The 57,671-nt window shown below is 33.3% G+C and carries 47 protein-coding genes and 1 tRNA gene (1 of these 48 running past the window's edge); 12 read left to right on the top strand and 36 right to left on the bottom strand.

The window, feature by feature from the left end:
• The 10 genes from GMC_RS20110 to GMC_RS0115155 all read right to left on the bottom strand — a co-directional run.
• The coding region (locus tag GMC_RS20110; protein WP_010522933.1) for an SH3 domain-containing protein at positions 1 to 2,656 on the bottom strand (2,656 nt) is incomplete at its 3' end.
• Between the two features lie 13 nt (positions 2,657 to 2,669).
• On the bottom strand, positions 2,670 to 3,164 hold the full coding sequence (locus GMC_RS22825; RefSeq protein WP_010522934.1) for a PAAR domain-containing protein: 495 nt from the start codon (positions 3,162 to 3,164) through the stop codon (positions 2,670 to 2,672).
• 17 nt (positions 3,165 to 3,181) lie between these two features.
• Positions 3,182 to 5,017, bottom strand: coding sequence for a type VI secretion system Vgr family protein (locus GMC_RS0115095; RefSeq protein ID WP_010522935.1), 1,836 nt, complete (start codon positions 5,015 to 5,017; stop codon positions 3,182 to 3,184).
• 5 nt (positions 5,018 to 5,022) lie between these two features.
• Complete coding sequence (locus tag GMC_RS0115100) at positions 5,023 to 5,544, bottom strand: rhomboid family intramembrane serine protease (protein ID WP_010522936.1); 522 nt, start codon at positions 5,542 to 5,544, stop codon at positions 5,023 to 5,025.
• Positions 5,541 to 5,945, bottom strand: coding sequence for a hypothetical protein (locus GMC_RS0115105; protein WP_029489819.1), 405 nt, complete (start codon positions 5,943 to 5,945; stop codon positions 5,541 to 5,543). The genes GMC_RS0115100 and GMC_RS0115105 overlap by 4 nt, the downstream gene beginning before the upstream one ends.
• 2,686 nt (positions 5,946 to 8,631) lie before the next feature.
• Entirely contained in the window at positions 8,632 to 9,900 is a 1,269-nt protein-coding gene (locus GMC_RS0115135) for a hypothetical protein (protein ID WP_010522943.1), read from the bottom strand.
• Positions 9,901 to 9,911: 11 nt separating this feature from the next.
• On the bottom strand, positions 9,912 to 10,313 hold the full coding sequence (gene tssD, locus GMC_RS0115140; RefSeq protein WP_010522944.1) for a type VI secretion system tube protein TssD: 402 nt from the start codon (positions 10,311 to 10,313) through the stop codon (positions 9,912 to 9,914).
• Positions 10,314 to 10,485: 172 nt separating this feature from the next.
• Positions 10,486 to 10,872: a type VI secretion system tube protein TssD gene (tssD, locus tag GMC_RS0115145; RefSeq protein ID WP_010522945.1), complete on the bottom strand. Its 387-nt coding sequence runs from the start codon at positions 10,870 to 10,872 to the stop codon at positions 10,486 to 10,488.
• 317 nt (positions 10,873 to 11,189) lie between these two features.
• Positions 11,190 to 11,534, bottom strand: coding sequence for a DUF3024 domain-containing protein (locus tag GMC_RS0115150; RefSeq protein WP_010522946.1), 345 nt, complete (start codon positions 11,532 to 11,534; stop codon positions 11,190 to 11,192).
• Positions 11,535 to 11,787: 253 nt separating this feature from the next.
• Positions 11,788 to 11,861 (bottom strand) — tRNA-Ile (locus GMC_RS0115155).
• Positions 11,862 to 12,025: 164 nt separating this feature from the next.
• Here GMC_RS0115155 and rbfA point away from each other — a divergent pair.
• Positions 12,026 to 12,418, top strand: a complete 393-nt coding sequence (rbfA, locus tag GMC_RS0115160) for a 30S ribosome-binding factor RbfA (protein ID WP_010522947.1) — start codon at positions 12,026 to 12,028, stop codon at positions 12,416 to 12,418.
• Positions 12,419 to 12,422: 4 nt separating this feature from the next.
• Positions 12,423 to 13,625 carry an ABC transporter permease gene (locus GMC_RS0115165; protein ID WP_010522948.1) on the top strand — a complete coding sequence of 401 codons (1,203 nt, stop codon included), beginning with the start codon at positions 12,423 to 12,425 and terminating at the stop codon, positions 13,623 to 13,625.
• Between the two features lie 89 nt (positions 13,626 to 13,714).
• Here GMC_RS0115165 and rlmF read toward each other — a convergent pair whose 3' ends face one another.
• Positions 13,715 to 14,638 carry a 23S rRNA (adenine(1618)-N(6))-methyltransferase RlmF gene (gene rlmF, locus GMC_RS0115170; RefSeq protein WP_010522949.1) on the bottom strand — a complete coding sequence of 308 codons (924 nt, stop codon included), beginning with the start codon at positions 14,636 to 14,638 and terminating at the stop codon, positions 13,715 to 13,717.
• 94 nt (positions 14,639 to 14,732) lie between these two features.
• Complete coding sequence (gene dusB, locus GMC_RS0115175; protein WP_010522950.1) at positions 14,733 to 15,722, bottom strand: tRNA dihydrouridine synthase DusB; 990 nt, start codon at positions 15,720 to 15,722, stop codon at positions 14,733 to 14,735.
• A gap of 258 nt (positions 15,723 to 15,980) precedes the next feature.
• On the opposite strand from dusB, the gene GMC_RS21400 reads away from it, so the two are divergent.
• The 3 genes from GMC_RS21400 to GMC_RS0115200 all read left to right on the top strand — a co-directional run bounded on the left by GMC_RS21400 (position 15,981) and on the right by GMC_RS0115200 (position 18,752).
• Positions 15,981 to 16,160 (top strand): sigma factor, encoded by a 180-nt coding sequence (locus tag GMC_RS21400; RefSeq protein WP_238528021.1) that lies wholly within the window; start codon positions 15,981 to 15,983, stop codon positions 16,158 to 16,160.
• 294 nt (positions 16,161 to 16,454) lie between these two features.
• Complete coding sequence (locus tag GMC_RS0115195) at positions 16,455 to 17,990, top strand: T9SS type A sorting domain-containing protein (RefSeq protein ID WP_010522952.1); 1,536 nt, start codon at positions 16,455 to 16,457, stop codon at positions 17,988 to 17,990.
• Between the two features lie 438 nt (positions 17,991 to 18,428).
• The gene (locus GMC_RS0115200) at positions 18,429 to 18,752 is read left to right on the top strand and encodes a hypothetical protein (RefSeq protein WP_010522953.1); all 324 of its coding nucleotides are present in this window, start codon (positions 18,429 to 18,431) and stop codon (positions 18,750 to 18,752) included.
• On the opposite strand, the gene GMC_RS0115205 is transcribed toward GMC_RS0115200, so the two are convergent.
• The 15 genes from GMC_RS0115205 to GMC_RS0115275 form a co-directional block, all read right to left on the bottom strand.
• A complete protein-coding gene (locus GMC_RS0115205) occupies positions 18,749 to 19,933 on the bottom strand; it encodes a beta-ketoacyl synthase N-terminal-like domain-containing protein (protein WP_010522954.1) in 1,185 nt (394 codons plus the stop codon). The genes GMC_RS0115200 and GMC_RS0115205 overlap by 4 nt on opposite strands.
• A 28-nt stretch (positions 19,934 to 19,961) precedes the next feature.
• Positions 19,962 to 21,227: an adenosylmethionine--8-amino-7-oxononanoate transaminase gene (gene bioA, locus GMC_RS0115210; RefSeq protein ID WP_010522955.1), complete on the bottom strand. Its 1,266-nt coding sequence runs from the start codon at positions 21,225 to 21,227 to the stop codon at positions 19,962 to 19,964.
• Complete coding sequence (gene bioD / locus GMC_RS0115215) at positions 21,227 to 21,847, bottom strand: dethiobiotin synthase (protein WP_010522956.1); 621 nt, start codon at positions 21,845 to 21,847, stop codon at positions 21,227 to 21,229. The genes bioA and bioD overlap by 1 nt, the downstream gene beginning before the upstream one ends.
• A gap of 90 nt (positions 21,848 to 21,937) precedes the next feature.
• Entirely contained in the window at positions 21,938 to 23,089 is a 1,152-nt protein-coding gene (locus tag GMC_RS0115220) for an aminotransferase class I/II-fold pyridoxal phosphate-dependent enzyme (RefSeq protein WP_010522957.1), read from the bottom strand.
• Positions 23,090 to 23,147: 58 nt separating this feature from the next.
• On the bottom strand, positions 23,148 to 23,543 hold the full coding sequence (locus tag GMC_RS0115225; protein ID WP_010522958.1) for a hypothetical protein: 396 nt from the start codon (positions 23,541 to 23,543) through the stop codon (positions 23,148 to 23,150).
• A gap of 331 nt (positions 23,544 to 23,874) precedes the next feature.
• A complete protein-coding gene (locus tag GMC_RS0115230; RefSeq protein ID WP_010522959.1) occupies positions 23,875 to 24,870 on the bottom strand; it encodes an aspartate-semialdehyde dehydrogenase in 996 nt (331 codons plus the stop codon).
• Positions 24,871 to 25,498: 628 nt separating this feature from the next.
• Positions 25,499 to 25,993, bottom strand: a complete 495-nt coding sequence (gene lysM / locus GMC_RS0115235; RefSeq protein ID WP_010522960.1) for a peptidoglycan-binding protein LysM — start codon at positions 25,991 to 25,993, stop codon at positions 25,499 to 25,501.
• Positions 25,994 to 26,395: 402 nt separating this feature from the next.
• Positions 26,396 to 27,154 (bottom strand): tetratricopeptide repeat protein, encoded by a 759-nt coding sequence (locus tag GMC_RS0115240; protein ID WP_010522961.1) that lies wholly within the window; start codon positions 27,152 to 27,154, stop codon positions 26,396 to 26,398.
• 1 nt (position 27,155) lies between these two features.
• The gene (locus tag GMC_RS0115245; protein WP_010522962.1) at positions 27,156 to 28,940 is read right to left on the bottom strand and encodes a BatD family protein; all 1,785 of its coding nucleotides are present in this window, start codon (positions 28,938 to 28,940) and stop codon (positions 27,156 to 27,158) included.
• Positions 28,941 to 29,053: 113 nt separating this feature from the next.
• Positions 29,054 to 29,950: a tetratricopeptide repeat protein gene (locus GMC_RS0115250; RefSeq protein WP_010522963.1), complete on the bottom strand. Its 897-nt coding sequence runs from the start codon at positions 29,948 to 29,950 to the stop codon at positions 29,054 to 29,056.
• On the bottom strand, positions 29,950 to 30,999 hold the full coding sequence (locus GMC_RS0115255; RefSeq protein WP_010522964.1) for a vWA domain-containing protein: 1,050 nt from the start codon (positions 30,997 to 30,999) through the stop codon (positions 29,950 to 29,952). The genes GMC_RS0115250 and GMC_RS0115255 overlap by 1 nt, the downstream gene beginning before the upstream one ends.
• A 3-nt stretch (positions 31,000 to 31,002) precedes the next feature.
• Complete coding sequence (locus GMC_RS0115260; RefSeq protein WP_010522965.1) at positions 31,003 to 32,007, bottom strand: vWA domain-containing protein; 1,005 nt, start codon at positions 32,005 to 32,007, stop codon at positions 31,003 to 31,005.
• Positions 32,007 to 33,620, bottom strand: a complete 1,614-nt coding sequence (locus tag GMC_RS0115265; RefSeq protein WP_238528022.1) for a hypothetical protein — start codon at positions 33,618 to 33,620, stop codon at positions 32,007 to 32,009. The genes GMC_RS0115260 and GMC_RS0115265 overlap by 1 nt, the downstream gene beginning before the upstream one ends.
• A gap of 41 nt (positions 33,621 to 33,661) precedes the next feature.
• Entirely contained in the window at positions 33,662 to 34,528 is an 867-nt protein-coding gene (locus GMC_RS0115270; RefSeq protein ID WP_010522967.1) for a DUF58 domain-containing protein, read from the bottom strand.
• 81 nt (positions 34,529 to 34,609) lie between these two features.
• Positions 34,610 to 35,611: an AAA family ATPase gene (locus GMC_RS0115275; RefSeq protein ID WP_010522968.1), complete on the bottom strand. Its 1,002-nt coding sequence runs from the start codon at positions 35,609 to 35,611 to the stop codon at positions 34,610 to 34,612.
• Between the two features lie 305 nt (positions 35,612 to 35,916).
• Here GMC_RS0115275 and GMC_RS0115280 point away from each other — a divergent pair, with 305 nt between their 5' ends.
• Positions 35,917 to 37,053 carry an ATP-binding protein gene (locus GMC_RS0115280; RefSeq protein WP_010522969.1) on the top strand — a complete coding sequence of 379 codons (1,137 nt, stop codon included), beginning with the start codon at positions 35,917 to 35,919 and terminating at the stop codon, positions 37,051 to 37,053.
• 3 nt (positions 37,054 to 37,056) lie between these two features.
• A complete protein-coding gene (locus GMC_RS0115285; RefSeq protein ID WP_010522970.1) occupies positions 37,057 to 37,791 on the top strand; it encodes a metallophosphoesterase family protein in 735 nt (244 codons plus the stop codon).
• A 205-nt stretch (positions 37,792 to 37,996) separates the two neighbouring features.
• Here GMC_RS0115285 and radA read toward each other — a convergent pair whose 3' ends face one another.
• Together radA and GMC_RS0115295 are read right to left on the bottom strand one after the other, a co-directional pair.
• Entirely contained in the window at positions 37,997 to 39,361 is a 1,365-nt protein-coding gene (gene radA, locus GMC_RS0115290) for a DNA repair protein RadA (RefSeq protein WP_010522971.1), read from the bottom strand.
• Between the two features lie 382 nt (positions 39,362 to 39,743).
• Positions 39,744 to 40,334 carry a GNAT family N-acetyltransferase gene (locus tag GMC_RS0115295; RefSeq protein ID WP_010522972.1) on the bottom strand — a complete coding sequence of 197 codons (591 nt, stop codon included), beginning with the start codon at positions 40,332 to 40,334 and terminating at the stop codon, positions 39,744 to 39,746.
• 281 nt (positions 40,335 to 40,615) lie between these two features.
• Between GMC_RS0115295 and GMC_RS0115300 the strand changes: the two genes are divergently transcribed.
• Complete coding sequence (locus GMC_RS0115300; protein ID WP_010522973.1) at positions 40,616 to 40,891, top strand: hypothetical protein; 276 nt, start codon at positions 40,616 to 40,618, stop codon at positions 40,889 to 40,891.
• 282 nt (positions 40,892 to 41,173) lie between these two features.
• On the opposite strand, the gene trpS is transcribed toward GMC_RS0115300, so the two are convergent.
• The 5 genes from trpS to tssD (GMC_RS20885) form a co-directional block, all read right to left on the bottom strand.
• Complete coding sequence (trpS, locus tag GMC_RS0115305) at positions 41,174 to 42,145, bottom strand: tryptophan--tRNA ligase (RefSeq protein WP_029489821.1); 972 nt, start codon at positions 42,143 to 42,145, stop codon at positions 41,174 to 41,176.
• A 171-nt stretch (positions 42,146 to 42,316) separates the two neighbouring features.
• Complete coding sequence (locus GMC_RS0115315; RefSeq protein ID WP_010522975.1) at positions 42,317 to 43,444, bottom strand: Fic family protein; 1,128 nt, start codon at positions 43,442 to 43,444, stop codon at positions 42,317 to 42,319.
• A 112-nt stretch (positions 43,445 to 43,556) separates the two neighbouring features.
• The gene (locus tag GMC_RS0115320; RefSeq protein WP_010522976.1) at positions 43,557 to 43,874 is read right to left on the bottom strand and encodes a hypothetical protein; all 318 of its coding nucleotides are present in this window, start codon (positions 43,872 to 43,874) and stop codon (positions 43,557 to 43,559) included.
• Between the two features lie 1,285 nt (positions 43,875 to 45,159).
• Complete coding sequence (locus GMC_RS0115340; protein ID WP_010522979.1) at positions 45,160 to 45,744, bottom strand: hypothetical protein; 585 nt, start codon at positions 45,742 to 45,744, stop codon at positions 45,160 to 45,162.
• Positions 45,737 to 47,479: a type VI secretion system tube protein TssD gene (gene tssD, locus GMC_RS20885; RefSeq protein ID WP_010522980.1), complete on the bottom strand. Its 1,743-nt coding sequence runs from the start codon at positions 47,477 to 47,479 to the stop codon at positions 45,737 to 45,739. Before tssD (GMC_RS20885) ends, GMC_RS0115340 begins: the two co-directional genes overlap by 8 nt.
• Positions 47,480 to 48,014: 535 nt before the next feature.
• Between tssD (GMC_RS20885) and GMC_RS0115350 the strand changes: the two genes are divergently transcribed.
• On the top strand, positions 48,015 to 48,623 hold the full coding sequence (locus GMC_RS0115350) for a methyltransferase domain-containing protein (RefSeq protein ID WP_010522981.1): 609 nt from the start codon (positions 48,015 to 48,017) through the stop codon (positions 48,621 to 48,623).
• 338 nt (positions 48,624 to 48,961) lie between these two features.
• Here the strand turns inward: GMC_RS0115350 and GMC_RS0115355 are convergent, their stop codons facing one another.
• Both GMC_RS0115355 and GMC_RS0115360 read right to left on the bottom strand, forming a co-directional pair.
• Positions 48,962 to 50,374 carry an OmpA family protein gene (locus GMC_RS0115355; RefSeq protein WP_010522982.1) on the bottom strand — a complete coding sequence of 471 codons (1,413 nt, stop codon included), beginning with the start codon at positions 50,372 to 50,374 and terminating at the stop codon, positions 48,962 to 48,964.
• Between the two features lie 154 nt (positions 50,375 to 50,528).
• Positions 50,529 to 53,666: a UvrD-helicase domain-containing protein gene (locus GMC_RS0115360; RefSeq protein WP_010522983.1), complete on the bottom strand. Its 3,138-nt coding sequence runs from the start codon at positions 53,664 to 53,666 to the stop codon at positions 50,529 to 50,531.
• 443 nt (positions 53,667 to 54,109) lie between these two features.
• Here GMC_RS0115360 and GMC_RS0115365 point away from each other — a divergent pair, with 443 nt between their 5' ends.
• The 3 genes from GMC_RS0115365 to GMC_RS0115375 all read left to right on the top strand — a co-directional run.
• Positions 54,110 to 55,663 (top strand): alpha-L-fucosidase, encoded by a 1,554-nt coding sequence (locus GMC_RS0115365; protein WP_040472570.1) that lies wholly within the window; start codon positions 54,110 to 54,112, stop codon positions 55,661 to 55,663.
• 383 nt (positions 55,664 to 56,046) lie between these two features.
• Positions 56,047 to 57,054, top strand: coding sequence for a zinc-binding alcohol dehydrogenase family protein (locus tag GMC_RS0115370; protein WP_010522985.1), 1,008 nt, complete (start codon positions 56,047 to 56,049; stop codon positions 57,052 to 57,054).
• A gap of 119 nt (positions 57,055 to 57,173) precedes the next feature.
• Positions 57,174 to 57,671, top strand: the beginning of a protein-coding gene (locus GMC_RS0115375; protein ID WP_010522986.1) for a sugar kinase. It continues 525 nt past the right edge of the window; the window shows 498 of its 1,023 coding nt (coding positions 1-498); its start codon is at positions 57,174 to 57,176; the stop codon falls past the right edge of the window.

Consider the following 57,671-nt stretch of genomic DNA (forward strand, 5'->3'; position numbering starts at 1 on the left):
TAGGATGAAAATGATGTACATTCTTTTTATTAGGAAATTTAGGTGGTTCAGGAGCGTATTTTCCCTTTTTATATTTTTTATCTAAAATATCTAGCGCTGTGTTCATTTTGGGTTTGTACTGATCTTCTACACTATTTTCATCCTCAAATATAGGAGAATACTTCTTTACTACTTTCTTTTTTTCGAGTTTATATTCTTTATCTTCTTCAGTTTCTTTTCGTGAAAATGTTTTTGTTTTAAGTTTATCCCAAAACATTAAATTATCTACCTGCGCTTTATGAACCTCTAATTTATCAGCTTTGATTTGTTTTAACTCACTTTGGGCTTCTTCAGGTTGTTTACTAATTAAATAATCGTAAATTTTACTTATTTCTCCAGCAATTTCTTCCGGTGAATAAGCCCATTCTATTTTATGATTACAAACCATTTTCGAAATTTCCTGTTGAATCTCTAAAATACTAAAAGCAAAGTTTAATTCATCCTTGTCAAGTATATTATCTTTTATAATATCGAGGTTGGCGAGCAATGTTTCTATAAACTCACTACCATTTTCTTCAAAATCCCGTAAACCTTTAAGATCATAAATATATTCATCGCCACCATCAAACAATTTAAAGCCAAATTTATTCCAATCAAATGCACTAAATTTTTCAACGTCGCTTTTAATCCAGCCTTTCTGTGTAAATTCTTTAGATTGGTGTACGTAGGAACAGGAAACCTTTAAATAATCATCAACAACAGTGGTTCCTTTCAATTCTGTATTATGAATTATAGTAGCGATAACATCTTTTTGTAATTTTTCGATTTTATCACTTTCGTTTTTAGGAGCAATTACAAAGGCTTTGGTTATATTTTTAGAAAGTTTAGTAACTTCATTTTTCTTAACCGTAGTCATTTGAATAATCGGAATTGTAATTTCTTCCGTTATTTCTTCATTTTTCCAGCTATTTAAAATGAAGTCAATAGTAGTCGGATAATCACAAACAGATTTTAACCTTGTAGTTTTATGTTTGGTTTGAACTACTTCGGCAGTTTTATCTAAGTCTGTAATTTTTACCCAACACACTTTACCAGCTTCTTCTGGTTTAAATGTAACTTTACGAGATAAACCATCTTTAGGAGTAGATACCCAAATTAAACGGCTTGTTTCTTTATCCAGCAAATTGTCGAATAATTTATTTACTGCATTAAAATTTATATAGTCGTAACCTTTTGGCTTTTCTGTATATCCCTTATATTTTTCGTTTCCTTTATTTGAAGTATATATATGTCCTGCTACGGGTATAGTTTTTACTATACTTTCTTCAACTTTAATCTTAGCATAAATACCATTTGTTTCCAAAACTTTTACTGGTAGATGTTCCCTAAGATTAATATCAATTTCTACATTTTGTTCTAAGATTGTATCTTTTGGTAATTTTACGAAACGTAAATCCTTTTCAGTATTCCCTGCTTTAAAATCGTTATTTAGAAACTCTTCGGCGCCGTCTTCCATAAAAACATCTAACTGGCAGGCAGCATATCCTGTGTTTTGTTCATTGGTAACATATCCAGTATAGCCAATACAATCACCTGCTTTAATAGGAATATCACATTTTACAATATCATTCTTAGTAATTTTGTTCTCGTCAAAACTTACTTTTTCTTCAAAATTATTTTTACCTGAAAATCCTTCGTAACCTTCTAATACATACCAGCCATTTACTTTCTTTTCCTTTATGGTTACTGCTTGTCCGTGCTCGATAATATCAACTATTGTACTGTCTTTAGTTGTGGGTTTGTTGCGAATCCTGGCACCTTTTAAATCTTTTTTATCTTCAGGAACGGAGGATTTATCAATCCATATTTCATTATTTTCTTTAATGATAATTTCAAAACTATCCCCATGATCTTTTACACGTGGGTATTTCCTGGTTTTAGTAGGAGCTATACTAATATAAATATCATCATAGAAATCTCCATTTATATCGGTAAAGGTAACCTTGGCATAACTCCCTATTTTAATTAAATTACCTTCTGCATCTAAAGCTTTAGTTACTTTTTCTCCAAAAGGAACAACCACTTTTTTTGTACTGTCATCTCTCCAGTCTATTTTACCTGCTTTATTCAAAATTCTGGCGTTTAATCCTATACGCTTCTTTTTTACATATTCAAATTGTTCCTGAGCCTTTACGGTTAAATTTTTCTTTCCCATAAAATCAGGGAAAATAATTTTTTTGTTTTCCAAATACCTTCCTTCAATAGCACTAATAGGCATTAAATGATTATACAGGCTGTAAAAAGTAACAATTTTTTTCTCCGTTTCTGTTTTTTCGTTTTCTTTTCCTTTATCTTTAGATAATTCAATATCATGTTGGATGAGTATAAAGCAGTTGGAATATTTAAAGGTAGTTTTTTCTTCTGTTTCTTCCCTTTCGCTATTACTATCATTAAAAGCTTTTGTAGAACTTTTAGTTTTAGGAAGCTCCAGATAGTTATCCATAAATCGGTAAGCAATAATACGACCATCAGCAATGGCATGAATAGATTTATCTGCCTCCTCTATATGTACACCACTATGCCAAGTATTAAAATGACTAATTAAATACCTGCCGTATTTATTAGTAAATTTTAACCCTTTTGCGGTTCCGTCTTTTTCGGGATAACTTGTTTTCATAAACTATTTCAATTTACAAACTAATATTGAAATCCTTGATTTGTCCGTATTTTTTTTGTTCCTGCTCTTTAATTTCATTTTGAGCAGCAATAGCTTTTTTAAGCTGTTTGCTTCTGCCAGAAATAGCTGCTAAAGCAGTGAGGGTGGCTTTTACTTTAGGGAACGGAATTTCTTCAATAGGCATAATTTCTGTTTTACCACTCGGGCCGGTGCCAATTAATACTGTAGGATCCCCATCGGTGATACTTCCGCCATGCGCTGTTAACGAACCTGCTGTAGCTACTTGTTTCCCTTCAGCGATTACCGTAGCTTCTGCCTGGACAATAACATCGGGTGGTCCTGCACATACGCACATATCACCCATAAGGGCAAGAGGTTTATTTCCTACGAGTACAGTTTTTGCTCCTGGTCCAGAAACAGGTCCTCCAACATGGGGAGGCGGTGGGGTTCCTGGATTTAACATAGGGCAAATATGATTACTTCCGACTGTGGCTGCTGGTCCTGGCATAATTTTTAATTTAAGCTTTAATTCAGTTTTACAATTTTACCTGCTACTTCTGTTAATGTTTTTCCATTTAATTTGGCTGTAGCACCATTAACTTCAGCGCCAGCTTTTCCTTCAATTATTGCATTTGCTCCTTTTATTGTAGCATCCGAAGTGGCTTCAATGGCAAAAGCACCGTTGCTTTTAACGCTTGAGTCCCCACTGGATTGCAGCTTTAAAGAATCATTCGATAATACTGAAAGTTTCGATTCCGCGGCAATCTCAACGTTCTGCTCTGAGCCAATGTTTATATTTTCTTCCGCCTGAATATTGATATTTTTTGCAACTAAATTTAGTTCTTCAGTAGCATTAATCGTCAACGACTTTGCCTGAGTATCAAACGTGATAATACTGCCTTCATTATCATAAATATTGATTTTTTCTTCGCCTTTGGTGTCGTTAAGTTCTATAGTATGCCCACTTCGGGTACGGATGGCTTTGATGTTGTTGGCATCGGTTTGCCAGCTTTCGGGTTTGTTTTTACCAGTGTATAAGGCTCCCATTACGTAAGGGCGCTCGGCATTTCCTCCTTCAAAACCAACAATTACTTCTTCGCCAACTTCCGGAATAAAATGGAAACCTTTATTGCCACCGGAATGCGGAGTCATTACTCTTATCCACGGGGTACTTTGGTTTGTAGCTGCCTGCCAGGGGAATTGAACTTTTATACGGCTTAATCCATCGGGATCTACGTTTTCTAGTACTTTGGCAATTTGGGTTTCTGAATGGATAAAACTATTTACATTGGTTAGCGGATAAACATCAGTAGCTACTGGAATAGCTGTAAAAGAATTGGAGTAGCTTCCAGATTGGTTGTAATTATGATTTATGGCAACGATTCTGTAACTGCCTAGATTATTATCTGAACCAGTTATATTAATTTCATTACCTAGCCCTAAGCCTAAATAAAAACAAGTACCGCTTAAACTTACTAAATTTTGATCGGCTAATTTTTTTTGAACTTCCATGGCTTTTGATATTCGATTATTCAAGCCTGAATCATCAAATGTGTTATAATATAAATTATTGTTGGATGGATATAAAGAAGCACTATTCTGATTTACCGTATTGATATACATCTCGTTTGGTGTCGAAATATCGGACGAAGCAGCTTGTTGGGTTTGTTCGTTTAAATAGTCATTTGACAGAAAGGTGAAATTACCAGGAGCGGTGTGCAAACCAAAATTTACATTGCTTAAATTACCATTTAATTCCAGGGATATAGGATTACCAAAGTTTGGTTTTCCAAAATAAAGCGTTTCTTTAGAGTACAATAAAAATTCGCTATAATTTGCTGCTAAACGTTTTAAGAATTGGAACGTGCTTTGATTATTTTGAACACTATATTTTAATTCAATATCATTTTGAAGATTGATCTCCTTTTTAAAATCGGTAGCAGGAACATTTTCGGTTGCCTTTAAAATAATATCGCTTATTGTAGACTCAGAAAAGGATTTAAACTGCAATCCATCTTCAAGTAAAATACTGGTACTTTTTCCAGAGATTAAAATACCTTCCCTAAAATTTCCATTTTGGCTTCTCCTTATGCTTTGCAGGTTGGTTACGATGCCTTTAAAATAGAGTTCTTTTTCAACACCTTCTTCAATATTAAGCAATCTTATTGAACATGGCTTTCCTATAAACTCTTTAGTATTTTCTAAAAAACCTTTGGCAATATCATTTTCATCATAATGAGTGCCTTCTGTAGAAAAATTAAAACTAGCATGCTCACCAACTTTTTCATTTAAAGCGAAATTTTCAACGAGCGGTATTTCTGTTCCGTCTATGGTTACCTGTATTTTTGTATGTTGTGCCATAAGTTTTAAAAATTTAATATTTTATTACTAAAACTCCAATTTTTTAATTTGCCTTTTGTAATAAAATAGCCGGTTATAAATCCAATAACTAAGCTTAAAAATGGAGCGGTTATGTTTATATGCGTATTTACTGCTATAATGAAAAAAATAAGTAGATAAAATATAAGAAAATAATTTATCCAATTATCTAAAAAAACTGAATCGAATTTAAAAGAATGCATTGCTAAAATAATACCAATAAAAACGCATGTAGAACCCGATGCACCTGCAATAGGATTGGATTGAAAACCTATGTAAATTAAATTTGAAACAACACCTGCAATTACGTAAAAATAAAGTAGTGTATTTGACTTTATAATTCTTTCTGAAAACGATGAAGTCATTATCAAAACTGGAACATTAATCATAAAATGATAGAAACCTCTATGAATGAATATTCCTGTAAAAACTCTCCAAATTTCACCCTCTAAAATTTGAAACTTAACTAATCCCCCAACATTTACAATATGATTATTTGAAGGATTCATATAGCCGGATTCAATAAAAAAACATAAAATAAAACTACAGTGTTTGTAATTAACAAAGTAGCAGTAGTTTGATTGTTTTTTCTTTTCCAATTAAAAAAGGTTAATATATGATCAAAATCATCTGGTACTGAAGGCTGATTATTTTTATAACCTATATATCGGTTATGATTTATTGGTAGAAGCAAAATTAATACAAATACAAATAGTATTGCACTTATAGTATACATACATAGGATTAATGAAAAGTCATAATTCCATATACTACTTACAGGATGCAAAATATTGATATTAGCAGGATCATATATTTCAAATTGTATTAACAACAGTGGAACTAAAATTGCAGTAGCGAAAATGACTTGAAATAGAAAAAACGGATCACCGGTTTTGGTGTAATCTTTCATAACTTTAAGAATTTTCATTCTATTTCTTAAAAAGATAAGTACTGATAAAAAAGTAGTTAGTAAAGGTAACCAAATAAAAAACACATCATTTTTTAGTGAAATAATAGCGACAAATTCAATAAAAAACCATTGAAATAGTATCCAAATAGTATTAACTGCTAATAAAGTTAGCAGAAAAGGAAGAAATAATATTTTTATTTTTTTAATTGAATTTTCACTGGTTAATCTGAATTTTAAAAAGCTTTTGAAAAATAATATTTTAATTAAAGGTTAAGTTGATATAGAACTAAGTTATTGGTTCGCTTAGATTTTAAAATTTTAAACAGTAAACAAAAGCTATGTATTAAGATTTAATATATTTTTAATCATTATAAGTTCTATTCCAACATAGTAACATAGTATTAGATAAATGAATAAATAAATAAGTCCCCATTTTTGTCTTTTTACGTTAACATGTTTAAATTCATCAATGTATATTTTCCACTTATCCTTATACCAAAACCAAATGTAAAATTGACCAAATACTAGTAAAAAAATAGGCAGTAGAATTAATATTTTATTATTCCCATTAATTAAGAACGGTAATAATAAAGACATATAAATAATTAAAAAACCGATAGATATTATAAGTATAGCAGTATGGTGAGCATTATATCTTTCAATTGAAAATCTTCGATACCAACAATACGCTATAAAAAATAAATAGCGTATAAACTTTGGCGGATGTACTTTGAATAATAGATCATCCATAAATATTTCCTTTGCTTTTATCATCTAATTAGTTTTCGATACTAAAATAATTTTCTAAATACTTCACTTATATCGTATGATTTAATTGCGATTGTTAAACAAACAAATAAATAAATAAACAAGTATATCAAACCAATTTTTTGAGATTTACGATTTATATAACTAAATTCTTGTAAATAATTTTTCCATTTGTCATTATTCCAAAAAAAGATATATGAAATTAGACTTGAAAAAATAAACGCAAACCAAATATCAAAGTCCCCTAATAGATAATTTAAATTTAGAAAAATCGCTAATAGAAGACATAAATGTCCTACGGAAAGAAAAAGTATAGCTGTAAAATGCGCATCACTTCTTTCACTAGAAAATCGTCGATACCAACAATACGCTATAAAAAATAAATAGCGTATAAACTTTGGCGGATATATTTTAGAAATAGAGTCCATATTAAGCTGGGTAATTATAGTCATATACGAATATTGAACAGTTCGTAAAGTATAACTGGAAACAACGCAAACAATATGCTTAAAACCATGTATAAAAATAAGTATATAATATGTTTTTTTCTCTTTTTAGCTTTGACATAATTAAATTCATTAATATATCTTCTCCATTTTTCATTTTTCCAAAACCAGAGATATGATAAAACAAACGGTAGCAGTAATACTAATATATTTTCTAAAATTCTATTTTCAATACCTGTTATAAAACATAGTCCATACATAAACCCTATATGCGGCATAATCAAAAACAAAATAGCAGTATTATGTGCATCAGTTCTTTCGCTTGTATAAGACCTATACCATGAATAACCTACATAGAATAGGTATCTCAAATATTTAGGAGGGTTTATTATTTTCTTAAATTTCATATTATTTAAAATCGCTTGTAAACAAACGTTTGGGAGCTATATATGTATTATCTCTTGAGAAAACGTTTTGCTCTCTATATATCTTTTTTGACTCAGGAATTGCCATATCCATTTCATACCGTTATTTTTTTGTGAAATAAAAAATTTAACCTAGAATTCAAATTTTGTTATGAGTTAATAGTTTGATTATTTACATATTTTATTTAGATCTATTTGTTCTATAGTTATTTCCAAATTTGCATATCAAAAAATTCTTTTAAAATAATTGGTAATGATGCAATTACAATGCAGCTAATAGCATAGATTATTAATAGAAAAGAATGTTTTTTTTGATTTTCTATTGAAACATATTTAAATTCTTCAATATATAGCTTCCATTTATGTTTGTGCCAAAACCATACATAGAATTGTATGAATACTATTAAAAAAACTATAAATAATAATGGCTTTTTAAAATATCCAAAAGTAAACCCTATAATGGAGGTATGTATTAGCATAAATCCAAAGGAAAGAAAAAGTATAGCAGTATTATGTGCGTTATATCTCTCGATCGTATATCTGCGATATAGACTATACGATATAAAAAACAAATATCTTATTAATTCTGGGGGTTTTATTTTTCTAATAACGTTCATATTTAACTTTATACCTAGCATAATTAAAAACGGATATTAAAAAATTCATAAATAAGTATCGGAAAAAAAGAAAACAATAAACAAACAGATAAGTATATGAATAAATAGATTACATGTTTTTTTTGTAGATTTTTAGGAACATTTTTAAATTCATCTAGAAAAAACTTCCATTTTTGTTTATGCCAAAAAAACACATATAAAAAAAGACTTGCTATTAATAATATTAAATATCCAGAATAAGTATCAAATTTTATTGGTATATAATATGATAATCCAAATAAGAACAAAATAAGTCCCGCACCTATAAATAATATTGCAGTATGATGCGCATTGTATCGTTCTATAGCATATCTTCTATACATACTATAAGATATGAAAAATAAATAGCGTAAAAATTTTGGTGGATATAGTTTATCTATAAAACTCATAATTATTTAAAATCACTGGTAAACAATTTTTTTGATTCTATATAGGTATTATCACGTTGGACTATTCTTTGTTCTCTAAAATGTTTTTTTGTTTCCGGAACTGCCATATTCATTTCATATTCAAAAATAACATCGTCTAATTTTAATCTACCATTATTAATTCTATTTAAATGCATTTCTACTGCTTCTGCTGTTGTAAATCCAGAAGCTTGCCCTAAATCGCCTAATTCAGATTCACTCATTACTAAAAAATAAGTACCCGAAATTACCCAACCATATATTGGTACAAATGCAATAACACTTATTATAATATCTATTCCATTTCGAATATAAACTGCATTTCTATTTGAATCATTATAATCATAAGCAGATTTTATGTTACTAGAACTAAATCCTATTGAAAATAGAGAAAAAACACCACCTGCTAATTTTGCGTTTGCCGCACTTTTTAAGAGTTTTGAATTACGCTGATTAGACCAATGCTTACTAACCCTTAACTGTTGTTTTTTGAAACCATTTATTTCTTTCTCTATATCTTGAAAGTTATGCCAATTTCCACTTTTAGCTTGCCATTTTCCGTCAATAAATGTTTTGTTAAATAAATTAATAGATTCTTTATAATTTGATTTTCCTAAAAAATATGCCTCTAATGTTCCTAAAATAGTACCTGTATACCCGTTTGCACTTTCCCAATCAAAACCTTCATCAGTATGCTCCATTCGGCGCTGCGGATAAAAACCATAGCCGTATTGTTTGGGATCAAATAAATGAGGCGTTAATACGTAATCATCTTGGTAACGCAAAGTTTTTCCATTTTTAGGATCATAAGCACTTACCGCCATTACAGGTGTACCGTTAAAATCATTTTTTAACTCTACGGTAATTCTTGATTCTTTACTAAAATCAAACCATAAGGTAGTTTGCGGATCATATACCGAATAGCCGTTAAAAGTTTCTTTAACATATTTTTTATGTAAATCATTTTCAGGTTTAGAAGGAATCCTTTGTGCCTGCGCGCGTAGTGATTCATAAATGTTACGGTCCGGAGCTGTATCGGCACCGTGCCGCATAGCTAAGTCCACGTTATATAATGCCTCTGATAATTCGGTTCTGGTATTGTCCAGTTCAAACTTTAAATGTGATCCAAGTTCATTAAGTACATTCTGGGAATTACAACTACCCGGATGAATCCTTGACTTTGAATTCTCTATACATTGTTTAAGTATTTTATCAAAATCTGTTAAACTATGATTGTTTATTTTAACTTTCATAATTACAACTCTTAACTGTTTGTCTGACCCCAGTTGTTTTTTAAAGTAGCGTCACCGTTCAAGTTAATTTCTTCGGCAACAATGCTAACAGTCATAAGTAACGGCTGATTATTATTATCATCAAAATTACCCGTTATATTGGTACAATAAGCATTTTTAAAGTCAATTGCCAATTCTTTAGACATGGCATCGTGTTTATAAAAAATAACGGTACCATCTTTAGTTTGTGTAGGACTAAACATCCAATGTGCTAATTGAAGATTTCTGCCCATGTTTAACGTAACATTTAATAATCCGCCTAACGGGTTTCCATTAGGTTTTAAATTACTACCCATAGGTTGGGTAAAATTAAAATTACAATTAATAATCTTGTATGAATTACCATCAATTTCAAGTGAAGCTTTAAAAGACATATAATTTTTTTTTGGAAAGGATATTAATACTATAAATAGTTAAGTCAAAATTTAATGAGTGAATGAACTAAATTTATAAATAGATGTTACAATATAATGAGTTAAAAATTAAAAAGGGAACAAATTAATTAAAATTGCCCCCTTTAAAATTGTTTTTGATGTTATAATCAAATTACACCCATTCGTTAACATGCTCTCCGTTACCCACTGCGATTTCGCGTGCTGAAATAGTGATTTTTTCAGTCATTGGGTTTTTACCAGTAGCATCAAAATTTTCAGTATATTTCACTGCATAAGCATCAGTGAAGTTTAATTCTTTAGAAGTTGCTTCCGTATCTCTTTTTAAGAATACAATAGAGCCACTTCTCATTTCGAAATTGTTGAACATCCAGTCAGATAAACTAGTATCTGATGTAGATTCAACCTCAATAGTAATCATTCCACCACGTGTTACAGAAGATGGACGACCTGTAGCATCAGTTTCCTGACTTAAACCATAGTGACAGTTTAATACGTTGAACTCTTTTCCTGCTACTTTTAATTTTGCTTTAAAAGACATAATAAAAATTTTTAATAATTATAATAATAAACGTGAATTATTCACCGCTTAAATATATAATTATAATTTAATAATAAAAACAAAAAATGTTTGAAATCAATTACTTATCAAAACTATCCATCTACAGTGCTTGATAAGTTTACCGATAAATTCAAATGAACCCAATGATCAAAACATTCCAAAGTAGCTGTTTCCAAAAAGGCGACAAAAAAAACGAAAGTCCTGATGGCTAATGATGCCTATGGGTTTAATGGGAATTTGTAATGATGAAGTGTTGCTTCTAAAAAGCAAAATCAACTAAGATCAAATTGTTAATGTTAGCCGAAAAAACAATGTAATTTATCTTCTTTAATGATTTGTAATACTTCCTGTAAGCTTTCGGAATCACTGAGTTCTGGATAAAGTTCCCATTCACCAGAGCTGTGCATCCAGTAAAGTTTCCAAACTTTTTGAGATTTTACATACCGAATTTTGGCAAAAGGAAATTCCATTTTTTTAGAAGCATCCATCCAATCAGGGCGAATTTCAGAAAATTCATAAGCTTTACTAACCAACTTGTAACCGATATCTATTTGATCCCTTTTTTCAGCAGGAGGCCTTAGTTCTTCAATAAAAGAATCTATAATGGCTTTATTGAAATCTACTATTTTTGAAGCATCCATTTGCAGAAAATTTAGAGATTGAATTTTATAAATCTATTCAAAAGTAAGCAAACTCCCTGAATCCGAAAATTAGAAAAAGAATCCTTGATACTCTTGTAGTATGGAGCAGGTTTCTTTTCAAAATTACAAACTGTCATTGACTCCATAGCGACACTAACTGCAAAGCATTTAAAAAGACTTGAAAAACGGGCAAATTCTCCTAGAAACTAAAAAAGAGCTACGTTAATAAAACGTAACTCTTTGATTATTAGCGTGGCCCCACATGGGCTCGAACCATGGACTTTCTGATTATGAGTCAGATACTCTAACCAACTGAGTTATAGGGCCAGAATTTTTATATCAAAAATGATTTAAAATTCGGATTGCAAATGTATATAAATGCAACAAAGCTTCCAAATAATATATGCTATTTTATATGTAATTTGTTTAATCGTCTATTTAGGCTTTAAAATTGAAATTACTTGTAAGCTTAAAAGCTGTATTTTTGCAGTATGGAAACAAATAGACAGAAAAAAATTGCAGGGGTACTGCAAAAGGATATTGCCGATGTTATCAGTCAGGCACTTCGTGAAGGAGGGGTTAATGGAGTATTAGTTTCTGTAACAAAAGTTACCGTTACTACTGATTTATCTATTTCCAAGGTGTACATGAGTGTTTTTCCGCATACGGAGGCGGAAAAAGTGCTTGCAGATGTGACTGAAGTAAAGTCGCAAATAAAGCATCAAGTAGCTTTAAAAACAAAAAATCAATTGAGGCGAATGCCTGAATTAGAATTTTTTATTGATGATTCTTTAGAGTATATTGAGCGTATCGATGAGGCGGTAAAAGGAACTGAAAACCCAATTTACGATACCAACTTGTTGGAAAAACGCAAAAAGAAATAAGTAGTTGAAATTTCCACTGTATATAGCAAAAAGGTATTTGTTTTCTCGTGGTTCTACACAGGCAATAAATATAATTACTGCCATTGCAGCTGTGGGAATTATTGTAGGTGCTCTGAGTCTATTTGTAGTACTTTCCGCCTTTGATGGATTAAAAAATCTTCACTTGGAATACACTTCCATTGCTGATCCGGATGTTAAAGTTTATGCCGCGCAAGGAAAATTCTTTGAATTTACTGAAGCCCAAAAACAACAAATCGCTTCTATAAAAGGGCTAACTTCATTTTCAAGTATTGTTGAAAATCAAGTTATTTTAAATTTTAAACAAAAAAGACAAAATGCTATTATAAAAGGTGTGGACGCTAATTATGTCAATGTCATTGCTGTGGATAGCATATTAGATTACGGAAATTGGTTTGACGGAAAAGAATTTTATATTGTTTTAGGCAATCAAATAAGCAATGTATTAAGTATTGGGATTAACAATTATGAAACACCGCTGGATTTAGTCATGCCTAAAGCAGGTAAAGGGCAAATAACCAATTTAATGGATGCTTTTCGGACTGAAAAAGTAATTGTGAGTGGTATTTATCAGTTGACCAACGAAATGGATAAAAAATATGCGTTCACTTCTATTACTTTAGCGCGTAAATTATTGAATTTAGATAAAAATAAAGTCTCGCATATTGAGGCACGACTTGCTCCCGATGCAAATTATGGCTTTATCCGCACCAGGTTAACTGAAATATTAGGACCTGATGTGGTTATAAAAAGTCGCATCCAGTTAAATGATGCCATGTACAAAATGTTAAATACCGAAAATTTAATAGTTTATTTACTATTTACACTTGTACTTATTGTAGCGCTTTTTAGCTTAATCGGTGCTATGATTATGATGATTATTGATAAAAAGCGCAACCTACAAACCTTACATAAACTTGGTGCTAGCTTAAAAAAAATACGACTTATCTTTTTTTTGCAAGGAATGTTAATGACAATTCTAGGGGGCTTGTTAGGTGTTTTTTTAGGGGTTATTTTAATAAAAATACAACAAGCTACAAGTTTGGTAATGATAACACCAAGTTTGGCTTACCCAACAAAACTAAATTTTTTAAACGGAGTTATAGTATTGGGAACACTTTATGTATTAGGTATAATTGCCTCAAGCATTGCCTCACTTAGCATAAAAAAAGAGATTTTGGTGGGTTAACTTCTTTTGAAAAAAGATGCCGTTTTATTGAAAGAAGATTGGCTTCGACCAACAGCCTCTAACCTTCAACCCACTACCTTTGTCCCCAGCTAATCGTTAAATGTCCACGCAATAATTCGACTCACTTTGTTGCCTTGTCCCATAGGGATTACTTTAAATGAGGCAGCTTCGGCTTCCTTTAATGCTTTTTTTAAGGGGCGAATGTTCTCTTTTTTTGAAACTAAAGAGCTAAACCAAGTACAGTTGTTTTTATAATTTCTACTTTGGAAAATGATATTTTTTATAAATTTCAGTTCGCCACCATCACACCAAAGTTCATTGTGCTGTCCGCCAAAATTTAATTCTGGGTTTTCTATTTCCTTACCTGTTAAGTTTTTTAGTTTTCTGAAATTACTACTTAAAGCCGCTTCTGCGGAAGCGTGGAAAGGAGGATTACAAATACTAACGGTAATATGCTCATCATCGGCTAAAATATCTCTAAAAATAGAGTTTGGATTGCCTTGCAGGCGTAAATCAACCTTGTCTTTTAACTGCGGGTTTTTGCTTACTATATTTTTTGCAGAAGCTAAAGCAACTTCCGAAATATCGGAACCAATAAATGACCATCCATATTCGCTATTTCCAATAATGGGGTACACACAATTAGCACCTACACCAATATCTAAACATATGGTTTTTTCTCCTTTTGGGATTTCGTTATTGTGATGCTCAGCCAATAAATCGGCTATGTAGTGTATGTAATCCGCTCTTCCAGGAATAGGGGAGCATAAATGACCTTCGGGAATATCCCAAAAATTGATGTTATAATAGTGTTTCAATAACGCACTATTCAATGCTTTTACGCCAGTAGGATTTGAAAAATCAATAGACAAATCTCCGTATTGATTAGGTCTAACAAATTCTTTTAGTGCAGGTAATGCGGTTGTTAATACATCAAAATCGTAACGTTCAATATGTTTATTCCTGGGATGTAAATTTGCTTTTTTATTGGTTTTCGGTTTTTTTGTTATCATGATAATTTTGTTTTGTATAATTAATCCATGATTTAAAACCACAAATTGGAAATCGTATTATTGTTATAATTTGATTAATGAATTTTAAACAGTACTAAAAAGTATATGCTGCAAAGCGTTCATTAATTTCATCAAGGATGCTAAAAACGTCCTCGGGTGGATCAGTGGTAACTAATCGCTGGCGGTAGGGTTTAATATCCCGAATTCCTTTAAAATAGTTGGTGTAATGCCTGCGGGTTTCTACAATACCTAATTTTTCACCTTTCCAGCCTATGGACATTTCTAGATGGCGTTTGGCCACTTCAACACGTTCTGCAATAGTTGGTGGAGCTTTATGCTCTCCTGTTTCAAAAAAATGTTTTACTTCATTAAAAAACCACGGATACCCAATACTTGCACGCCCAATCATAGCACCATCTAAACCGTATTGATCTCTCATTTCAACGGCGCGTTCAGGACTATCCACATCGCCATTTCCAAATACGGGAATGTGCATGCGTTGGTTGTTTTTTACTTCGGCAATAGGTTTCCAATCGGCTTCACCTTTGTATAATTGTGCTCGGGTACGTCCGTGAATGGCAATGGATTTACAACCAACATCTTGTAGGCGTTCAGCAACTTCAACAATTCTGATAGAATCATGATCCCAGCCCAAACGTGTTTTTACAGTTACGGGCAAGTGCGTATGCTTTACCATCGCCTCGGTAAGCTTTACCATAAGGTCAATATCCTTTAAAATACCAGCACCAGCACCTTTACTAACCACTTTTTTAACAGGACAACCAAAATTGATATCAATAATATCAGGTTTGGAGGCTTCTACAATTTCTACCGATCGTAGCATGGAATCTAAATTGGCACCAAAAATTTGAATGCCTACTGGTCTTTCCTTTTCGTAAATATCCAGTTTCATTACACTTTTGGCGGCATCTCTAATTAATCCTTCCGAGGATATAAATTCAGTATACACTACATCAGCGCCCTGCTCTTTGCATAAAGCTCTAAAAGGGGGGTCACTTACATCTTCCATGGGTGCTAATAGCAATGGAAATTCACCTACATCTATGTCGCCTATTTTTGCCAATTGATATCGAAAATTATGGTTGTTGCAAAGGTATTACTTTTTAATTCGAAATCAAGGATGTAGGTATAAGTCCATAACTTTAGAATAAATTCACTAATTTTTAAAAAAATTGTCACCAAATTTAAAAATAGATTCGTCGTAGTATTGTATGAACCAATTAAATAAAACAAAAGTAAAAAAATTTATGTTAATTTTTACAGGTACCAGTTATGAAGAATTAGGCTTTTCGCCTGAAGAAATGCAAAACAGAATGGATAGATGGTCTCAATATTGACACTTATTTTTGGATTGCAGCATTTAGAAACTATAGAAGATGCGGCACAAGATACCTTTATAAAAGCAACATTGAGCTGGCGCAATCACCGACCCGATAACCTAGAAGCTTGGTTAACAAAGGCTGCTAAAAATAGGGTGCTGGATTTGTTTACAGCGTTTTGACAAACACTGAAACATGTTTAAAATTCAGCTTTAGTACAAATAGTTTTTTCCTCTGTATTGGCAGTGTATTCGTACTTTTTATAATGAAGTTTAGTAAAAGAGAGGGTTTCATATGAATTTGAACTATTGGAGCCATGGAGTAGATTTTTGTAAAGAAAGTGAGTTCGCATATAAATTTAAATCAGAAGATACTTTAAAAATATAAATAATTTAATGAAAAAGAATAAATATTATTTATTTCGTAATTTTTTATTTTGTAAATTAGTTATTGCTTGATAACTAATTCAAAATATTATGAAATTAAAAATGTCTATCGGTATTTGTGCACTGTTCTGTGCGTATATTTTTGCTCAACCAAGTCCGCCCTCTGGTAAAAAGTGGGTAAAAGTAAATGAACTATCGGATGAATTTTCTGGAGGACAAATAAACAGTCAAAAATGGTTCGATTACCATCCTTTTTGGAAGGGAAGACTTCCTAGTCAATTTAAAAAAGGAAATGCTACGCAGTCAGGCGGATTTTTAAGATTGAAATCTACATTATTCAGAAATCCGAATTCAGTTAATAATAAATTTAAGGATCACTGGGTGGACGCCGCAGCTGTAGTTTCCAAAAACAAATCGGCTACTCCAGGATATTACTACGAGTGCAGGATGAAAGCGTCCAATTTATCCATGACTTCCTCTTTTTGGTTTCGGGTAGGCGCTTTTTCAGAAATTGATGTTATTGAACATATTGGAAACCCTGCCAATAGGAATGTAGCCTCAAAAGAATTCCAATATGATGCGAATACACATTATTACGGAAAATTTGCAGGTATTCGGCCTTTAGATGCTAAATGGACAATGCCATTTAGAGGGCGGGACAGGTTTCATAACTTTGGTTTTTGGTGGAAAAGTCCTAATGAATTATTATTCTACTACAATGGCAACCAGGTCATGAAAATTGTTCCAAGAAGACCATTTGACGAAAAACTTCACATGATTTTTGATACTGAGGTTTTCCCTTTTGAAACCGCTGGAGTTGCTAATATAGGATTGCCTAGAGTAAATCATTTAAATGACAATTCTAAAAATACCATGTTGGTCGACTGGGTACGTGTATACAAGCTAGAAAATGGAACGCCTAGCAATTCAGGTGGATCCACTGGCGTAGGAGGTGCTCCAATTAATAAAGTGATATCGTTGCGAAAAACAGGTGGAAATAGAGGGTATGTTGCAGCCGAAGCAGCCAATAATAGGTTAATTGCTAACCGAAGTAGAATTGGAAGTTGGGAAAGATTTAGGGTAGAATCACACCCAAGGGGAGGTATTGCACTAAAGGCGTTAGTTAACAATAAATACGTTCAAGTACCTAATACGGATATTCAGGCATCAGTTAGGCCTAATGGTAATGGTAAGTTTGCTTGGGAGCGTTTTGAGTGGGAATCAAGGGGAAATGGAAAAGTGGCTTTTAAAAGTGTGCATACAGGAAGGTATTTGCAAGCTGCATGGACAGAAGATAATGGAGTTATTAGAGCCAGAGGAGGGTCCGCAAAAGGTTGGGAAACCTTTGATTGGAAAGAATTGTCTGGGGCTAAAGTTTTAGATGATTTATCAGTAAATGAAGCGTTAATTGCCTATCCGAATCCCGTGACCAGTTTTATAGAATTAAAAGGAACTCATAGTGTCGATGCACAAATTTCAGATATCAACGGAAAATTAATTCCTGTGCGCATTACACCTTCAAAAGAGACCAACTCAATTTTTGTTGAATTTGATACCTCGGTAAGTTCAGGCGTTTATTTTGTGAAAACAGCATCGGGAAAAACAATTCGTTTTGTTAAAAAGTAATGCCAAATTTGATTTCAAATGGATAATTCAATATCCATAACGGTATAATTCCACATTGCAAGTTTAAAGACTATTTGTTTAAAAATTAAGGCAAGACTTGATAGATCTTGCCTTAATTTTAAATTACTCAAATAAAAATTCGATTTTTTGTTTGAATGATAAAGAAACTACAAGCGAAGCCTTTGCCACAGTAGTGCTTTATTTTTAAGTAATAAACAAAAAAGAACCCTTTTGAATAGAAAATTCAGCGAATAAAACGGTTTAATAGGTGCTTTATCTGCTTCATTTTTCTTCAAAACGCGAAAGGTTTTCCATAAAGTGATAAATAGCGTTTTTCAAAAGTTTTTTTGTAGGAAATGGTTGTTTGCAAGCAACCTTTTGTGTTTCAGAACGTTTTATTATTGAAGGCTTTTCAAAAAGTTATAAAAATAAATTATTATGAGAAATTTAATATCGAGAACGAAAGTTCGAGGGTTTAAGTTTCCAAAATTAAAAAAAGAATTAGCGATTCGTAAAGTCGAATCTGGAGCTACATTTTATATTTTTCAATGGAAACAACCCGAAAATAGTAATTTTGAATACGAAATTACTGTCAATGGAAAAAAAATAATAAAAAAATCTGAGGCAAGTACCATCCTTTTTTCATGTTACAAAAGTAACTTTAATGAAGGTGAAAACACGGTACAAGTAGCAGCCCAAACCACTGATAATTGTTCAGTAACTGAATCGTTAAAATTCAATTACTCGTACAGTGACAATTAGTAATTATTTACTGAATAATTAGGTAGTTCTAATTTGATAGTAACAGCATTTCCCCCAAAACCAACTGCATTGATTAAAATTGTCTTCAATTTTTTAGGAAATTGTTGATCAGGTATGAAAGGTACTGGAATCGCTTTTTGATGTGTTAGCATTAAAATAGCGAGTTCCATACTTAATGCACCACTAGCGCCAAAGCTATGACCAATTTTCCATTTATTGGAGGTTAAAAAAGGTATTTGCTGCTGAAAAACTTGGCGTATTGCATTATATTCCGAACTGTCACCTTTAATAGTTCCTGGAGCATGCATTACAATGGCATCCACCTCATTTAATGGAGTAGCACCTAATGCCATTTTAATTGATGCTTGAAAACAATCCGCATTTGCGGAAATTGAAATATTGTGCGTTAATGGCTCAGTAGCATACCCAATTCCAGTAATTACAGCATTTGCATTTGCTTTTATTCCTTTTTCCAAACAAAAAACAGCGGCACCTTCACCCAAAAACATTTGGTTTCTTTTTTTATTCAAGTCCAATGTGCGACAGGGGTAGCTAACTTTTAAGTGCTGCGTATAAATTTTTAAGGCTTTCATTTGCGCTACCGTAAAGGGGGTTAGCGGAGCCTCGCTTCCTCCTACCATAAATTTGTCGGTCAAGCCAGAAGTTAACCAGGCAACCCCATTTAATACTGAATGTAATGCTGTGGAGCAGGTAATAGAGTGGCTAATTTCAGGCCCTTTGGTTTCTAAATCATTGGCAATCCATGAGGATAGATTCCCTAAAGTGGTGGTGGGCGAACTTAACGTACTCGTTTTGTTAGTTTTCAGGTATTCTTTATGGTATTTTTCAAATAATTCAGTAGCCCCACGAGAGCTCCCCATATTGATACCAAAATGACTGTTTTTTTTCCAGCCTGCATTTTTCATCGCTTTTCGGGCGGCAAAAAGACCCATTAGCACGGATCGATCAACATTTGCATAGTGAGATACGCTTTGCTTTACGGATTCTAAAAGCGCATTTTCCTGACTTTTAAGCGGGGCAACCGCAGTATCTTCTCCCGTAAGGGGAAGCAAATCAATACAATGTTTATCTAGTTGTAAATAAGTTTCCCAAATTTCTTCGGGCGTAGACCCTAAAGGAGAAATTGATGCAAAACCAGTTATGGAAATAGGTGAATTCAAAGATATTGGGTTAGTTACGCGTGTAAAGTTATAAACTATTTAAAAGACTTTGAATGGCCTGGTAAATTTTATTCAGCTGTTCCGTTGTAGTTACATACGGAGGGAGTAGGTAAATTGTGTTCCCAAGGGGCCTTAAATACACGCCTTCGTTTTTAAAATGGTCAAAAAGTTGATCTCGTAATTTGCCGTAACGTTTCATTTGTATATTAAGGTCAAATGCCAAAATAACTCCTTTAGTTCTTATATTGGTTACTTTATCATGATTCTTTAGGCTGTTTGCAAATGCTATATGCGCTTGTTCAATGCGTTTTTTTGATGCCTGAACTTCCTGCGAAAGCAGTAAATCAATTGCTGCTAAAGCCGTAGTACATGCCAATGGATTTGCGGTGTAAGTATGCGCGTGGAATAAGCCTTTACTCATATCATTACTGTAAAAGGCATCATAAATTTTTTGCGTACAGGTAGTGACGCCCATAGGCATTAAACCTGCGGTAAGCGCCTTGGATAGGCACATTACATCTGGTTTTGTAGCAACAGCCTCTGATGCAAAATTTGCGCCCGTTTTTCCAAAGCCAGTCATTACCTCATCGGCAATAGTAATAATTTCGTGGGCGTTACAAATTTTAAGAATCTTATTGAGTGCTTGCGCTGGGTACATTTTCATGCCTGCAGCACCCTGAACCAAGGGTTCATAAATAAACCCTGCAATTTTGTTTTTGGCAATTAATTGTTGTAACTCATTTAAAACACTATCAATTGTTTCTTCGGACGGTACTGGGATACGCACTACCTTTATAAAATGCTCCGTAAATGGACCATTATAAACTGATAATCCGGATGCTGACATGGCACCAAAGGTGTCACCATGAAAACCCTCTTGAAAAGCCAGAATCGTATTCCGTTTATTTCCTTTGTTATAATGATATTGCAACGCCATTTTTATGCCAACTTCCGTAGTAGTGGAACCATTATCTGAAAAAAATACTTTTTGTTGATTATCGGGTAAAATTTTAATCAATTTTTCAGATAATTCAACCGCAGGTTGGTGGGTAAAGCCACTAAACACTATTTGATCCAACTGCTGCATTTGGGCGTATACCTTTTCAATAATGTAAGGATGACAATGGCCGTACACACAAGTATACCATGATGAAATACCATCGACATAACTTACTCCATTTTCATCATACAATAGTGCGCCTTTGGCGCTACTAATAGGCAACACATCGGGATGTGTTTTATGCTGTGTAAGTGGATGCCAAATATGGGCTTTATCTCTTGCTTGTAAACTCATTAAAAATTAGCTAAACGTTGTTTTAATTGACTTGCGTATTTTAATACTACTTCTGCATTCATCGTTTTTTCTTCATCAATTCTGCCTAAAAAAGAGAAGCCTGTTTTTTTTAAAATAATACTTTCGGTTGTTTTATGCTCTTTTCCGTTAAAAATAAGCCCAACGTTTGTAATGCCTTTTTGTTTTAATATTGCCGCGCTAAGTAAGGTGTGATTGATACTCCCTAAATAATGCCTTGAAACTAATATTACTTTATCCGTTGGGAGTAGTAAATCCAAAATAGTTTCGGTATCATTTAACGGGACTAACAAGCCGCCTGCACCTTCCACTACTAAATTATTTGCAATTTTTGGTGTTTTTATCGCTTTCGCAGAAATTTGAATTTGATCAATTTCTGCAGCAGCGTGCGGACTCATAGGTGTTTGCAATGCATAAGCATTTTTATGAAAGGTTGAGGTAGTATTGCTTATCCATTGTTTTACTTTGTCGGTATCCGAATACTCAAGATCACCTGCTTGAATCGGTTTCCAATAATCGGCCTTTAAAGCTTCGGTAACTATTGCCGAAACTACCGTTTTGCCCACTTCCGTTCCAATACCTGTTATAAAATAACGCTGCATTTTTTATACTTATTTAAAGTACAAATGTACGTAGAGTCTAAAAATATTAACGCATAACGATTTTTAATTTTTTGATACGATAAAGGCCTTTTAAATACAATTGATAACAACTTCCAAGGCTTCGGTAATTTCTGCAAAATTATTGTAACTATGTAAACAAAACCTAAGGCGTTCCTTACCCTCGGGTACCGTGGGGGATAAAATAGGCTTTACTTCAAAACCATAAGATTTTAAAATAACAGCTACACTTTTTACCTTTTCATTCCCAGGTACAATACAGCAATGAATAGCGGAATCACTTTGAGTTGAAAATTTATCCAAGGATAACCGCTTTTTTTCAGAATTAAAATGCAAAATGTTTTTTTGTAGTTCCTTACGGGAATTGTCTTTTTTGGGGTTTTCTAGTTTTGTATACGATGCCCCAATAGTTGCAATAGCTTCTGGCGGAAGCCCGGTAGTGTAAATCAAACTACGCGAAAAATTGACTAAATACGTATACACGTCCTCGGAGCACAACACAGCAGCACCATGGCAACCTAATGCTTTACCAAATGTAATTATCTGAGCAAATACTTGATTTTGAATACCTAATTCATCGACCAAACCCCTGCCACGAATTCCAAAAACACCTAGGGCATGGGCTTCATCTACAACCAAATAGATGTCATTTTGCGAGCAAAATTCAGCAAAAGCCACTAAATCTGGAGAATCCCCATCCATAGAAAATACTGATTCAGTAACTACATAAATGTTTCTTATTTTTTCGCTTTGAATTCGCTGTACTTTTTCCTGCAAATCGTTTAAATCATTATGTTTAAAACTAAAGTTTTTGGCATAATTCATTTGCAGACCGTCCCTAATAGAGGCATGACTAAGTTCATCATAAAAAACAACATCTCCACGTTGCGGCACGCAGGAAAAAAAACCAATATTGGCATTGTAGCCCGAATTATAGACTAGTGCTTTGGGTACTGTATGAAAACGGGCAATTTGAGCCTCAACAACAGGATATAAATTATGATTTCCTGAGAGTAAACGAGATCCGGTTGCACCGTTTTTAGCTTGACTGTGTTCCTTAACCAGCTTACGTGCTAAACGCTGAATTTTTGGGTTTTGAGCAAAGCCCAAATAGTCGTTTGAATGAAAATCGATACGATCACTTTGCTTAGGTAACGCCCGTAATGCACTCGCTTTTTCTCTTGTTTCTAGCTTTAATTTTAAATTTGGGGGCAAATTTTTCATATTCCTAAAATATAAAATTTTTAGGAAATACTAATTTCAACCTCAAAATTGAGTGGCATCACTTTACTAAAACACCTTTGTCTGTCATGTTAGGAATGGCTTGCAAGGCTTTTTCATTAATGGTATTTTTCCTAAACACAAATTTTTTGTCGAACAGCTTATTGTCCAAAAAATAAGTGACACTAAACTCATTCGTAAAAGAAATCACTTTGTCCTGAATAAATTCAATTTTTGTAGCTGATTTAGGGGCTACAGTACCCAACATATGTCTGAATTTTGAAGTTTTTTTCTCCGTACTATACCCTTGCGAAACTACCATTACAGCATCAATCTGTTGGTCGTTATCATTTATAATAAAGGCATTCCAATCGTACAATTCGTATTCCGTATTCCATTGTTTTACTACGGCTACGTATACATTTTTTACAATTGGGATTTCGATGTCTTTCTTCAAAAAAAATAATTAAGCAATCCCTTTTTACTAATTAAAAGGGAAAGGATTAGTATCTAAACTAGGGATGCACGTTGTTGTCCGATCTAGTAATTCTAACTCTTGTTCAATTAGGACCACATTTAGAGTCGTTATCAGTACAACTAGTTAAAATAGAAACATTGAATAAAAAAAAGGAACCTAGTAAAAATCGTGTCATATTAAAAAATTTGTGCGAAAATACGTCTAATTATAGTTTCGCACAAAATTTTAAGAATTGAAGATTTACAATTGGAATGGCACTTAAAAATCAGCGCCATACACTAGCCAGTTAAATTACATTTGCGTGCAATAATTAAGCTTGTAATATTTTATTTGCCACTAAATATTCAGCAATCTGTACCGTATTTGTAGCTGCTCCTTTACGTAAATTATCCGCAACTATCCACATATTTAATGTATTTGGCTGCGATTCATCTCTTCGTATACGCCCAACAAAAACCTCATCCTTATCATGTGCAAAAGCGGGCATTGGATACGTATTGGTATCCAAGTTGTCCTGAACCACTACTCCTGGCATTTCAGACAATAGTTTTCGAACATCAGCAACATCAAAATCATTTTCAAATTCAATATTTACAGATTCAGAATGCCCTCCTGCTGTTGGAATACGCACTGCAGTAGCGGTTACGTTAAAGGAATCATCACCAAGAATTTTCTTTGGTTCTTTAACCAATTTCATTTCTTCTTTGGTATATCCATTTTCTTGAAAAACATCACAATGAGGAATTGCATTTCTGTTTATAGGATACAAATAAGCCATTTCTCCTTCTATTCCTTTTGTTTCATTTTCCAATTGCTGCACTGCTTTAACGCCTGTACCAGAAACCGATTGGTACGTAGAAACGATTAATCGCTTCATTTTATATTTTTTGTGCAAAGGAGCCAAAGCCATTACTAATTGTATTGTAGAACAATTTGGGTTAGCAATAATCTTATCTTCTTTTGTCAGCACATTTCCATTTATTTCTGGAACCACTAATTTTTTGGTAGGATCCATACGCCAAGCGGAAGAATTGTCCACCACCGTAGTTCCTACTTCGGCAAATTTAGGCGCCCACTCTAAAGAGGTATCCCCTCCTGCTGAAAATAAAGCTACATCAGGTTTCATTTGAACCGCAGTTTCAAGTACTACACAAGGGTACTCCTTGCCTTTGAATGAAAGCTTTTTTCCTTCAGATTTTTTTGATGCAACAGGAATTAATTCTGTTACAGGAAAATTTCTTTCTTCCAATACTTTTAACATTACGGTACCTACCATTCCGGTAGCACCTACTACAGCTACTCTCATTTTTATTTATTTAAAAATTATAATTTTATAGAATGCAAAAGTATTACATAATTTTAACTAAAAACAATTTTATAGCTTATTTAGCAGGGTAAAAGCATTTAAACAATGAAATTGGAAGCATGTTTGGTAGAATAAGCACTTTGCAGTATCTATCTCGATATTGAATTACTTAAAAAATTGAGAAATTTTTGATTAGATACAAACGAAAATATAAGCCTAGTTTTAATTATACCATTTCTTATTATAAAATATAAAATCAAAAAAATCCATTTATGTGGTAAATTTAATGTTGAAAACGGTATTGCATAAATAAATTGTTGGAATTTATATAAAATTTATCAATAATAGAGGTGAAATTTGAGCGGTCAAATACTATTGAATAAGACTTGTGTGCGAAGGTCTTGAATATAAAAAAAGCCCACTGTTAGTTCAGAAGGCTTTTTGCTATCTTATACCATTACCTATATGAATTTACCGAATTAAAATATGCTTTTAGAAATTCTACGTTAACATAAAAAAAATCGTAACACATGCTGCTATGCTTATTTTTTCTGTTTTGTATAATTTCTAAACCCTTCATTTTTCTTTAAGGCAAATTCAAACAGGAAATGGTATTTATTAATTTTTTTTAAGCACTCAATACAGGAATGCGTAGTACTTGTCCAGGGTAAATCTTATCAGGGTGAGTAAGCATTGGTTTGTTTGCTTCAAAAATAACTGGGTATTTCATGGCATCGCCGTATACTTTTTTAGCAATTTTGCTTAGCGTATCGCCACTAACTACAGTATGGAAAGTAGCTTCAGGTTCTTGTACCTCAGCTTCTTCAATTTCCATTTGATCATCAACCTGAGCAATACCTGAAGTATTCCCAACAACTAAAATAACTTTTTCTTTAGTAGATTGATCGGCAGCTAAACCACTCACAATTGCGGTATCGTCATTAATTATAACTTGCATATTTTGCACCTCTAATCCAAGATCTGAGGCTGTTTGAACCATTTTTGAAGCAGCGGCTTCATTTGCAGCTTTTATTGCTTCCGCTTTTTCAGCAGCTTCTTCGGCGGTTGATTTCCCGATCCCTATTGCAGCTCCCGCATTTTTGATAAATGAAAATAATCCCATAGTTAAGTGATTTTATGTTTTAATATTACTAAGGTCAAGTTATAAAAATTTGTTGATACTTAAAGCAGAAGTGTTAAAATTATAATTTAACTATGACTTTGGGGAAAATAGATGCTGGCTTTAAATTTAAATGACTCCAATAAAAATTAGGATTTTTTATTTGGTCAAGTAAGGAAATATAAGCCTAAGCCTTGGTGCAAGATTCATTTGTTTTGAAGTACCACGCGATAAAGAACCATTATTAATGAGAAACTTGAAATAGGTACGGGTAATTGGATAATTCAACTTTATGCTCACTCAATACTCAGGTATCAAATTATTGTAAAGAAAGAATTAATTAAGTTGTTCATTACAGGGTCAATTTTTAATTGAATGAAAGTAATTTAGTTGAAAAGTCCATATTTAAAGTGCTTTCACTTCCTTTTGAGGGAGCCAACCTACTTTACCATCACTCAGTTTTACCTTACGCCAATCATCTACTGCTTCAAGTAATTTTACTTTGGTACCTTCATGTAACGTATATAACTTTTCGCTCCGTGAGTTAGGCTCGCTCTGTATTTTTATTTCTTTTGCAAAAATAATAGCATAGCGATTGTTCTTTTTATTTGTAACGGTTAAAAAAGCAACTAGTACACAAAAAGCGCTCAAAACTATGGAAAAGGTCCACCCTGCAAAAAATACTTTACGCTGTTGCGAACTTACTGCCCTATAAAATACTACAAAACACACCGCAAAAAGAAAGATAAATACAACCGATAACCAAGCCCAAGTATCCACCTTAAACATTGAAACTAGTTTGGTGTAAAGCCTGCTTAAAAAGCCTTTAGGAAGGGGATCAATTTTATCAATTCTCATGTTTTTTGCAAATGTATAGTTTGCCAACACCTCTTTATTGCCAGGAGCCAACTGCAATGCTTTTTCGTAATAATAAATACTTGGAGCTATTTTTTGTAGCTTGTAATAGCTGTTTGCCAAATTAAAATACAAGTTTACAGATGCATTTCCTGTTTTTTCAATGGATTTATACAACTCAACTGATTTGTTGTAATCTCCCTTATTATAGGCTTCATTGGCTTGAGAAAACACAATGTCATTTTGCTGCTGACCCAAAACAAAAAGCGGAATAAAAACGTACAAAAGACTAAAAATTAACTTTTTCATTTTACAACTGTTTATCAATTTTGGCAATTACTTGCGAAGCTTTTGCATAATCTTCCTCCATGGTTTGTTGCGTACTTGGTGTATAACGTGCCATGTCACAAGTTTGTAACAACTGCACATAATCAGTTACTGAAGCTTCAGCTACAGACTTACTTAAAAGTAGCTCTTTGACGCGTTCCTTATTCATTTCGCTGGTTTCAATACGCAATTTAGCTTTCAAATAATTGTGTAATGCTTTTTCTAATGCCAGATAAAAATTGGTTGAATCTCCTAAATTCTTTTTGGCTGAAGACAGGTATTTTTTAGCCAACTTATTTGCTTGCCTTGCCCTGGTGCCACTCGCATCATTGGCATAAGCCTCCGATCTTTTGGTAAGCAAGATAACTACTGGCACTACTAATAGTGGCATCAATAGCAGTAACCAATATAAAGTCGATTTGAAAAACTGAGACGAAGCTAAGGGTTTTAAATTAGCTTCAGTTTTTATAAAACCAAACTGCGTAGGTGGCGCAACTACTTTTTGGTTACTGGACGTATTTTCATTTTTATTAGCATTTCCCGCTGGTGGTGGTGTTCCTCCAGATTGTGGATTTGGCCCTTCCAACACATTAATTGATAAGCTTGAGGAAGATTTTGTTTTGTACACTCCTGATTTTGGATCAAAATATGAAAATTGAACGGTAGGTATGGGATAATTCCCCCGGTATTGCGGCACTAAAGTATACGTATCGGAAATACTCCCTGACATTCCTGACAAGCGCGTTCTAACTTTTTCTTTATGCTCAGGATCGTACATTTCAATAGCAGTAGGAACTTTTAACTCCGGCAACTGAAACAATTTTAAGTTTCCATTACCCTGTACCTCCACTTTTACTTGCAACGACTCAGATGCTTTTAAATTGGTTTTTGTCTGCGTAACCCTAAAATTAAAGTTTCCTACGGCACCACTAAAACTTGCTGGTGCATTAGCGGGTAATGGCTTTACGTTAATTATAGTGTTCCCGGCTGAAACATTTTTATTTACCGTATTGGTTAATCGACGACCAAAAATATCCCTTCGATTTGTGGGTACTTGCACTGGAACAGAAAGTGTTAATGGTGTCAACTTAAGTTTACCCGTTTTTTGAGGATAAAGCACTACTTTTTTGAGCACCACAAAGGCACTTTGTTTTCCTTTAAAGGTTCCTTGTTCAGCCCTTAGCTGTTTAATTTCAATATTCTGGCTCCAAAAATCACGAAACTTAGGACTGTCAAGCTCCTGAGGCATATTTATTGACACTTCAGGGTCCCAATATAACTTATATTCCAAAGTTACTGCCTCATTTAAATAGGGATTAGGATTGGAAACACTTGCTATTAAATGCAAACTTCGGTCAGCAACAAAGTCGGGATTTTCGCCTTCCGTTGGATTTTTAACCGCTGGCGTAACTTGAATAGAAATAGGTAGTGTTTTGTAGGTTTCTCCCTTAATCTCAATACTGGATTGCCCAATTTTAAAATTACCTACTTTGGTAGGTGTTAAAAAGTAAGTAAAGGTTTTTTTATAAGAACTTTTACCATTTACCCAAGAGCGACTTACCGATTGACTTGGTCCTGAACTTACCCGAAAGCCATTAAAATTAGGTTGCGAAAAATTATCCCCATCGGCATTCATTTCAAACACCACTTTAAGGCGTTCATTCATTCCCAATTTCTTCTTATTTACTTTAGCTACAAAATTCACTTGTGCTATCAATATACTTGAGAGCAAAAGCAATATTCCAGTAAGTATTTTTTTTAATTTCATTTCTTTTTTCGTTGTCGGTTGTCAGTTTTTGTTTTGAATTATAAAAATATACTATTTACAAATGAACACTGACTACTTTATACTGCGAATCCTTTACATAATAAGATAAAAAGCTACCAGTCCTTATCTGATTTTGTTTTAGGACCTCGGACTTTTTGTGCATTAATTTTATCCTGCACTTTCTTTTCCTGATTTTCCATGGCTTCTAACAAACTTTTCACCTGATCAGGAGATAGTTTTCCTTTTGCTGGTTTTGGTTGTTTTCCCTGGTCCTCTTTTTCATCACCTTTATTACCATCCTTATCTTTTTTATCCTTAGCATCATCTTTTTCCTTATCCTTTTCGTCCTCACCATCTTTCTTTTTATCCTCCTCTTTATCCTTATCGGCGTCGTCTTTCTCATTTTCCTCTTCTTTTTTCTTATCGTCGTTATCGCCTTTTTTATCCTGGTCTTTTTTATCTTGTTTGTCCTTGCCGTCCTTATTATCCTTGCTGTTTTTTTGATCCTTATTATCCTTATTCTGATCTTTATTTTGCTGATCTTGTTGTTTTTTTGCCTGTTTAGCAACGGCTAAATTATAGCGTGTTTCATCGTCCATAGGATTGTTTCGCAATGCATTTTTATAAGCTTCAATGGCTTCATCAGGCTTTTGCATTTGCAAGTAAGAGTTCCCTAAATTATGATATGCAATATGTTTTTCTGCTTTTGTTTTAGCTAAGTTTGCGGCTTGTTTATTGCGCTGCACGGCCTCCTGAAAGCTTTTGGTTTTGTAATAGGAATATCCCAAATTGTATTTAGCCTTTCCATTATTAGGATCTTTTGCAATAGCTTTGCGGTATGATTTTTCGCCCTCCAGCACATTTCCTTTTAACAACTTTTCGTTTCCTTCAAACACATACTGAAGCGCCTCTTTTTCAAACTTTGGTTGCTTTTTTTTCTTCTGCGCTAAGCAAACCCATCCATTACAAAAAATTAAGGCAACCGCTAATAATTTAAATACTATTTTCATTAGCTTTTCTTTTCTTTAAACAAATCCATTTTTTTAACCCATAAAGTACGGCGATCTAATACAAAAATATCAAGTAATAAAAATAGTAACGCCGCACCTAAAAACCACTGAAATTGATCCTTAAAATCAGCAAATTGCTTGGCTTCAAACTCCTTTTTATCCATATTTTGCAGCAATGCTATAATTTTGTCAACGGCTTGCTGGGTGTTAGATCCATCAATATATTCTCCTTTAGCCTCGTCGGCAATATCTTTTAATGTCGATGGCACCAAACGTGTAATTACAGTTTCCCCCTCTTTGTCTTTTTTGTAGCTTTGAACAATTCCGTTTCTTTTCAATGGAATTGGCCCACCTTTTTCGGTACCTACACCAATAGTAATAATTTTAATCCCTTCCTGCGCGGCCTCTTCAGCTGCATCTTCTACATTACTGCTATCATGATCCTCTCCATCACTAATAAGTACCAATACTCTGTTGGTTTGTTCGGCATCATTGTAATAGGTTTTTGCCAAATCAATAGCATCGGCAATGGCAGTTCCCTGAGAAGAAACCATATCCGTATTTAAAGCTTGTAAAAATGTTTTACCAGAAGCATAATCTGTAGTGATCGGCAATTGCGGAAAAGCACTTCCTGCATATGCAATGATTCCGATGCGATCCCCGACTAAATTATCGATAATTTGTGAAACTAATCGTTGTGATTTTTCCAATCGGTTTGGAGCTATATCCTCGGCCAGCATACTTTTCGATACATCAAGGGCAAATACTAAATCCACCCCCTCACGCTTTACAGTTTCCATTTTACTCCCCATTTTGGGGTTGACCAAAGCAATAGCTAAACAAGAGAGCGCCAAACTGATAAAAATGAGTTTTAAAACTGGCTTAAACACCGATCGATTTGGCGCTAAGCGATCTAGTAAGTTTGAGTCGGCAAACTTTTTTTGAGTTCGTTTACGCCACCAAAAATTAGCAATAGCAATTACAACTAGTACAGGTATAATTACTAGTAACCAAAAGTAAATTTTATGTTCTAAAAAATAAATTCCCATAATTTATATAAAACTTTTGAATAGCGTTTGTTTCAATAAAAATACCAATGCGGTTAATCCAAAGGCAAACAAGGCAAAAAACCTGTATTTTTCTTCGTATTTAGTGAATTTTATTTCCTCGACATCTGTTTTTTCAAGCTTATCAATTTCCGCATAAATTTGTTTTAAACTTTTGTTGTTTGTAGCTCTAAAGTATCGACCAGAAGTAGTTTTTGCAATTTGTTTTAATAACTTTTCATCAATTTCTACCTGTACATTGCCGTATTGAAAGGAGCCATCACTCCTAATAGCTACTGGTGACAGCGCTGTTCCGTTAGTACCTACACCTATGGTGTACACTTTTATACCATATTCCAAAGCTAACTCTGCTGCTATGGAAGGATCAATAAATCCTGCGTTATTGGTACCATCAGTTAATAAAATTATTACTTTACTTTTGGCCTTACTTTCCTTTAATCGGTTTACTGCTGTGGCTAATCCCATGCCAATAGCCGTTCCACCCTCTAGCTGTTGGGTAAATTTTAATGAATTTAAAGCACTTAGCACTATCGTTTTATCGCTGGTTACGGGGGTTTTTGTAAAACTTTCCCCTGCATAAACCACTAAACCGATTCGATCACTTTTTCGTCCTTTGATAAAATCGGCAGCCACTTTTTTAAGAGCTTCCAATCGGTTTGGCTTTAAATCTTTTGCTAACATACTCCCCGAAATGTCAATAGCCATAGCAATATCAATCCCTTTAGTTGTTTTTGTCTGTGTGGAAACATCCACATTTTGCGGCCTAGCCAGTGCAACAATTAATGAGGCTAACGCCAACATTTGCATTGCAAAAAGCAATGGTTTTAACTTACTTAATATATCAGAGGAAGTTTTAAATCCCGCTATTGTACCTACTTTAAGGGAGGCCTGCTGATTATTTTTCCTCCATACATACCATGCTATTGCAGCAGGAATGCATAGCAACAACCAAAAAAATGCAGGACTTTCAAATGTATATTTTGAAAACATTAGTTATCGCTTTTGTTTATTTCTACTGAATTAATTATACGTTTCATTACTTTTTGAGAAGCTTTATCCCCTTGTTCGTAAAATACAAAGACTTGTTGAGCGCCTTGAGCTTCAGCAAATATTAAAATCGTGTATTCAAATTTGATCGTTTTATCGGTTTCAGGAATAGGATACTCAAAACTTCCGAAAACTTTAGCCCCTTTGGTGCCATTTAGGGTTTCAAAATCCTCGTTTTTAACTAAAATATTTGTTCCGCCTTGTTGTTCAATTTGTTTAAATACGCCTTCAACTCCTTGTTCTACGGTGTAACCCACATCCTGGCGGAATGATAATGTATTGACTATGATATTAAATTTGCTTTTTAATTCTCCGTACAAATAGACTTGATTACCACTCAATATTTGTTGTTGCTGTCCTTCTATTTTTACAGGGTTTCGTGTTAATACTCCAGGCGTACTCAACGATATACCGGGCACTCCGTAGGTGCTAGTAATCCATTCTTTATCTAATAACGCGTTACCCGCTTTACCTAAAACTAATCCCGTAATTTTATTTAAATTTTGAACTGCAAAATACGATAGTACCGCAGCAAGTAGCGCAATTACCCCAGCAATAATCATACTGTTTTGGCGCTTTCTTTTTCGTTTTGCTTCCTGCTCTAGTCGGTAAGTTTCATTTTGTAGTAATTGTTCCTCCGTTAATTCAGGTTTACCTTCATTTATTTTTTGGATAAAATTGGCAATCACCTGCTTATCAAACTGTGCTGTTTCCAGTGAAGGATTAATTGCAGCAAACTTGGCATAATCTGCATTTTGTAAAGCATTTTGAAACTCAGCTATTGCTTCTTTTTTTAAAGCAACATCACCCATTTTCACTTTTAAGTTTAATGCAGTTATTAACTCATCCGTAGTGCTTTCTAAGGCGTGTTCAGCAAGCTCTTCTTCCAAATATTTTTTTGCAATGTCCGTTAATTGTGAATAGTACTCTTTGTATTTGTTTTCGCTCAATAAACTTTCAGTAGGCACACGATCCAGAGCTAATAATGTTTTGTCGTAAATTGGTAGTAATGATTCGGGATCTACCTTTTTTTGTCCAAATCGCCATACTAAAAACATTACCAAAGCTACAATTAAAATACCACCGATGATCCAATAAACGATAGTCATCCAATCGGTTTCGGAATGGTCATCTTCAGGCATGATGCCTTTTATATCGTACAATTTGGTTTTAGAAGTATCAACCACCACATCCCTTACTTCTAGCGCAAGCGAATCCGTATAAAATGTTTTGTCTGCAATAATTACTTTTTGCCTGGGAATGTAATAATGTCCCGAATCAAATTGAGTTAACGCGTATTGTTTTAGTAGCCGATAACGACCGCCTTCATCCAGTGTATCAATTTTGAATGACTCCAATACTTCCAAGGGACTAAAACTTTCTCCTTCGGGAAACACTACGTTTTTGCCTTTATTCCCTTCTACCTGAATTGCATAATTAACCACAGAGCCTATTTTAATGGACGTGGAATCAATAGCATTGCGTACTTGAAACTGATTTTGAGCATGTATTGAAAAACCAAAAAACACTAAACAGCCCACTAATTTTAGTAGCAATTTTTGATTACAATAATATATTTTGTGATGATTTTGCATTGTTAATTTCTTCGTTTAAAATAGCCTAATAGCTTTTTAACGTAATTTTCATTTGTACCGCAACTTACCGCTCCTGAGCCACTTTTACTAAAACCTTGTTCGTAATAGCTTACTTTTTCAGCATAGTATTTTGCATAATTTTTCCTGATGGTTTTGGATGATGTGTTGACTAATCGCACCTGACCCGTTTCCTGATCATGCATTTGTACTATCCCTAAATTAGGAATTTCAATTTCGGATTTATCAAACACTCGGATACCTGTAACATCATGCCTGCCCGAAACTATTTTTAAAGTTTGCAAGTAATCATCGGCAATAAAATCAGAAAGCACAAACACGATTGCTTTCTTTTTTTGTACGTTACTTAAATATTTTAAGGCTTGTGAAACGTTGGTTTTATTGCTTTTTGGCGAAAATTCTATCAACTCCCGAATAATACGAAGTACATGCGAACGCCCTTTTTTGGGAGGTATAAATAATTCTATTTCGTCAGTAAACAAAATAAGACCTACTTTATCATTATTTTGCGTTGCTGAAAAAGCTAAAGTAGCGGCAATTTCAGTTAAAGTTTCTTTTTTAAATTGGTTTTCAGTACCAAATAATTGGGATCCTGAAACATCTACCATGAGCATTAATGTTAGCTCGCGTTCTTCTTCAAAAACTTTAATGTATGGTTCGTTGTACCTAGCGGTTACATTCCAGTCTATAGCACGGACATCATCGCCAAACTGATACTGACGTACCTCGCTAAACGTCATACCACGCCCTTTAAAAGTAGAGTGATACTCTCCTCCAAAAACGTGATCGCTTACACGACGCGTTTTAATCTCTATTTTGCGTACTTTTTTAAGTAATTCTTTTGTATCCATCTTTTAGTTGCGAGTTAAAAGTTGTGAGTTGTGAGGGTTGTATTTTACTACCAACCGACAACTGACAACTGACAACTATTTTTAAGGCACTTCAATTTCATTTACAATTTGGCTAATAATATCTTCGGTAGTGATATTTTCGGCTTCGGCTTCGTAGGTAATTCCGATACGGTGACGTAATACATCGGTTACTACAGCCCGCACATCTTCGGGAATTACATAACCTCGGCGTTTAATAAATGCAAAACACTTAGCTGCTGTAGCCAAACTGATGCTACCACGAGGTGACGAACCAAAATTGATCAATGGCTTTAAATCAGGTAAGTTATATTTTTCAGGGTAGCGTGTAGCAAAAACAATATCAAGAATGTATTTTTCTATTTTTTCATCCATGTACACCGTTTGCACTGCTTTTTGAGCTTTTAATATTTGCTCTGTACTAATTACTGGATTTACAGTTTCAAAACTACCCGATAAATTGGCACGCATAATCAATTGCTCTTCTTCCAATTTAGGATAATCAATAACCACTTTAAGCATAAATCGATCCATTTGCGCTTCGGGCAACGGATAAGTCCCTTCCTGATCCACTGGATTTTGAGTTGCCATTACTAAAAATGGCTTGTCTAGCTTAAACGTTTCATCGCCAATAGTCACTTGTTTTTCCTGCATGGCTTCCAGTAATGCACTTTGTACTTTAGCGGGTGCTCGGTTAATTTCATCAGCCAATACAAAATTGGCAAATATTGGTCCTTTTTTAATTAGGAAATCGTTCTCTTTCATGTTATAGATCAACGTACCAACCACATCGGCAGGTAATAAGTCAGGCGTAAATTGTACCCGGCTGAAACTTCCTTGTACTGCTTTAGAAAGTGTGTTGATCGCCAATGTTTTTGCCAATCCTGGCACCCCTTCTAACAAAATATGGCCTTGACCCAAAAGTCCAATGAGCAAACGCTCAATCATATATTTTTGACCAACAATTACTTTATTTAGCTCTAAAGTAAGCAAATCGATAAATGCTGATTCTTTTTCAATCTGTTCATTTATCATCCTAATATCAACGGTAGCGGTTTGTTCCATTATTGATTAATTTTTAATGTCGTGAATTTACTATTCCTATCCTTACCCTGCAAATTGCAATTGGGGTATCCTACATTCCTTTTTTAAAATAAGGTTCAATTTTATTTTTTAAACTATATTTAACCTCATTGAGGTGACAACAATTTTATTTTTTAAAGTAAAAACCATTTTCAGGGCTTTTTTTCGCCCTTTTGGCTTTAATTTTTTTGCACTTTCGATATCACATTTTATAGTAAACGATTACTTAAAATATGTGTTGCATTTTTTTGAATAATTAACTTAATAGCAACAATTTCTTTTTCCTTATGATAAACAAAAGGCTCTTAATCAAAAATTTACTAGCCCACAATAATGAAAATAGTTTTTATGATAAAAAACTACGTATTCAATTATCGGAAAAAGAAGGAAAAGCTAAATTTTTAAAGCATGTGTGTGCGCTATCCAACTCAAACCCGAAAAATAATTCTTTTATAGTTATCGGAGTAAAAGATGAGGATAATGAAATTATTGGAGTAGATTTTTTTGACGATAGTAAAATTCAGAATTTAATTAACGCCTATTTAGAAAATCCACCAGTGGTTTCCTATGAAAACATTGCATTCCCACATTTATCAACCGACAAAGTTGTTGGCTTAGTAACCATTCACCCTACAAATACGGAGATTTGCACGTTAAAAAAGAACATTTGGAAATACCAAAAAGGAACGGGCTTTTTGAGGGATGGAAGTATAAGTATGCCTAAAGAAACAACCTTTGCTTTAAAGGATTTTAATTCAAAAATTGTTACTGCAATTGAAAGTCATTCGCAAAATACTATTGAATATACGCTGGATGGTGTTTTTGACTTTATGAAAAGTCGAAAAAAATACAAACCTAACTATAAAGTATTTCAGGAATATTTTGTGGTTTGTTGGGCAGGAAAAGAAAAACGTGTAAAAAACGAAATGTACTATTCCAGAGTAGATATTGAACTTATAAATGAACAGGTGCGACTTTTTTATTCAGAATTTGATGAAGTGAGTATTGAAATGACTGAAAATGAATTTATTATAACCGAATTTATCAGCTTAGGTTACGATGGTACTCATAAATATTATCCGTTTGAAAAAATGCGTATTCAGTTTAAAAGCAATGTTTCATATGAAATGGGGTATGAGCTTTTATTTGAGCCACCAACATTTGCGCCTGCAGTCACCCGTTTTTTAATAAAAAAAAATGAAGACCTGCTTATAAAATTAACTAATCATATCACTTTAACTCACAAAGAAAGAAATTGGCTTAAAGAATTACCGACTACGTACTTGATTTGCTATTTAAATGGTGTGGATACGGCACTTGAAAAATTAAAGGAAGCCAAGCCCGTTTTAAAAAAGCATTCTGCAGAAATTTATAAACTATATAAAGACACCATGCGTGTTATTAGAAAAATTCGTTACAACTAATTTATGTTAACAAACCGAACATTTGCCATTGGTGATATCCACGGAGGACTTAAAGCATTACAGCAATTACTTTCAGAATTAAGGCTTACGCCAGAAGATCACCTGATTTTTTTAGGAGATTATGTTGATGGTTGGAGCCAAAGTGCTGAAACTATATTTTTTTTAATGGAATTGTCAACAAAATACCAATGCACTTTTGTTAGAGGAAATCATGACGAATTATGTTTTCAGTGGCTAAAAACCAAAAACCATACCGATCAATGGCTGATTCACGGTGGCCAAGCCACTAAGGATAGTTACGCAAAATTCACTGCCAAAGAAATTGAAACCCAATTTGATTTTTTTGATAGTTTGCAAAATTATGTGATTCTTAATGAGAATAAACTTTTTTTACATGCAGGCTTTACCAATTTGCATGGGCCGCATAAAGAATATTTTGAAAAACTCTTTTATTGGGATCGAACATTATGGGAATTGGCTCTTTCAGTAGATCCAAAATTAAAAAAGGATCACATTTTGTACCCAAAACGCTTAACGTTATTTGATGAGGTTTACATAGGGCACACTCCAGTTTCGCGGATTAATAAAACAACTCCTGTAAATGCGGCTTGTGTTTGGAATGTAGATACTGGAGCTGCTTTTAAAGGCCCCCTAACTGCTATTGATATTGAGTCCAAAGCGGTGTTTCAAAGTGATCCCGTACATACGTTTTACCCTGATGAGCGCGGTAGGAATTAGTCATTTGATTCTTAATGTAAAAATATAGGCTTTAAAACCATTATAGAGTTACATTAAAAAGCTCACAAAAACAACCTTTTGACTGAATAACACAATCTAATAATAAAGAGAAATCAAAAAAAAATACAAAATCAAACTTTTTGGGGAAATTAGCTTTTAAAGATGCCTATAATAATGAATATATTCCTAAATACAAACTTCTTTCCTATCCAAACAAATAACTCACCACATCTTCAATACGGGCAACTTTAATTTGCTGAATGCCTTTAGTAGCCACGCTAGTTTTAGAATATTTAGAAATTAAAATTTGCGAAAATCCTAGTTTTTCAGCCTCTTGAATGCGTTGATCCACTCTGCTCACAGGTCTAATTTCGCCAGCCAAACCTACCTCAGCCGCAAAACAGATGCCTTTATCTAACGGAATATCCTCGTTGGAGGATAAAATTGCCGCCACTACTGCCAAATCAATAGCAGGATCATCCACTGTGATGCCTCCAGTAATATTTAAAAATACATCCTTGGCGCCTAGCCTAAATCCAGCGCGTTTTTCCAAAACGGCAAGCAGCATGTTCAATCGTTTTGCAGGAAACCCCGTGGTGCTTCGCTGAGGAGTTCCGTATACAGCAGTACTTACTAAAGCTTGAATTTCAATCATTAGAGGGCGCATACCCTCAATAGTTGACGCTATGGCTGTCCCACTCAACGCTTCTTCCTTTTTGGAAAGCAGCAATTCACTAGGATTAGCCACTTCCCTTAATCCTGCGGATTGCATTTCGTAAATTCCCAATTCGGCCGTAGAGCCAAAACGGTTTTTGTGCGCTCTTAAAATTCGGTACACAAAATTACGATCTCCCTCAAACTGCAACACAGTATCCACCATGTGTTCCAAAATTTTAGGTCCGGCAATAGTACCATCCTTGGTAATATGTCCAATTAAAAGCACAGGTGTATTCGTTTCTTTGGCAAATTTAATCAGTTCGCTGGTGCACTCTCGTATTTGCGAAATACTCCCAGGGCTACTCTCAATATAATCCGTATGCAACGTTTGTATGGAGTCAATCACCAACACATCGGGCTGTGTTTGGCTAACTTGCTTAAAAATATGCTGTGTTTTAGTTTCCGTTAAAATAAAACAATTATCCGTTTCGGCTTGCATACGTTCGGCGCGCATTTTGATTTGTTTTTGACTTTCCTCGCCAGACACATACAAGGTTGTAAACGGTAATTTTAAGGCAATTTGCAGCAAAAGCGTACTTTTGCCAATACCAGGTTCCCCACCTAGTAAAGTCAATGAACCAGGCACTAAACCACCTCCGAGCACCCTGTTAAATTCGCCATCGCCCGTATTAAAACGAATATCTGCCGTAGTATCAATTTCCGAAACCTTTAATGGCTTGGAAACCCTTTTTTGAGGAGTGGCGCTCTGTTCCTTCCAGGCAACTTTTTCCTGTTTTTCAATAATTTCTTCAGCAATACTATTCCATGCTTTACAACTGTTGCACTGCCCCTGCCATTTGGCATATTGCGTACCGCAACTTTGACAATAAAAAGTAGTTTTTGTTTTTGCCATTAAATTAAAATCATATTTAATAAAAGCTACTAATAGCTATATCCAAAATACATGCTATACAGGTAAAAAGGCACACATAACAGTGCTGTGGTATCAGCATGCATTAAATTACCGTTTTGCATCTTGCATTTACACTAAATTCGAGATACAACTATTGGTAAGCGCAAATTTAGTTTAAAAAGTAGCGTTCTAAAAAAGATAGTTACCGCATTATCCAAATATAATTTCGACGCTGATTTAAAGTATGCAATTTAGTGTTGAAAACAGTACAATTAGTATTGGGGCGTGACCACAAGGGTCAGGCTTTCCTTTGCAATTCCTCGCACCTCCTACGTCGGGCTGTGGGATTTCCAATACAATCCTTCACGCAAAAAAGAGAAGGTTACTCATATTTCTTATTCATTTTATAAATCAACGACTTTTTCACCGTGTTCCATTCTGAATTTAAAATTGAAAACACCACCGTATCTCTTAAACAACCCGTAGTAGTATCAATTCGGTGATTTCTCAAAATGCCATCTTGCTTTGCGCCCAAACGTTCAATTGCTTTACGAGAAGCGAAATTATGCCAATGCGTTCTGAATTCCACAGCCACACATTGCAAATGTTCAAAAGCATGCGTAAGTAACAAATATTTACATTCCGTATTTACACCCGTACGCTGATACGACTTGGCGTACCAGGTAGTGCCTATTTCAAGCCTTTTGTGTGTAGCTTCAATATTCATAAACCTAGTGGTTCCTATAATTTTGTTATGACGCTTATGCCTAACTGCAAATACTATTGAAACCCCAGCCGCATTTTCCTGAATCGCTTTGTTTATGTAATTTTCTATACTATCTGGTGTGGGAGCCGATGTAAACCATAAATTCCAGAGGTTGCCATCTTGTACAGCCTCCCTCAAATCAGCCTGATGTTCGGTAGAGATTACCTCCAGTTTTACTAAACTTCCTTCAATGTCTAATTTTTCCAATGTTTAAACGTTATTAATACATATTTACAATACACAACTCATTAGAATTTAAAAATAATTAGATTATTTTAATTTTTGGTGAAATTTTTAAAATTATCTATCGACTTATAGCGGGTAGTTGTTTTTAAACAAGCTTTGTAAGAATATTAAAGCATTTTAAAATCGTTTAAATGCATTTTTTTACGCCGAAAAGTGTTAAAAAGGCAATTTTTTAGCATCAGTACTACAAAATTTGTATATTAGCAATACCCAATTTATCAATTTCATAAAACACTACAGTTATGAACGCATTAAAAATTGACAAGGAAGCTGTATCACAATTGCACTTTCCTACTGAAGAAGTATTAATAAAAAAAGAAGATCAGGTTAACCGAAATATCTCTTTAAAAAGAGCACAAGTTTTGGGCAACATTGATCACACAAAAATGAAAATAATTTTTCAGGATAATACAGGATTAAAAAAAATACACACAACCATTTGGGGTGTTACCGAAAAATATGTGATTTTAAAATCCGCCAACGTATTGCCATTAAATCGTATAGTTGATGTGTATTAAAACTAAAATATAAAAAACGAGCTGTTCAAATTCATGTGTAATATATAGTATATCGTTTAGTTTTTTCATAAGGTGGTTCTAGTGATAAAACGTTATACTTAATTATTTTGAATGGCTCTTTTTTAACTTACTACAGTAGCAGCAAATTAATACCAATGCTTTGATATATATATCATTTTAGTTGTTATAACCCACTACCTTTCAACAGTAATTCCCAATTTAAACTGGTTCTTTTTTTCTGATTCTTTATAGTGTTATTATTCGTTTCAATAATACATACTGTTAATATCCCATTTGTGTTCGCACTCTTTTTAATGTTGCGGCAGCTACTTTTTCCGCTTTTTGGGCACCAATTTTAAGCGCTTCTTCTATTTCCTGTGGATGAGCCATGTAGTGGTTAAACTTTTCACGTTCCGTTGCAAAACGTTTTAACACGCATTCATACAACGCCTGTTTGGCATGTCCGTATCCAAAATTTCCTGCCAAATAGTTTTCGCGTAAAGCTTCAATTTCCTTTGGAGTACCCAATAATTTGTACAATGTAAATACGTTACAAGAGTCTGGATCTTTAGGAGCTTCCATTGGTGTGCTATCAGTAGCAATCCCCATAATTTGTTTACGCAATTTTTTTTCAGGCAAAAATATATTGATAATATTTCCTTTGGATTTGCTCATTTTCCCTCCATCAGTCCCTGGCACGTACATAGTACTTTCCTGTGTTTTAGCTTCGGGTAATACAAATAATTCCTTACCCACTTGTGCGTGTATGCGAGAGGCTACATCTCTGGTCATTTCCAAATGTTGCAGTTGATCTTTGCCAACAGGAACTAAGTCAGCATCATATAATAAAATATCCGCAGCCATTAACATAGGGTAGGTAAATAAACCTGCATTAACATCTGCTAGCCGGTCAGCCTTATCCTTAAAAGAGTGTGCTAATGTTAAACGTTGGTATGGGAAATAGCAACTTAAATACCAACTGAGCTCCGTTACTTGTGGAATGTCGCTTTGTCGATAAAACACCGTATTTTCAACGTCTAATCCACATGACAACCATACTGCAGCAGTAGCTAATGTATTTTCTTTTAGTGTTTTTGCCTCCTTAATTTGTGTTAGGGAGTGCATATCGGCAATAAATAAAAACGACGTGTTTTCAGGCTCATTTGCCATTGCGATTGCTGGTAAAATTGCTCCTAAAATATTTCCTAAATGTGGTGTTCCGGTACTTTGTATCCCAGTTAGTATTTTTGCCATTGTGTTATTTTTTGTGCAAATATAACAGAACTTACCAGATGTAACCCCCAATTTAATGGCACTTTTAAAAGCATTTTTTATGGGTTTGCCTTTTTTAAATTTAATGAATTTCAATATCAAAAAAATAACAGCAACATGGTTTATCTATAGCCTACTGGCAAAACGAATGCTTTAAGTGTTACCATCTGGCAATTTTAGTTCGTAATTTGTGCTTCTTCCACCACTTTTTTCTTTCAGTAATATTTTTTTTTTGATTAAGTCTTGTATATCTCTTAAAGCTGTATCTTGAGAACATTTACATATTTTTCCCCATTTAGAAGTTGTAAGTTTTCCGTCAAAACCATCGAGAATTTTGTTTAGCATCTTTTGTTGTCGTTCATTTAGAATAGTTTTAGAGTTTATTTTCCAAAATTCAGCTTTGATCAAAATTTTAGATAACAATTCGGATGTTGATTCGAAAGAGTTTTTTAAACACGCTAAAAACCAAAGTATCCAATCCGTAATTTCTGAAGTTCCTTTTTGTGTTTTTTCTAAAATTTCATAGTACTGTTTTCTTTGAATCCTTATTTGAGAGGACATACTATAAAACCTTTTAACGCTATTATCTGAACGCGCAAGTAACATTTCAGTAAGTGCTCTTGTGATTCTTCCATTTCCATCTTCAAAGGGGTGTATGGTTATAAACCATAAATGAGCTATTGCCGATTTTAATACAGGGTCTATTTCGTTTTCAGATTCAATCCAATGAATTAGAGCTTCCATTTCTGAATCTATTTTTTCTGAACTCGGCGCTTCGAAATGTACTTTTTCTTTTCCCATTGCTCCTGAAACAACTTGCATTGGTCCAGTTGAATCTTTTCTCCAATCCGCAACGGTAATTTTAAACATATTACTCCAACCTGTGGGGAATAATAAAGAGTGCCAACCAAATAATCTGTCTTTTGTTATGGGTAAACCATAACGTTGTGTTGCATCGAGCATCATTTCTACAATTCCATCAATATGTCTTTCCGATTCTGTGGCTCCAGCTAACGCTATACCTAATTGTTTTGCTACAGAAGAACGGACTTGTTCTAAATCTAGAATTTCACCTTCTATTTCAGATGATTTTACAATTTCTAAAGTAAGTGTATTTAAAACAGCTTCATCTTGTTGGTCAAATCCAAGAGATTCCATTTTTCCTAATAAACGACCTTGAAGATTTCTCGTTTCTGCTAATTCTTTAGATATAAGTTTTTCATCCCAAGTAAAATCTGTCCAATTCTCTTTTTCGTGTATATAAATTTGTAATCGTCGCATAATGTGCGACAAAAATAATCAATATTCTCCGCAATCAGAATTATCTCCGCAAATATTACTGAGAAAAAGCATGTTATTCTCCGCAAAACCATATTTTTTGATTGTTGTTAATCTATTTTGAAACGTTCAAGATTATTTTGCTTTCACTTATATTAGAAAATTTATCAGTTGCCATAAAAGTTAATTCGAAATCCCCTATGATATTTGCTAACCCAAATATTTCCATTTTTTTAGCATCAAACTTTAACCAATCAAATTTATTTTTAAGTTTTATGGCTAATGGAGTATTATTAACATTCTTAAAATAATTTTCAGGTAATGAAATTTCAAATCTACTCCCATTTTTTATTGAATAACTATAAACAGGTTTGTAAACAAAAGGTTTAAAAAGTTTAGATGTGCTTACCCAATAAATATCTGATTCAGTCAACCCTTTTTCCCCGATTTGTAAACGCGTAAAAAAACAGAAAATTATTATCGATACTTACGAATGGTCGTCTATCCCAATCTGTCGAATTTATGGTAGAGTCTACTGTTTTTGGTTCAGTCCATTTGTTATTAATATCGCGATAGCTAATATATAAATCCATCCAAGTTTTGCTATCCGTATATCTACAAAAAATTATATAATCTTCTTTAGGTGAAATAAAGACACTTTCTTCGTCATTCTCTGAATTCAATTCAGCTATTCCAACAGTATTTAAGTAATTTTGATTGGCTAATTTTTAATAAAATAAATCAGCGGTGTAACAATTTTCTTTTCCTTCACAATTTCTATTTGATGAAAAATAAATAGTTTGATTGAGAGTCATACAAGCCGAAGCTTCCCTACTGTTTGAACTTAAAGGACTTTTCATTTTTTTTGGAAAACTCCAATTATCATTAATTTTTTCTAGCTTCCAAATATCAGTGATATATAATCTATTTGTGTCTGATATGCTTTGAGTATAAAGTATGTATTCTAGTTTTGAGAGTAAATTTTGAAGCGACTTTAGTCGAATTTAAACATTTATTATTCGAATAATTATACGGTTAATAGTTACTTCTATTTGACAAACTCAATATAAATAAGTTGGGTTCAGTTAATGATTTTGGGTTAATAGCTAGTAATCGGCTAAGCTACTGTGTTTGGTGTGATTGAAAAAAGTTAGAACTTAAGTGTTGCGGGAATAGAACGAATCGCCAAGCTCGTGATCCGTACGCTTGTTAGTGAAAGAGGCGCACTCTCCTAATTTACGGGGAGAGCCGTTTATTCATTTATAAAATTTGTTTCAACTATGTAGATAAATTTTTCTCGATTAGTATTTTTAATTTTCCTAAAGAGAATTTCTGTTTTGTTATTATAAATATCTAGATTTTCATCGGTATAGTTTTGGAGTTCATCAAAAGTGCTAAATTCTCCTTGCAGTAATTTATTAGCTGTTTTTCCTGAAACAGGAAGTAATTGCTAATTATATTTTTCATTAGGATTACCAAGTATCAATAGCTTTTCTAGTAGCATCTAAACCTTCCAATTTAGCTAAATCTATTTCTTTTTGAATATCACCTTCTAACTCCATATCCATTTCTGCTTTTTGCTCTTTAACTAAAACACCTGCTAAATCAGCAATTGGTGATAAGGGACCGAAATCTAAAGGTAAAGGTTTATCGGTATCTAAATCTTCGCCAATAGTTTTGGTAAAATTAAAAATATAAGTTGATTTGAGCTAGAAGCACTACCATTTTATAGGAACAACTATGCGTTCTCCTAATTTTTTATTGTTTAGAAACAAAATGGAAATACTATCATTTTTTATTAATTGCTCAAATAAATCTTTATGTTTAGCTCTTAATTGAGAAATGGTGCCTATACTTAAAGTATCTTGATTTAAATCTTTCATTTTTAATATATAAGGTTTGAAAAACACTTTATCAAACCTTAATGTATCAATGAAATGTTTTGATTTAATTAAATATTTATTTGTTGCATTGCCCTCTATATATTTAATTTTAGTAAAGCTTTGTTTGATTAATCTGTTTTCGTCGTTTAAATACAATTTTATGGGATTACCTTTTAATTGATTACCATAGTTATATGTGTAATTCCTAAATGATTTTCTTGAAGAATTAGTATTTTTTATATTTAAATTAAATGGTAAACTAATTACTGATACAGTAGACATTTTATTGCTAAAAAATAGTGTAACTTGTTGATTAGACTCCTTAATTTTTACTACACAAGATTCTTTTGATGTACTACAACTTATAAGACAAAAAAATATGAGCACTTTTTTTAAAAATTGCATTTTTGATTTATTCATTTATAAATAGTGTTTCTATAATATCAAGTGGAAATCCTCTCTCTCTATTTTCAATAGTTCTGTAAAGGATATTAATATTTTTATCAAAATCATCTATAATATCGGATTGAAAATTCAATAGTTCATCAAAAGTACTAAATTCTCCTTGCAGTAATTTATTAGCTGTTTTTCCTGAAACTGGAAGTAACTGCCAGTTATATTTTTCATTATGATTCCAAGTATCAATAGCTTTTCTAGTAGCGTCTAAACCTTTTAATTTGGCTAAATCTATTTCTTTTTGAATATCGGCCTCTAATTCCATATCCATTTCAGCTTTTTGGTCTTTAACTAGAACACCTGCTAAATCAGCAATTGGTGATAAGGGGCCGAAATCTAAAGGTAAAGGTTTATTGGTGTCTAAATCTTCGCCAATAGTTTTGGTAAAACTAAAAATGTCTAATACATTTCCTATATATTTAACCATACCAAGTAATGTTACTCTTTTACCTGTGGTGGAAAAATAATCGTACTGACTAATTCCTTTTGTGGTTTTTAGTGGTTGTCCTTCGTGTTTGTAACCGAAGTTTTTTCCTTTTTTAAGATTTTCAAAAAGTTTACCAGAATTACTATAGACTTTTTTATATTCATGTATTAATCGATCTCCTTTGTAGACTTTGCCAAAATTGTCTACCATATAACCTTTTTTAAGTTTGGCAAATGCAATTTTTTTTATGGCTTTGTTTGCTTCTTTAGTAGCAGCATCTAATACTTTATCTTTTATTTTACCTCCGTATAAGCCTTTGCCAAATTGCATAAGTAGCATTGGGTCTCCATCATAACTGATAAATTCGGGTAAGTTATGAGTCGCTAGTGGGGTTTTAAAATAAAGTGTCCTTTTGTTAAAACCTACAAAAAGTACATCGTTTCGACTTGCTGGTAATTCTTTTTTAAGATTTTTGTAACTCACATTACAATATAATTCTAATTGATCCCCATTATCGTCAGTGATCATTTTAGTCCAACTGTCCTTTAGTTCTAATTTAGCAGTTGCTATAGTATCACCATCAATTTCCTGTACAGTAGCCGTTTTATTAATTTCGTGTTTTGGGAATTTATTTTCATCAACATTTAAATAATCTATTCCAAAAAAGTGATCATATTCCCATAATTGACAATTAATTTGTTGTCCAATTTCAATGTCTTTAGTTTGTACATGAAAATACACGTAATCACCAAGATTGGCCTTTGAAATAGGGTTGCAGCCATCACTATCGCTAGTCCACCATCCTTTTAAAAGCCTAGGTTCTTTTTGATCTTCTTGGCTTGTGTATGTATTAGGAATAACTTCATCAAAAGCAGTAAGATTACCCCAGTAGTTTTTATAAGTAACAGCATTATTGCCATTAAAACGGAGAATACCCGGAGTTATAGTAATTGAATATTCCATAGGTTCTGATGACTGCGAATTATAATAATAATCAGCCATTGTAGCATAAGCTTGAGCAAACTCTACTTTAAAGTCAATACTAGCACCATCTCTACCTAATATAACAATACGCCCTTTTTTTTGCATATTATTGTGTACAGTCCAATTAAGCATGGTTACATCTTTAGAACTTTCTACAGTAACTTGTATTTCTCCACCCTTAGGAATACCTGTAGGTTTATTGTTAGTCCCTGTGCGCTGGTTGAAGCTAAAGTCAAAACTAAGGAGTCTATATTTTTTATCCTCTAAATAAAGGTAGGCGGTGGTCATTAGTTTAATTATGTTTTAAGAACGAATATAAATCATAACGAGGTAATTATGAATATATTTTAAAGTTTGTTGAGTAATGTTTTGTAACGCTTAATGAACCAACTTTAGTGAAAACAGAAAAGGTTTTGGAAAAAATGTTAGGTGAGGATAAAAGAGGAGAGTGTAAGCGAACTCACTGATGAAGTGGCGAAAAGATCAGTTATTAAAACTTGAGAATTATTGAGGTCTTGGAGGATAAGTATAGGGGTCACCTAAATATTGGCTATACGGTAATCGCCATAAAGGTAGCATGACTTTATCTAGGCATTTTTTTCTATCACAACGACAGATCTAATGGCTCTTTAAAGAGTGTAGAGCCAAAGTTTTTTTAAAAAAATATTCCTTTTACTGATCTAAAGGTGTTATCAAGTTAAAAAATTATAGATTTACGTAGATTACCGTTTCCAGTATTAAATTACCCATTTTAAATAAACAAAAAATACTTAATTTTTATTTGAGTAATTTAAAACCTTAACAAGTATAAAACAATAGGGTTATGGAAAAAACTAACAATCAGGAATATTGGACACAGCGGTATAAAGAGAATAGAACAGGTTGGGATGTAGGGTATCCTACTACACCTTTAAAAAATTATATTGATCAGTTAAAGGATAAGAGTTTGTCTATTTTGATACCAGGTGCAGGTAATGCTTATGAGGCAGAATATCTTTGTAATAAGGGCTTTAATGATGTGACTATTTTAGATGTTTCGGAAGTTCCGCTGCGGGCTTTTTCAAAGAGAAATCCAGATTTCCCTAAAGCACGATTAGTACATGCTGATTTTTTTGAGTATGAAGGAACTTATGATTTAATTATTGAGCAAACTTTTTTTTGTTCATTTCCACCAACTGATAAAAACAGAATTGCCTATTCAAAAAAAATGCACGAGTTGTTAACAACACAAGGAAAGCTTGTTGGTGTTTGGTTTGATATACCGCTTACAGGGAACATGGAAAACCGTCCTTTTGGAGGCGATAAGCAAACCTATCTCGGGTTTTTAAGCCCACACTTTAAGGTGCATACTTTTGATAGGTGTTTCAATTCAATTCCTGCCCGTTCAGGTAAGGAGTTGTTTGGGATTTTTGAGAAGCTTCCTTTGAAGTGAATAATTTAAAAATAAGAAAATTCAGCACAAGCCAAAATAGAAGTCTTTGAATTTATTGTAGTATTATGGTGCGGCTGATAAAGAATACATGCTGGTTTGGACTACAAAACTTCAAAAAAAATGGAAAATAAATTTTACAACAAGCATAAATTGGCAGCATAATTTAATTAGTCTTTAAAAAATCGGGTTAAAAATAGTAAAAGTGTCAAATTACAGTATGCCTATTTTTGTACACAGGACATCAGCATTTAATTTGTTTTTTATAATATTGGTACAATAAAAAAACGCTTCCCAATAATGGAAAGCGTTTTTTTAAATTATGAATTAAACTTAATAGTTTATTTTACTAAGTTAATTTCAACACGTCTGTTTAATTTTCTTCCTGCTTTTGTAGCATTAGAAGAAATTGGCTTAGACTCTCCGTAACCTACAGAACTTAATCTTGATTGAGAAATTCCTCTACCAATTAAAAATGCTTTTACAGAAGCTGCTCTAGATTCAGATAATCTCTGGTTAGTAGCATTACTACCAACACTATCCGTGTGACCTTCAACTGTAAATTTAGCTTCAGGATATTCTTTTAAAATATTGATAATATCTCCTAATACTTTTTCAGACTGAGCCTTAATTGAAGATTTACCAGTATCAAATAAGATAGTCTTAGCGTATTCATTTAATGTCTTCTGTACTTCAGCAGTTACCTTTTTAACTTCAGGACAACCATTGTTAGCTTCAACACCAGGTACTTCAGGACATTTGTCATCTTTATCTAATACACCATCGTTATCTTTGTCTTTGTAAGGACAACCGTTGTTAGAAACAGGACCTCCTTCATTTGGACATTTGTCTAAGTTGTCAGGAACAGTATCACCGTCAGTGTCAGGACATCCTTTCATTGCAGCAGTACCTTTTACATCAGGACAAGCATCGTCTTTATCAGCAATACCGTCTTGATCAGTATCAGGGCAACCATTTAACTCAGCAGGACCAAATACATCAGGACAAGCATCATCAGCATCTTTAATTCCATCAAGGTCAGTATCAGGACATCCGTTGAATTGCTTCAAACCAGCAACTTCAGGACATTCGTCTTTACTATCATAAACGCCATCACCATCAGTGTCAGTACCACCAAAACCAAACTTAACACCAGCAGTGTGTTGCATGTGAGATGTTTGGAATGTATCATTTCCAATGGTAACGCTTTCGCTTGGCTCGTCATATTCACTAATTACACCTTTGTACATAGTACTTAATGAGATAGCAAAATTATCAGTCAACCAAAAATCAATACCAGCTCCAGGATTTACCGAAAATCTACCTTCATCTTCTAACCAAAAATATCCAGCACCTAAAGATAAACTTGGATCAAACCATCCAGTTCCATCTTTTTTAATTAAGTTTCTAAAACTATAATTTAATGCTCCATCTACAGCGAAATAAGCAAGGTCATCTACATTGATTTTCCCACCTTGTTCCCCAGATAAACCAATAATATCAATTTTATTTAATGATCCCGATAAACTACCGTAAAATCCACCTTTAATATGTCTACCTACTGTAAGTTTAGAAATTGCAGGAAGGATATTAAAGTCATCAGGGTCTAAAGCGTTTAACTCAGCTTCAGAGAAAAAATCCACTGCATTTATTCCAACTGAAATTGCCCATGGATGATTTGCGTCTTGTGCATTAGCTGTACCAAATAGTAACCCGATCAGGGCAACAGCAATTATTTTACTAAGATGTTTCATATTAATATGTATGATTAATTTAAGTGTTATCAATAACAAATGTAATAGGTTAAAATTAACTAACAAAACACTTTGTCTAGAATTTATAAGGTTTGTTTAACTCAAATGCGCTAAACCCTTGTAAATACTAGTGTTAATAAAATTGTGTAACCGTCTACAAATTGTTAATTTTAACTGTACTTCCTGTGTATATTAACAATTTTGCTATGTTCTTAAAGCCAAATCCTGTAAAAATTGCAGCATAATTATCAATTTGTTGTTGGTGCTCTTTTAATTCAATTCCTGTTTTATAGTCGACAATTACAACACTGTTGTCATTTAAAATTTCTACACGATCTGGTCTTAAAATTTCGTTTTTATATACAAAATCACGTTCGTTGTATATCTTATTCTTAGTATTAAAAATATGTTTTAGACATGAATCGTTTAAAATTAATGACACATTTTCTGTAATTTTTTTTAATTGTGTAGGTGTAATATTGCCCTTTAATCTAAATTTTGTTAAAACCTTATCAACATCATTTCTGTCGTAAATTTCGGCCATAAATTCATGAGTGAGTAGGCCTAAAGTCAATGATTCTTCTTGTTCTTTTGATAAAATATTAGTTTTTAAAGCGGGAAATATTTGAAGCTCACTTTTTTTCGTGCAAATAAAAGTGCTTAAATTTTTAATGTTGGAAATATTTTCAATTACAGTTGATGATTTCAAGGGATTTCCATAAAAATATGAGCTTCCATTTATTTCAAATTTATTAGAATGAAGTAAATAGTCTTTAAATAAATTTTGAAAACTGGCTTCGGGATTTTTTTTAGTTTCACTAAAATTACTAATTATAAACAATTGTTCCTTTGCTCTTGTTAGTGCTACATATAGTATATTTAAATTGTCAAGTTCTTGGTATTGTTGTATTTGTTGTGACTGTTTCTGAGTTTTTTTACTATACTGAGAAAAAACTTTTTCATTATAATTCACGTAAGCTTCTTTAAATATACGTGAAAGGTGATCTACCGGTGACCAAACATGATTGGGTTGCGGTTTATATATTTCGGTATCTGCAAAAGGGTAAATGACTACAGGAAACTCTAAACCTTTCGATTTGTGAATGCTCATTATTTGAATGGCATTTTTTCCTTCGGGTACAACAATACTTAAACTATCTTTTTTTGCATTCCAGTGTGTTATAAATTCGCTTATACCAGAATTGTTTTTTTGGGTGAAATCAAACACAAAATCCATAAAAAATTGAAGATTTGAATTTGGTATGCCTTCTAAACCGAAAGCTGTAATTAGTGCTTCAAAAGCTTCATAGATTGATAAATTATCAAACCAATTGATATCTAATTTAATGTGTAATAATGCCAATTCTTTTTCAATTTGTTTGGCATTTAAAGGCATTAAGGTTTGTAAAAAAGTATGTGTTTGTTTTATTTTCAAATGGGAACTTAACACTTTTAAAAATTCCAATTTATTCTTAGTATCATTTTGTGCAATTGAAAAAGAAGCAAAGTTGATAAGCAGCTGCACTTCATTTGAATTTTTAACTAAAAGCACTTCCTGAGATATTACAGGGATTTGATGTTGATTTAAAAATTCTGCAAGAATGACCCCCTCTTTATTTTTTCTAACCAAAATGCAAATCTCTTTATAGGAAAAGCCATTTGCTGTAATTTGCCTAATGTTTTCTAAAACTTTTTCAGGATACAACAGATTTTTTTCTTCTGCATTTAATGCATCAATAAAGTCAAACTGAATATATCCACCCTGCCTTGAATTGCTTTTTTGATCATTTCCTTTAATAAACAACTCTTTATAGTTTTCTAATGAAAAAAAATTGGAGGTATACGTAAAAAAACTATTGTTAAATTCAATAATATTGGAATAACTACGGTAATTAGTGTCAAGCTGAATCGTTGTTTTGTCAGGGTTTGAAAATGGACTTCCAAGATTACTCAAACTCATAAATTGTTCTGCTTTTCCTCCTCTCCATCTGTAGATAGCTTGTTTTGCATCTCCAACTATCGTTACGGTGCCATTTTGCCCCGTTAAATCATTAAGTGATGATACAGCATTATCACTTAATGGAAACAAATTTTGCCATTGCATGACAGAGGTGTCCTGGAATTCATCAATAAAAAAATCTTTGTAACGTTCGCCAAGGCGCTCGTAAATAAAAGGTGTCGGTTGATCCTTTATAGTTTCAAAAATGAGCTTATTAAAGTCTGAAATCAATAGCAGTTGCTTTTCCTTTTTTAATAGATGTAATTCATCATTTAAATTTTTAAGCAGTGACATTTGAATTACATTCTTCAAAATACGTTCTAAGAACTGATTTTCAATAACTAGATTTTTAGTTTTATAAAAAACATCAATAATTTCAGGGCGTAAATTTTCTAACGAATCTTTTACAAACTCACTCTTACTTTTAGCGCAAAGTGGAGCGTGTTCTAAATCTTGTTTCCATTTAGCCTTATCAAAATCTTCGGTAGTATTTTTTATCAGGTTTTTAAAGTGTTTTGGTATGGAACCGCGGGTAAATTCATCAATGACCTCGTGTTGTTTAAATGTTTCTATTAATGCGGATGATAATGCTGTAATTTTATTTTTGTTCGCAGTTAATTTTCCTCTTAGTTCTTTGCTAAAAATTTCAAAATCTTGATGTGAGTAAACACTTAAATTTTTAATATGTTCAATAGCATCTTCTTTAAAAATTATTTGGGCAATTTCAAGTAAGCTTTTTTTAATATTCCAAGGGGCATCATCATTGATTTTTGATTTTGTAAAACCTAGGACAATTTTTGTGATTTGGGGTTCGGTACCAACTTTGTCAATCAAATTATCGACTGCAATTTCTAGCAATTTATTTTGATCAAGTTCAATATCAAAGTTGCTGGAAAGTCCTAAATCATAAGCAAATGTTCGGATTACGGATTGGGTAAACTTATCAATAGTTTGCACGCTAAAAGCGGTGTAATTGTGCAATAAATAATGTAGCGTTTTTCTTGATTTTATGCGTAATGCTTCTTTAGTCAGGTTTAATTCACTAGCAATTTCATCAAACATACTCTTATTGGTTTGGGGGGTAACTTTTTTTGAAAAGCTGTATAAACTATTTAAAATACGTTGTTTCATTTCTGAAACAGCTTTGTTAGTAAATGTAACAGCGAGTATTTGTTTGTATCTATTTTTGCTAGGATTTGATAAAATTTTAATTAAATAGCTTTTTACAATAGTGTATGTTTTTCCTGATCCTGCAGCAGCATCATAAACAGTAAAAGCGGCAGTATTTTGCATAAAAAAAATTTTACGAGTTTGGTAAGAGTAACCAAAGTTATTTATTATTTGTAATTTTTTGAAGTTGAAGTAAAAATAAAAGACTGTTCAGAGTTTGAACAGCCTTTTTTTTTGCTAACTAAGTTATTTGTTAGTTGTTATACAGTAAATAAAAATACTATTATCGACATTTTTTTGAGCAGTGATCAAAAACCTAGTTAAGCGATACAACTTTTATTATGTTGAGCTTTTGTTGTATACAAAAATAATAAATTTCATGTGTAAATATATAACCTAAATCGTTATAGTCAACGTTTTCATTCAAATAACTTACGTGTGGTTCATTTTTATCGCTGAAAAACACATATGTAAATCATTTGTGGTATAATTTTAAACTTTTTGTGGCATTAACATATCTTTATTATAGTGACTTTTGCGTATCATTGGGGTCAAATAATGTACTTATGAAAGTTTATAGCATAATACTCGTTGTAATGACGTGTATGTTGGGAATTGTTTCTTGCAAAAAAGAAAACAAAAAAGGTTTAATTGAAAATGAAAAAACAAAACCAGCAAAACCATTATACGAAGCAAACTGGAAGTCTATAAAAAAGCATTACAAAGATCCTGCTTGGTTTAATGAACAAAAATTTGGAGTTTTTATTCATTGGGGAGCTTATGCGGTGCCTGCGTTTGGTTCTGAATGGTATCCGCGTCATATGTACATGGATACAGCAAACTTTTCAGCTCAACTCAATCCTGGAAAACTAGGGCCTACTAAAGAATATTTGCATCATAAAAAGACTTACGGTGATCAAAAAGAGTTTGGTTATAAAGATTTTATACCCATGTTTAAAGCCGAAAAATTTAATGCAGATGAATGGATTGATCTATTTAAAGCGGCTGGAGCAAAGTATGTAGTGCCTGTTGCTGATCACCACGATGGATTTGCTATGTATGCTTCCAACACAACTCGTTGGAATGCTAAAAATATGGGTCCTAAGCGTGATGTTTTAGGGGAATTGTTTAAAGCTGGACGAAGCAAAGGTTTAATTATGGGGGCATCATCCCATTATGCTTTCAACTGGTCCTTTTATAATAAAAAAGACCATTTTGACACCACTAATCCTGAGTATGCTGATCTATATTCTGCTAAAGGTAAAAATATAAATGAACCTGTTTCTGAGGAATTTAAAAAGAAATGGTGGTTGCGTACCATTGATTTAATTGATAATTATCAACCAGATATTTTATGGTTCGACTTTATGTTGGATAGGCCAGCATTTAAGGAGTATCGTCCAAAAATTGCAGCATATTACTATAATAAAGGAATAGAATGGGGCAAAGAAGTTGTACTTCAGGACAAAAACTTTGATCATGAAGCATTTCCTGAAGGTACAGTAATTTATGATTTGGAGCGAGGGAAGCTGCCTGGCATCCGAAAGTTGCCTTGGCAAACGGATACGTCCATTGGTAAAAACTCGTGGTGCTATGTTTCCAATTGGGAATCGAAGGATACCAATCAATTGATTGATGATTTAGTGGATATTGTTTCAAAAAATGGAAATTTACTACTCAACGTCGGACCAAAGGCAGATGGTTCAATTCCAGATGATCAAAAGAAAATTTTATTAGAAATGGGCGATTGGCTTAAAGTTAATGGTGCGGCTATCTATGGAACAAAATATTGGAAAACCTTTGGTGAGGGCCCAACTGAAGTTGAAAAAGGACATCATTCTGAAGGGAAAAATAAAGCATTTTCGGGGCAAGATATTCGCTTTACGCAAAAAGGAGATAAACTGTATGCTATTATGATGGCGTGGCCAAAAAATGGTAGCGTTATTATTAATTCTTTAGGTTCTTCTAATGTGTTTGCTAAAGGGATAAGTATAAAAAGTGTGCGCTTATTGGGCAGCGATGCTAACGTAGCATTCAAACAAAATCCTGATGGATTATCAATTACTAATTTAGGCACTAAATCAGGAGATTTTGCACATGTATTAGAAATTACTCGATAACTAAAAACTTTAAAATGTAATGACAATTCTAAATTTAAATTACTCATACAAAGTTTAGGATTTTTTATTTGGACAATCAAAAAAATTGCTTAGCCTATGCTAAAGGGTTGTTTTATTGCTAGGGTATTATGCAACAAAGAATCCTTTTAAATGAAAATTATTAGTTAGCAATAGGCAGTACAATGTTATGTAGCTGAAAAAGAAATTATTTTAAGTTTTGTTCTCGGTAAAACGTGCTTCTCAAATGGAGTGCGTTTTTCTAATTTAGCGAAAACTTATGTCGGTTCTAATTTTAAGTATCTAACATTAAATTATTCATTTTAAATAATTTAATGTTAGATACGGTATTAATACATCAAAATAAAGTATAAACAAATTTCAAAATGAAATATATAGTTTGTGAACAGCCAGGCGATTTTCAATTAAAAGAAAAGGAAATGCCAGTACGTAAAGATGATGAGGCTTTACTAAAAGTTAAAAAGGTGGGGATTTGCGGTACTGATATACATGCCTTTTCAGGGAATCAGGCTTTTTTTACCTATCCAAGAATTTTAGGACATGAATTAGCTTCCGAAATCGCGGATATTGGAGCTAATAGCTATGGGCTAAAAAAAGGTGATAAAGTAGTCATTATGCCTTACATAAGTTGTGGAAAATGTATTGCTTGCCGAAATGGAAAAACAAATTGCTGTACTAATATTAGCGTTTTAGGGGTGCATTCCGATGGTGGAATGCAAGATTATATTACGGTGAGGCAGGATTTATTACTCCCTGCAAATAATTTATCGTATGATCAAATGGTCATTGTTGAACCTTTAGCTATTGGAGCGCACGCTATCCGTAGAGCAGCTGTACATTCCAATGAAATTGTAGTGGTTGTAGGTTGTGGTCCTATAGGTATAGGCATGATAAAGCTTGCTCAAATTGCTGGTGCAAAAGTAATTGCATTGGATGTAAATGATGACAGGTTGGCTTATGCAAAAAATCAAATAGGAGCGGATTACTGCATTAATGTTTCCAATGATCCGCAAAGTAAAATCGCCGAAATAACTAATGGTGATATGGCTACGGCAGTATTTGATGCTACAGGCTTTAAAGGAGCGTTAGAAAAAGGAGTTGATTACATGGCACACGGCGGTAGGTATGTGCTGGTAGGGCTTTCAAAAGATGATTTGATGTTTACGCATCCAAAAATTCACGCCAAGGAAACTACGCTAATGTGCAGCCGTAACGCTACTAAAAGAGATTTTGAACACGTTATTAATGTATTGGATCAGTTTCCAACAGCTTCTTTTATAACCCATAATGTGTCTTTTGCTGAAATGATTGCTAATTTTAATAGTTGGACAAAACCTGAAACAGGTGTAATTAAAGCGACTGTAGATTTTTAAATCGAATTAATTTTCGGAAATTTGCCAAGGTTTTTTTAAAACAGCAATTACACATTAAGAAATTTGAAAGCATCAAAGTAGTGCTTCAAAGTGTTCTTAAGTAGCCAACTATTTTTATGATGCATAAAATAATAACATTCGGTGAAATTTTAGGAAGATTTTCACCGCCTAACAATCTTCGTTTTAGTCAGGCAACCTCATTTGAGGTTATTTATGGTGGGGGCGAATTTAATGTAGCAGCTTCATTAGCTAATTATGGTGCTAATGCAGAATTTGTAACCGCAATACCAGTTAATGCTATTGGGGATTGTGCCATGAATACAATCCGAAGTTTCGGAGTGGGACACAAACATATTTTGCGTCAAGGGAAACGTTTAGGGCTTTATTTTTTAGAAAATGGTGCCTCAGGCAGAAACAGCGCAGTGGTTTATGACAGGGATGATTCCGCAATATCTCAAATAAAAAAGGGAGATATTGATTGGGATGTGGTATTAAATGGCGCTACTTGGTTTCACTGGAGTGGAATTACTCCGGCACTATCTGAAAATGCAGCTGAGGTTTGTTTAGAAGGGATCAAAGCCGCGCATGCTAAAGGCTTAACTATTTCAACAGATTTA

This window comes from Aquimarina agarivorans (assembly GCF_000218485.1).
GTDB lineage: Bacteria > Bacteroidota > Bacteroidia > Flavobacteriales > Flavobacteriaceae > Aquimarina > Aquimarina agarivorans.

Coding starts and splice junctions, on each gene's coding strand:
- GMC_RS22825 (WP_010522934.1), bottom strand. CDS start 3,164: ATGCCAGGACCAGCAGCCACAGTCGGAAGTAATCATATTTGCCCTATG.
- GMC_RS0115095 (WP_010522935.1), bottom strand. CDS start 5,017: ATGGCACAACATACAAAAATACAGGTAACCATAGACGGAACAGAAATA.
- GMC_RS0115100 (WP_010522936.1), bottom strand. CDS start 5,544: ATGAATCCTTCAAATAATCATATTGTAAATGTTGGGGGATTAGTTAAG.
- GMC_RS0115105 (WP_029489819.1), bottom strand. CDS start 5,945: ATGAAAGATTACACCAAAACCGGTGATCCGTTTTTTCTATTTCAAGTC.
- GMC_RS0115135 (WP_010522943.1), bottom strand. CDS start 9,900: ATGAAAGTTAAAATAAACAATCATAGTTTAACAGATTTTGATAAAATA.
- tssD (WP_010522944.1), bottom strand. CDS start 10,313: ATGTCTTTTAAAGCTTCACTTGAAATTGATGGTAATTCATACAAGATT.
- tssD (WP_010522945.1), bottom strand. CDS start 10,872: ATGTCTTTTAAAGCAAAATTAAAAGTAGCAGGAAAAGAGTTCAACGTA.
- GMC_RS0115150 (WP_010522946.1), bottom strand. CDS start 11,534: ATGGATGCTTCAAAAATAGTAGATTTCAATAAAGCCATTATAGATTCT.
- rbfA (WP_010522947.1), top strand. CDS start 12,026: ATGGAAACAAATAGACAGAAAAAAATTGCAGGGGTACTGCAAAAGGAT.
- rlmF (WP_010522949.1), bottom strand. CDS start 14,638: ATGATAACAAAAAAACCGAAAACCAATAAAAAAGCAAATTTACATCCC.
- GMC_RS21400 (WP_238528021.1), top strand. CDS start 15,981: ATGGTCTCAATATTGACACTTATTTTTGGATTGCAGCATTTAGAAACT.
- GMC_RS0115195 (WP_010522952.1), top strand. CDS start 16,455: ATGAAATTAAAAATGTCTATCGGTATTTGTGCACTGTTCTGTGCGTAT.
- GMC_RS0115200 (WP_010522953.1), top strand. CDS start 18,429: ATGAGAAATTTAATATCGAGAACGAAAGTTCGAGGGTTTAAGTTTCCA.
- bioA (WP_010522955.1), bottom strand. CDS start 21,227: ATGAGTTTACAAGCAAGAGATAAAGCCCATATTTGGCATCCACTTACA.
- bioD (WP_010522956.1), bottom strand. CDS start 21,847: ATGCAGCGTTATTTTATAACAGGTATTGGAACGGAAGTGGGCAAAACG.
- GMC_RS0115220 (WP_010522957.1), bottom strand. CDS start 23,089: ATGAAAAATTTGCCCCCAAATTTAAAATTAAAGCTAGAAACAAGAGAA.
- GMC_RS0115230 (WP_010522959.1), bottom strand. CDS start 24,870: ATGAGAGTAGCTGTAGTAGGTGCTACCGGAATGGTAGGTACCGTAATG.
- lysM (WP_010522960.1), bottom strand. CDS start 25,993: ATGGGATTATTTTCATTTATCAAAAATGCGGGAGCTGCAATAGGGATC.
- GMC_RS0115240 (WP_010522961.1), bottom strand. CDS start 27,154: ATGAAAAAGTTAATTTTTAGTCTTTTGTACGTTTTTATTCCGCTTTTT.
- GMC_RS0115245 (WP_010522962.1), bottom strand. CDS start 28,940: ATGAAATTAAAAAAAATACTTACTGGAATATTGCTTTTGCTCTCAAGT.
- GMC_RS0115250 (WP_010522963.1), bottom strand. CDS start 29,950: ATGAAAATAGTATTTAAATTATTAGCGGTTGCCTTAATTTTTTGTAAT.
- GMC_RS0115255 (WP_010522964.1), bottom strand. CDS start 30,999: ATGGGAATTTATTTTTTAGAACATAAAATTTACTTTTGGTTACTAGTA.
- GMC_RS0115260 (WP_010522965.1), bottom strand. CDS start 32,007: ATGTTTTCAAAATATACATTTGAAAGTCCTGCATTTTTTTGGTTGTTG.
- GMC_RS0115270 (WP_010522967.1), bottom strand. CDS start 34,528: ATGGATACAAAAGAATTACTTAAAAAAGTACGCAAAATAGAGATTAAA.
- GMC_RS0115275 (WP_010522968.1), bottom strand. CDS start 35,611: ATGGAACAAACCGCTACCGTTGATATTAGGATGATAAATGAACAGATT.
- GMC_RS0115280 (WP_010522969.1), top strand. CDS start 35,917: ATGATAAACAAAAGGCTCTTAATCAAAAATTTACTAGCCCACAATAAT.
- GMC_RS0115285 (WP_010522970.1), top strand. CDS start 37,057: ATGTTAACAAACCGAACATTTGCCATTGGTGATATCCACGGAGGACTT.
- radA (WP_010522971.1), bottom strand. CDS start 39,361: ATGGCAAAAACAAAAACTACTTTTTATTGTCAAAGTTGCGGTACGCAA.
- GMC_RS0115300 (WP_010522973.1), top strand. CDS start 40,616: ATGAACGCATTAAAAATTGACAAGGAAGCTGTATCACAATTGCACTTT.
- trpS (WP_029489821.1), bottom strand. CDS start 42,145: ATGGCAAAAATACTAACTGGGATACAAAGTACCGGAACACCACATTTA.
- GMC_RS0115315 (WP_010522975.1), bottom strand. CDS start 43,444: ATGCGACGATTACAAATTTATATACACGAAAAAGAGAATTGGACAGAT.
- GMC_RS0115340 (WP_010522979.1), bottom strand. CDS start 45,744: ATGAATAAATCAAAAATGCAATTTTTAAAAAAAGTGCTCATATTTTTT.
- tssD (WP_010522980.1), bottom strand. CDS start 47,479: ATGACCACCGCCTACCTTTATTTAGAGGATAAAAAATATAGACTCCTT.
- GMC_RS0115350 (WP_010522981.1), top strand. CDS start 48,015: ATGGAAAAAACTAACAATCAGGAATATTGGACACAGCGGTATAAAGAG.
- GMC_RS0115355 (WP_010522982.1), bottom strand. CDS start 50,374: ATGAAACATCTTAGTAAAATAATTGCTGTTGCCCTGATCGGGTTACTA.
- GMC_RS0115360 (WP_010522983.1), bottom strand. CDS start 53,666: ATGCAAAATACTGCCGCTTTTACTGTTTATGATGCTGCTGCAGGATCA.
- GMC_RS0115365 (WP_040472570.1), top strand. CDS start 54,110: ATGAAAGTTTATAGCATAATACTCGTTGTAATGACGTGTATGTTGGGA.
- GMC_RS0115370 (WP_010522985.1), top strand. CDS start 56,047: ATGAAATATATAGTTTGTGAACAGCCAGGCGATTTTCAATTAAAAGAA.